This window comes from uncultured Parolsenella sp. (assembly GCF_958346945.1).
Classification (GTDB): Bacteria; Actinomycetota; Coriobacteriia; order Coriobacteriales; family Atopobiaceae; genus Parolsenella.
On record NZ_CATVTL010000002.1, the window covers coordinates 173015 to 230685 of the forward strand.

The following is a 57671-nucleotide window of genomic DNA, read 5'->3' on the forward strand; positions in this document are numbered from 1 at the left end:
ATGCCAAAGTTGAAGCCGCCCGCGCCGCCAAGGTTCTCGCCGGTGTTGTAGTAGGCGATGCTCCCCTGCTCGACGAGCGGCGCCAGGGCCTGCTCGGTACCGTCGGTGCTCGCGTTGTCGACCACGATGACCTGCAGCTCATAGCCCGCGGCGAGACCAGCAAGGTCCTGCCTGGAGAGGCAGTCGAGGCACTCGAGAAGCAGGTCCTTGCGGTTGTAGGTCACGACGACGGCGGCGACGCTCTTCTTTGCGACGCCCTGCTCGGCCACGCCCTGCTCGGCCTTGGGGCCAAGCATGGAGCCGGCGCCCGGGGTCACGGCGACCTGCTCGGCCGCCATTAGTTGAACTGCTTTCGATAGGCCTGGCAGACCTCGTCGGTGTCACCGATCATGCGCTGGTGGCCCTTCTCGATCCACACGCAGCGCGTGCACAGGCGCTCGACCTGCTCGAGCGAGTGGCTCACGAACAGGACGGTGACGTTGCCGCTCTCGATGAAGTCGCGGATGCGGCGCTCGCACTTCTCCTGGAAGAAGACGTCGCCCACCGACAACGTCTCGTCGACGATGAGGACGTCGGGCTCGACGACCGTGGCGATGGCGAAGGCGATGCGCGCCACCATACCGCTGGAGTAGTTCTTGAGCGGCATGTCCATGAAGTCTTTGAGCTCGGCGAACTCCACGATCTCGTCGATGTGGGTGTCGATGAACTCCTTGGTGTAGCCCAGCAGGGCGCCGTTGAGGTAGATGTTCTCGCGCGCCGTGAGCTCAATGTCGAAGCCGGCGCCCAGCTCGATGAGCGGCGCGATGTTGCCATGGACGTGGACCGAGCCCTCGCTCGGCTCGAGCACGCCGGCGATGATCTTAAGCATCGTGGACTTGCCCGATCCGTTGGTGCCCACCAGGCCCAGCACCTCGCCACGGCGCACCTTGAAGCTCACGTGGTCGAGCGCGCGGAACTCCTCGAAGAACAGCTCGCGCTTGGCCAGCTTGATGAAATACTCCTTGAGGTTGTCGAGGCGCTCGCTCGCCATGTTGAAGATCATCGACACGTCGTTGACCTCGATGGCGTAGTCCTCGCTGGAGTTGTTGATGGTCTTATCAGCCATGCTAAGAAACCAACCTTTCGGCGTGGACTAGATGTAGAGGATGAACTTGCGCTGAAGCTTGCGGAAGACGGCGTAGCCGATCGCGATCATGACGACGGCCCAGAACGCGCACATGGCAACCGTGATGAGCTCGGGCGGCTGGCCGTTCAGCAAGATCATGCGCATGAACGTCACGTAGTTGTACATGGGGTTAGCCAGCATGATGACGCGCATGAAGGCGTAGGGCACCTGGGCGATCATGCTGACGGGCCAGAAGATCGGCGTGACGTAGCTCCACGCGAGGATGACGACACCCCACAGGTGGATGACGTCGCGGAAGAAGACGGCGAGGGCCGAAAGCAGCAGGCTCATGCCGATGCAGAAGCCCATGAGCAGCACGAGCAGGACCGGCAGCAGGACGACGGTCCAGGTGGGCATGACACCTTCCCACAGCATGACGAGCACGACCGCGATGAGCGAGAAGGCGAAGTTTACGAGCGAGAAGAGCACGCGCTCGACGGGAAACACCGTCTTGTTGATGCGGACCTTCTTAAGCAGCGGCGCCGCGTCGAGGATCGAGGTGACGCCCTGGTTGGTGGAGTCGGCGAAGATCTGCCAGGTGACGTTGCCGAGGATGAGGTAGAGCGGGTAGTGCTCGATGGAGTCATAGCGCAGGAAGAACGAGAAGACGAGCGACATGACGATCATCATGAGCAGCGGGTTGAGCACGCTCCACACGACGCCGAGAACGCTGCGGCGGTACTTGCGCTTGAAGTCCTTGCCCACGAGCTGGCGAAGGATGAAGTTCTGCTTGGCGCGGTCGCTCTTGGCGAACGCCTGCGACGCGGGAACGGCGGCCGGGACGCTGGTCGCCTGCGAGATCTGGTCTTGGGACAATGGGGTCTCCTTGACGGGCGGTTAGTTCTGCGCCGCGCAGGCGCTGAGGTGCCGGCCTGCGAAGCTCGCCCACAAGACGGCACTGACTCTCGAATGATACCAGTGGCCCTCTACGAGAGCATCCCCGCGCGGGAAAGCTCACCAAATACCGACTGATACGGCACAACGCCATACTGACCGCCACGAACCACCTGAACGTAGGTGGCCGCCAGCCACGCGACGATGATCAGAGCGGTGAAGATGCGACGGAGGCGAACGTCATCGACGCGCGCAAGCACGCGGGGCATGAGCAGGATGAGCATGGGCGCAAAGTAGCGGGCCACGCGGTCGACGATCGCGGGCAGGGCCGCCTCGGAGAGGTCGATGGCAAGCGTCAGCGTGGCGCAGAGCACAAGCGTCGAGTAGAGGGCGGACTGCGGCGCAGCGGCGCACTCGCCCCTCTCGTCCTCACGGCAACCGAGCCGAGGTGCAACGAGCGCAAAGAGCCAGGTGAATCCGGCGGTCACAACAGCGTTCACGCGCAGGTTGGCGCCGGCATAGACCGGGCTCGAGGGGTCGAAGTAGAGGCCGAAGCGCGTCTGACCAAAAAAGGTCTGCACCACGAATACGCCCGCAAAGGCAAGGACGAGAAAGCCCGCGAGGCAGGCGCAGGCCCGTCTGGGCGTGAGACGCAGCCTCGTCAGGGGCCAGACGGCAAGCCACAACAGACAGCTCACGTGCATCGTGGCGCCCAGTACCACCCAGGCGGCATAGCGAACGAAGCTACGGCGGGAGCCGCTCTCCCCCGCCACGCCCCCTGAGCCCACGAGCCTCTCGTCCCCCACCCACTCGAGGGCGTTTATCACGCAGGCGATGGCAAACCACTGCCGGGCGATGTTATAGGACTCGAAGTAGAAGCCCGCCACGAGGAACAACGTCACCGAGAACACGGGGGATGGGGACAGGCGACGGCACGCCCTCAGCACGAGCGCATACGTGGCCGCGGACATGATCGCAAACATCCACTGCGGGTTGTCTGTGAAGAGGTTGAGCACGCGTATGAGCAGATAGAAGCCCGGATCCATGCCAGGCGCAGGCGGCTGGCCAGCATAGAGGTGGTAAAGCTGCCAGTAGCCGAGGTAGCCGGAGGTGAACATCGTGGCGCTGTAGTCGACGCCGATGTCGTAGCGCAGGGCCGCAGGTGCGAGAAGGACCGCGAACGCGGCGACCCACAGCAAGCGTGCCGCGCGGGGTCGCCCGTTGCAGGCATATTGGGCGGCGGCCACCAGCGCGATGGCGACGGCTCCCGTGGCGAGGTAGACGAGCATGGGACTCCCTGGACGCCATAATCAGGCGCATCGAAGGCGGTCGGTATTCCAAAACAGTCTGTCATGATAGCCCTGAGCTGCGGGGATAGGAAGTCAGACGCGTCCGGGCACAATAGATCCCGCCATCTTCGAAAAAATGTCCAAATTTTCGCTTGCACAGCCGCGAGCCTTAGGTATACTAGCTATCGCGCTTCGGGTGCACGGCACTTCAAGGCGTACCGATTCCTCGGTAGCTCAATGGTAGAGCCCTCGGCTGTTAACCGAGTTGTTATAGGTTCGAGTCCTATCCGAGGAGCCAGAATATGATGACCCCGTCGCTTGCGGCGGGGTTTTCTTTTACCTCTCGACCCACGCCCGCGCCATCGCGATTCTCGAGGGATAGGGCGGCGCCAAGAACGCCGTTGCCGGGCAAGCGCACGTTTTTGACAAGCGTGCGGCCGCCTACTTGAGCTTGATGCTGATGCCAAAGTAGCGCGAGAAGCCGCCCTTGCGACGGGGAGGCTCCGGGGGCCTGCGCTCCTCCTCCACCGCACGGCGCAGCTCCTCCTCGCCAAAGCGCTCGAGCAGGACGTTGGGAAACGTGCCGTCGGGGTTGACGAGCTCCATGCGGCCGTTGATGGTGCGCGGCTTGCTCTCGGACGGGGCCTGCAAGCCATGGGGCCGCTCGTCCTCGTAGCCAGCCTCCTTCTTGCGCACCCTAAGCTTGGCGTCGGCAAGGTCGCGGTCCATTCTTGTCTGCTCGTAGAGGCTCCTGGGGTGCGGCGGTTCGATGATCATGAGGTTCCAGTCGCCAGGCTTGGGGTCGCCCTCGGCCGAGACCTCGACCCAGGCGCTGTCTGAGCCTTCCATACGGCGCCAGCGGCGCGTGCCCGCAACGGCGTCCATCTCCGCCCCATAGGGACCCGCCTCGACGTGGTAGTTCTCGGTAGCCGACTCCTTGACCTCGATGAGGCGAGCGGGGCCGTGCTCATCCACATAGCTGTTGAGCGCACGTGTGAGCTCGAATTCATTCACGACGAGCTCGTTGATGCCCTGGTCAGCACGTAGGAACGAGAGCCTGAACCTGATCATGGTGTCCTCCCCAAAAGAAGTGGCCAAGCCTCGGAATGGGGCTTGGCCACAGTAGTACCACGTTGGCAGGACATTAAATCGATGAGCTGCTACATTCCCTCGAAGCCGGTCTGACGCAGGGCCTCGTAGAGAACGATCGCCGCCGCGTTCGAGAGGTTGAGGGCGCTGATGCGGTAGTCATCGGGGTCGACGAAGTTGCCGCAGACGTCCTGGGCGAGCGCCACGTGGTCGCGCGCCTTGCCGCTGCGGGCGGCCCACTCACCGGCATCCGTGATGGAGGCGGCGTCTGGCAGCATGGGAATGCGCTCGCAACGCTGGGGCATGCGGACGAGCAGCCCCTCGTCAATGCCCGTCGACTCCTTGCCAAAGACGAGGAAGTCACCGTCGCGATAGGTCGACTCGGCATAGGTACGCCGCGCCTTCTTGGTGAGCAGGTGCAGGCGGGCGTCGCCCTCGACAAGGCCGCAGCGCTCGAGGAAGTCGTCCCAGCTTGCGTAGGTGGCAACGTCGAGGCTGTGCCAGTAGCCAAGGCCGGCGCGCCTCAGGTGGTCGTCGTTGAGCGAGAAGCCAAGCGGCCCTACGAGGTGCAGGCGCGAGCCCGTGACCACGCAGGTGCGACCGATATTTCCCGTGTTGGCGGGAATCTCGGGCTCGAGCAGGACGATGTTGAACATGTGAACCCCTACACCTAGCGACGCTAGAAGCAGAGCTTCACGAGCGCCTGCTTGAGGCCTTCCAGGCACTCCCAGGAGCCATCCGAGCCCTTCTGACAGTAGGCATCGGCCTCCTGCTGGGTGGCGGGGGCATCCTTGACGCACTGGAGCAGCACGGCGCCGGCCTCGGTGGGGGTCATGCCCTTGGACTTGGCCTGGAAGTCCGCGATGATGCCCGTGACCGAGCGGCAGGTGAGCTTGATCTTGCAGGTGGCGCTGCCGCCCGAGCCGGAGATGTCAGATATCTCGTAGTCGAAGCTCTGCAGGTAGGCGTCGACGAGGTCATCGGCCGAGACGCCCATCTCCTCGAGCTGGCTGCCCACATAGGTGTTGACCGTGTCCTTCACGAGGTCGACCGAGTCGCCCGAGTCGGCCTTGAGCTCGTCGAGGCGGCTGGAGATGTCGCTACCGATGGCGTTTGAGTCGTCGTCGGAGAAGTCGGAGCCGCCGCAGGCCGTGAGGCCCAGGGCAAGCACGCAGCACAGCGCCACGACGAGTACGGAAACGAAACGGTTGTGCCTCATGGCAACCTCCAAAGCGGCTCCGCACGTCTTGGCGTGAGGGGCGGACAGCGTAGTGCACGGCTTGCGTGCGTCTGATACGAATCGAGTAGCTTCAACTATACCGTTCATACCCAAGATGGCGCGAGAGGGACGAGCGGCACGCCGGCTAAGACATGCGAAAGCCCCGCCCGATAGCAGCGGCTCGCTGGTATCGGGCGGGGCGTAAAGGTCAAGCACTGAGAGGACTATTCCTCCATGTAGTCCTTGAGCTTGCTCGAGCGGCTCGGGTGACGCAGCTTGATGAGCGTCTTGGACTCGATCTGGCGAATGCGCTCGCGCGTGACGCCAAACTCGCGACCAACCTCCTCGAGGGTGCGGGGGTGACCGTCCTCAAGGCCAAAGCGAAGCTTGATGACCTTGCGCTCACGGTCTGCCAGGCCATCGAGCACCTGGTCGAGCTGCTCGCGCAGCATCGAGTCGCTCGCGGCCTCGGGAGGCGCCACGGCCTGGGCGTCCTCGATGAAGTCGCCCAGCTGGGAGTCCTCCTCCTCGCCAATCGGCGTCTCGAGCGACACGGGCTCCTGGCTGATCTTCTGGATCTCGCGGACCTTCTCGGCGCTCATGCCCATCTCCTCGCCAATCTCCTCGGGAGTGGGGTCGCGACCAAGGTCCTGCAGCAGCTGGCGCTGCACACGCACGAGCTTGTTGATTGTCTCGACCATGTGGACCGGGATGCGAATCGTGCGGGCCTGGTCGGCGATGGCGCGCGTAATGGCCTGGCGGATCCACCAGGTGGCGTACGTCGAGAACTTGAAGCCCTTGGTGTAGTCGAACTTCTCGACCGCGCGGATGAGGCCGAGATTGCCCTCCTGGATGAGGTCGAGGAACAGCATGCCGCGGCCCACATAGCGCTTGGCGATGGAGACGACCAGGCGCAGGTTGGCCGAGATGAGGGCCTGCTTGGCCTCCATGCCCATCTGCTCGACGCGCGTGAGGCGGCGCAGCTCGACGCGGGAGAGCTCGAGCTCGCCACGCTCGTGGGCCTCGAGCTTCTCAGCGGCCTCGGTGCCCGCCTCGATCTTCATCGCAAGGTGGACCTCCTCGGAGGCGTTCAGAAGGTCGACCTTGCCAATCTCCTTGAGGTACATGCGAACCGGGTCGCCGGTGAGCATGACGGTGGCCGCGTCCTGGCGACGACGGCTCTTGAGGCTCGAGCCCTTCTTGCGCTTGGGCGCGCTGGGAATCGTGGGAATCTTCTCGACGGGGGTCGAGTCATCGTCGTTATCGTCGAACGAACCCATGCGGTCGTTGGAGTCTTCGTCGTCGGAGTCGTCCTCGACGGGCACATCGTCGCCGTCGCTTGTGATCTCGACGCCATGCGAGCGCAGGGCGCCATAGAGGTCCTCGAGCTCGTCGTCATCGACGTCGACCTCGCGCAGGGCAACCTGGATGTCGTCCTCGGAGACGCTGCCCGAGGCCTTGGCGGTCTCAACAAGCTGGCCGAGCGCCCCCTCAAGCTCGGAGGAAAGCTTCGGTTCGTTCTTGGTCTTATTAGTCGTTGCCACAGACTTCCTCTCGACGTCCATACGATGCACAGATGATTTCTAGTATCTCCTGAACAATGCAGCGTAAGCATGGAAAAGTCATTTAAACATAGAAAAATCCATGCGTCCACGCGACCGTTCGACCCCCTTTGGGCGAGATGGGCCCGCGCGGCCGCGCGTCTTCGCAAGCGAGCGTTCGCCCACCCGCGGCGCCTTGCCGCGCGCCCTACTCGAGCGGCTGTGCCGCGCGCACCTGGGCGCGCCGCTCCCTGAGCTGCCCCAGCTCGACCAGCGCCGCGCGCATAGCCTCGGGGTCGGCCGAGGAGAGGCCACTCGTGAGCTGGGCGATGCGCCTGTCAAGCGAGCGGATCTCGGCCTCCCCCACCACGAACTCGACGTTCTTGCTCTCGTCCCAGCCGCTCGTCGCGTCGAACTCGCTCGCGCTCAAGATCCTGGGCGCGTCAGGGCAGGCGCGGGTCGCGAGGTTCACGGCGTCTGCGGGCGTGGTGCCCTCGGGCGTGCCGAGGATGGCCCAGGCGATCGTCTCATGACGAGCGTCAGCCCAGCTAAACGTCGAGATGCGGTCGGCATAGGGCCGGAAGGCGTCGGGATTCTTGGCGAGCAGCGCGAGCAGGTTGCGCTCGGCGCGCAGCTGCGTGCGGTCCTCGGTCGAGAGGGCGTCGTCGCCAAAGGTCGAGGGCCCCGCCGGCGCAGCCTTCACGGGGGCGGCGCCAACCGCAGGGTCGACGTCCGAGCCGAAATCCTCCGACACGTAGTCGTAGGCGAACTCGTCGTAGTTGGGACCGTCCTCGACGGGCGACGCCGGGCGCGCCTGCCTGCCCTGGCCACGCCCGCCCTGGTAGCGCGCCTGCGCTCCATAGCGAGTCGAGGCGTCCTCGACCTCCTCGACGGGCGTCTCGCGAATCTTGCGCTTGGCGGCCTCGGCGTCGACGCCCAGGCGGGCTACGACCTGCTGGACGTAGGAGTCGAGCAGGTAGGAGTCCTTGAGCGGGGCCAAGATCTTGGCCACCTCGTCGAGCGCCCCAAGGCGCAGGCCCGGGCTCGACAGATCGCGCGTCTCGAGCGTCTTGTCGAGCACGAAGTCGATGAGGGGCCGCGCGCCGCGCAGCTGCTCGCTCATGGCCTCGGGGCCATGGGTCTTGAGGAACTCGTCGGGGTCTTGGTTGTCGGGCAGCACCACGCAGGTAAGCGCCGCCTTCGTGCTCTCGGTGAAGCGTACGGCGGCCTGCGCGGCATGCTGGCCGGCCGCATCGCCGTCGAACATGCAGACGATGGTCTTGGCGAAGCGCGACAGGGTGCGCACGTGCTCGAGCGACAGCGCGGTGCCAAGGGCGGCCACCGTGTTGGTGAAGCCCGCTTCGTGCATCGAGATGACGTCCATGTAGCCCTCGGTCACGATGGCGTAGCCCTTCGCGGCGATGCTCTCCTTGGCGTAGTCGAAGGCGAACATGTGCTTTGACTTGTGGAAGACGCTGGTCTCGCGCGTGTTGAGGTACTTGGGCTTGGCGTCACCCATGACGCGACCGCCAAAGCCGATACAGCGGCCCTGCTCGTCGTGGATGGGGAACATAACGCGGTTGTAGAACTGGTCGCGGGCGCGTCCCGAGCGCGACGACACGAGGTCTGCCGCCTCGAGCTCGGCACGCGAGAAGCCCTGGGCCGTGAGCTCACGCATGAGCGACACGCCGGGGTCGGCAAAGCCGAGGTGCCAGCGCGAGCAGATGTCGGAGTTGAAGCCGCGGCCCGCAAAGTAGCGACGGGCCTCGGCGGCCGCGTCGCTCCTGCCGCGCATGAGGCGCAGCGCGTAGGCCGACTGGGCGGCCTCGAGCGCGTCGATGACGCGCGTGCGCTTGGGGCCGCGGGGCGCGCCGCCGCGCGGGGCGTCGTCGATGTCGATGTGGGCGCGGTCGGCAAGGTAGCGCACCGCGTCGAGAAAGTCGAGGCCCTCGCGGCGCATCACGTAGTCGAAGACGTCCCCGCCCGAGTTGCAGCCAAAGCAATGCCACAGGCCCGTGGAGGGGGTCACGTGAAACGACGGGCTCTTCTCGTGATGGAAGGGGCAGCAGCCCCAGAAGTCGTTGCCGCGCGGGCGCAGCACGACCGTCTCGGAGACGAGCTGAACGAGGTCGGTCGCCTGGCGCACCCGCTCCTTGTCCTCGTCCGTGATCATAGGATCGCTCCCTCCCCCAGATAGCTCCTCACCCAGGCGACATTGCCCAGAACCGTGCGCTCAAGCTCGTCGAGCGACGCGAACGTGTGCGGCGCGCGCAGCCACGCCACAAACGACACCGACAGCTCGGCGCCGTAGAGGTTTCCCTGAAATCCCACGAGCGTGGCCTCGAGGAAGGGCTCGCCCTGCTCGCCCCCGAAGGAACGCGGCGCGCCCACGTTGACGGCCGCGGGCCAGGCCGAGGAGCCGTCGCAGACGAGCGCGGCGTAGACGCCCTCGGCAGGCAGGCAGGCGGAGACGTCAACGCGAACGTTGGCCGTGGGAAAGCCAAACGAGGTGCCCTCGCCCCGGCCGTGCTCGACATGACCGCGCACGAGGTGGTAGCGGCGCAGCAGGACGGCCGCCGCCTCGACCTTGCCCTCGTGGAGCAGGCCGCGGATGCGCGTGGCGCTCACCGCCCGCCCGTCCTCGCAGACGAGCTCGTGGCCATGAACGGCAACGCCAAGGGGCTTGCCCACGGCGGCCAGGGCACGAACGTCTCCGCGGCCGCCCGCGCCCATGCGGAAATTCGCGCCAACGTGAAGCGACACCGCGCAAAGCGGGCGCACGAGCCAGTCGACGAGGAAGCGGTCGTGGGGCGTTGCGGCCAGGCGCTCGTCGAACGGCACGACGAGCACGGCATCGACCCCCAGCGTGGCGAGCATGCGCACGCGGTCAGCCACGCTGAGCAGCGACTCGTTGACGATCGGGCCAGACAGAACCGCCGCGGGGTCGGGCGAGAAGGTCACGGCGACCGAGGCGCACCCGCGCCCGGCGGCCTCGTCCACCGCCGACGCCACGAGCGCACGGTGCCCCGCGTGCACGCCATCGAAGGCGCCCACGGAGCAGACGCAGGAGACGTCGGCCGAGCCGATGCGCTCGCCCAGCGGGGTCATGGCATAGAGGCGCTCGCCTGTGCCGATGATGCGGGCATGCGGGAGCGCCTGGTCGAGCGCGGGGCCCGCCACCAGACGCTTCGCGAGCTCGGGGGCGCTCAGGACATGGTCCCAGGCAGGGCCCAGCGGACTTGCCGCCTGTGGCTCGGCGCTCATGGGCGCACTCCCATGATGCCCGCGGGGAAGTTGGTCTGGCTCACGAGCTGACGGCCGGTGCGGCGCCAGACGCCATAGAGCTTGCCCTCGTTCACGAGCGAGACGAGTCCTCCCTCGGCCACCTGCGAGGACACGGCGCCAACGGGCAGGCGCTTTCCGCAGGCTGCATCAGCAAGCTCGGCGGCCGTGAGGATGCGGGCGGGAAGGCCCAGGCAGGCCGCGGGGTCGAGCGACGCGGAGTCAAGCAGGGCAGCCCCTTCGGCCTCGAGCCTCTCGAGGTTCACGCACGAGCCCAGCGAGATGGACCCCGAGCTCGTACGCGTGAGTCCGCCCAGGTGGGCGGCCGTGCCGCAGGCACGCCCCAGGTCGCGCGCGATGGCGCGGATGTAGCAGCCCTTGGAGACGTCGAACGAACAGAGCCAGGCGCAGGCGCCATCGACGTTCTGGATGGCAACGAGCTCGGCGGCGTGAATCGTCACGGGACGCGCCTCGAGCTCGACCTGCTCGCCGGCGCGGGCGCGCGCATAGGAGCGCACGCCGTTCACCGAGATGGCCGAGTAGGCGGGCGGAACCTGCATGAAGCTGCCCACGAGCGACGCCAGCCGCTCGCGCGCGGCGGCCTCGTCGAAGGCCCAGGCGGGAACGTCGGCCGTGCGGGTGACGGAGCCCTCGGCGTCGTCGGTGTCGGTCTCAGAGCCAAAGACCACGAGGCCCATGTAGCTCTTGCGCTCGGCCGTGAGCAGGCCCATGAGGCGCGTGCCCTGGCCCACGCCCACGACAAGCACGCCCGACGCATCGGGGTCGAGCGTGCCGGCGTGACCCACGCGGCGCTCGCCCAGCGCGCGGCGGACGTGCGCCACGACATCATGCGAGGTCATGCCAAGGGGCTTGTCGACACCTATGAGCGCGTTGATGCCACTCGTCCCACGACGCATATCAGACCCCTTTGCCAAGCTCGAGTTTCATTTGCGGGTTGGTGGGGACGACGTCTCGTCCCTCGTCGGCGGCATGGAGCACCGCCTGGAGCTGCGGCAGCACCGTCGCGAGCGTGGCGTCGATGCCATCCTCGGAGGTGAAGCCGGCCGCAGCCTTGTGGCCGCCGCCGCCCAGCAGGCGGGCGACGCCGGAGATGTCGTGCTTGCCCTTGGAGCGCAGGTTGCCGCGCACGCGGCCGTCGGGCAGCTCCTTGAGGAAGAGCGCCACCTCGGAGCCCTCGACGCTGCGCACGACGTCGATGAGGCCGTCGCACTCGTCGGGGCGCGCGCCCGTGCGCTCGAGGTCGTTGCGCGTGGCGTAGCTGTAGGCGATCCGACCGTGGTCGAACGTCACGATGCGGCCCATGACCACGCTCTCGAGGTGCAGGTACGCGAGCCTGAAGCTCTGGTACACGTTGAGCGAGATCATCGAGGGACTCGCGCCCGCGTCGACGAGCATGCTCGCGCACTCGAAGGCTTCGGAGTCGGCGTTCTGGTACTGGAAGCGGCCCGTGTCGGTGACGATGGCGCAGAACAGGCAGTTCGCGATCTCGGGCGTGATGTGCGCGCCAAGGAAGAGGCCGAACTCGGCGATGATCACGCCAGCCGCCGCGGCGTCGGGGCGGATGAGGGCCACGTCGCCAAACGGCGCGGTGCAGGGATGGTGGTCCATGATCGCCACGTGGGCGCTGCGCTCGAGCACGGCCTGCGCGCGGTTGAGGCGCGGAGCCACCGACAGGTCGACCACGATGAACAGGTCGGGCGTGCCGGCGTAGTCGCTCGCGCGCACGAAGCAGTCCGCCCCCGGGAGGAAGCGGTACAGGCGCGGCACGGGGGCGTCATCGGCCAAAAGGCTCGTGACGTGCTTGCCCTCCCAGTGCTGCGAGATGATCCGCTCGAGCGCAAGGCCGCTGCCGAGGGCGTCGCCGTCGGGGTCGGTGTGCGCACAGATGACGATCTCGGTCGCCTCGTCGATGAGGCGCGCTATGCGCCCGAACTTCTCGCGCTGCTCGGCAAATAGCTGCTCGTCTCCAGAGTCCATGCGCTCCCCTATGCCTCGCTCGACTCGTCCTCGGAAGGCTCGTCCCCGCTGGCCTCGCTGGCGATGGGGTAGCCAAACTCGTCCTTCTCCACGTCGATGGTGGGCGGACGCTGCTCGAGGGCGCGGGCGATGCGCTCGGCCTCGTCGGTCGAGGTGTCGATGGAGAACGCGAGCTCGGGCGTCACGCGCCATCCGAGGGCGCGGCCAAGCAGCGAGCGAATGCGGCCCTTGGCGCGCTCGAGGGCGGCCATGACCGACTCGTAGCGCTCGGGCTCGCACGTGACGTAGGCGCGCACGAACGAGCGGTCGACGGAGACCTCGCAGCCCGTGAGGGTCACGAGGTCGAGATCGGGGTCGGCGACCTCAAAGAGAAGGATGCTCGCAAGCTTCTCGCGGGCGATCTCGCCGGAGCGGCGCGAATTTGCGTTCTGCTTCATGTCTGCTCCTGCCTAGGTGGGGCGGGGCGACCCCAAGGGGCCGCCCCACGCGTAGTCGCTAGTCACAGGCCCCGCGAGCTGCGGGGGAGCCCAAACCTACTCGGTGCGGGCAACCTGGATGATCTTGTAGCCCTCGATGACGTCGCCAGGCTTGATGTCCTGGTAGTTCTCGAGGCTGATACCGCACTCGAAGCCGGCCTTGACGCTCTTGACGTCGTCCTTGTAGCGGCGCAGCGAGGCAATCTTGCCGTCGAAGACGACGATGCCGTCGCGAACGAGGCGGACGTTGTCGTCGCGGCTGATCTCGCCCTCGGAGACCATGCAGCCGGCGGCGATGCCGGCCTTGGGCACCTTGAAGGTGTCGCGGACCTCGGCCGATCCGGTCTGGTGCTCCTCCTCGGTGGGCTTGAGCATGCCGATGCGGGCGGCGTCGATCTCCTCGATGGCCTTGTAGATGACGCTGTAGGTGCGGATCTCGACGCCCTGGTGCTCGGCGGCAACGCGGGCCTTGGCGTCGGGGCGTACGCCAAAACCGATGATGATGGCGTTGGAGGCGTCGGCCAGGGTGACGTCGGTCTCGGTGATGGCGCCCACGGCGGAGTGGATCGTGTTGATGCGCACCTCGGACTGGTCCATCTTGTCGAGCGAGTCCTGAAGGGCCTCGATCGAGCCCTGGACGTCGGCCTTGATGACGAGGTTGAGCTCCTTGACCTCGGCATCCTCCATCGTGGAGAAGAGCGTCTCGAGCGTGACGTGCTTGACGCGGTTCTGCTCCTCGATGCGAGCCTTGAGCGCGCGCTGCTCGGCCAGGGCGCGGGCCTCGCGCTCCTCGGTGAACACGCGGAACTCATCGCCGGCGGCGGGGACGCTCTGCAGGCCGAGGATCTCGACCGGGTCGGAGGGCCTGGCCTCCTTGACGGTGTTGCCCTTGGGGTCAAGCATGGCGCGGATGCGCCCGTAGGACATACCGGCGACGATGGCGTCGCCGACGTGCAGGGTGCCGCGGGTCACGAGGACCGTGGCGACCGAGCCGCGGCCGCGGTCGAGCTTGGCCTCGAGGACGTTGCCGGAGGCGAACGTGTTGGGATTGGCCTTGAGCTCAAGGACGTCTGCCTGGAGCAGAACGGTCTCGAGAAGCTCGTCGATGCCGATCTTCTTCTTGGCGGAGATGTTGACGAACATGTTCTGTCCGCCCCACTCCTCCGGGATGATGCCGTACTCGGTGAGCTCCTGGCGCACCTTGTCGGGGTTGGCGCCGGGCTTGTCGATCTTGTTGACGGCCACGATGATGGGCACGCCGGCGGCCTTGGCGTGGTTGATCGACTCGACCGTCTGGGGCATGACGCCGTCGTCGGCGGCGACGATCAGGATGACGATGTCGGTGACCTTGGCGCCACGGGCACGCATGGCGGTGAACGTCTCGTGACCAGGGGTGTCGATGAAGGTGATGACGCGGTCGTTGATCTTGACCTGGGAGGCGCCGATGGCCTGGGTGATGCCGCCGGCCTCGCCCTCGGCGACGCCGGTGTGGCGGATGGCGTCGAGCAGCGACGTCTTGCCGTGGTCGACGTGGCCCATGACGGTGACGACCGGGGCGCGCGGCAGCAGGTCCTTGGGGTCATCGTAGAAGGTGAAGGAGTTCTCCTCCTCCTTGGTCATGACCTTGACCTCGCGGCCCAGGTCGTCGGCGACGAGCTCGATGAGGTCGTCGGACATCGACTGGGTCATCGTGAGCGGGCTGCCCAACAGGAACAGGCGCTTGACGATGTCGGAGGCGGGGACGTTGAGCAGCTCGGCGAGCTCGGCGACGGTGGAGCCCGTGGGGACCTTCACCATGCCAATCTCGGCGACGTTCTGGTCGTTGGCGATGGCCTCCTCGATCGCCTGCTCCTTGGCGGCCTGAGCGGCCTGCTTCTGGCGGCGCTCCTTGCGCTTCTTACGGCGGCCGGTGGACTCGCGCGAGGCCTCCTCGACGCTGGCGCGGGCCTCCTCGAGGACGCGCTCGCGGTTGTACTCCTCGGCGGCCTTGGCCATGCGGCTGTAACGGTCGCCCTCCTCCTCGCGGTGGCCCTTGTGCTTGCCGCGCGAGGCCTTGGCGGCCTTCTCGGGGCTCACGGGCGTGGAGTCGGCCACGTTGTTGTTGGAGCGGGTGGCGCCGGAGGCACCGCTGCGCTGCGGGCGGCCACCGCGGCGGCTACGGCCTCCGTTGTTGTTGGCCTCGGCCTTCTTGGCGGCCTGCTCTTCGCGCTGAGCCTTGAGAATCTTCTCCTGCTGGGCAATCTGGTCGAGCAGGCTCGTCATCGAGGGCACGGACTTGGGGGCGTTGTCGCGGACGCGGTTGCGCTCCTCCTCTTCCTTGCGCTTGCGCTCGGCCTCGGCACGCTCGGCCTCGGCCTTCTTGCGGGCCGCCTCGGCGCGGGCGCGCTCGGCCTCGGCCTTCTTGCGCTCGGCCTCGCGGCGCTTCTCGACCTCGATGCGCTCGGCCTCGGCGCGGGCGCGCTCCTCGGCCTCGGCCTTCTCCTTGGCCTCGGCCTCGGCCTTCTTGGCGGCCTCGATCTCTGCGGCGCGGGCCTCGAGGATCGGCGCCATCTTCTTGCGGACGACCATGACGTAGGCGTCCTCGAGGGCGCTCGATGCGGACTTTGCCGGAATCATCATGTCGGAGAGGTGCTGGAGCATCTCCTTGCTCGTCATGCCAAATTCCTTGGCAAGGTCATGTACGCGGGTCTTTGCCATGTGGCCTACCTTCCTTACGGGCATGTACCGGGCGGTTTATGCCCGAGGTGTCAGAAATGGACGTGTGAGGTTAGCCTGAACGCCCTAGATGAGCGAGTCGGGGTCGTCGGAGACCTCGGCGCCGTCGACGAGGTCGAGCTTCTCGTGGACGCCACAGAAGCGAGAGCCCGGACGGGCCATGTTGCGGCACTGGATGCCGGAGGGGCCCACGTACTCGCAGCGGTGGCCCTCCTCCTCGTCACCGAGAAGGTCCTCGGCTTCCTCGACGGGGGCGGGCATCTGGGACAGGACGCCGGCGGCAAGCGACTCGTTCTTGATGTCGATGTGCATGCCGGTGAGGCGGGCGGCGAGACGGGCGTTCTGGCCCTCCTTGCCAATGGCCAGGGAGAGCTGGTCGTCGGGCACGATGGCCGTGACGAAGCCCTCCTCGAGGGTGATGACGCGGTTGACGCGCGCCGGGGAGAGGGCGTTGGCGACGCACTTGCAGGGGTCGTCGTCCCACAGCACGACGTCGACGCGCTCGCCGCGCAGCTCGCTCACGACGGTGCGCACGCGGCTGCCCTTGGGGCCGACGCAGGCGCCCACCGGGTCGAGGCGGTCATCGAGCGAGGAGACGGCGACCTTGGAGCGCACGCCCGGCTCGCGGGCGATGGAGCGGATCTCGACGACGCCGTCGTAGATCTCGGGGACCTCGAGCTCGAAGAGGCGACGGATGAGCTCGGGGTGCGTGCGCGAGATGACGATCGAGGGGCGGGAGTGCTCGCCGCGGACCGGCTGGGCGATCTGGGCGTTAGGGTCGCGCACGTCGATGATGACGGCCTTGATGCGCTGGTTGTGCGAGTAGCGCTCGCCGGCGGGGCGCTCGTTGCGCTCCTCGGGGTGGCGCTTGCGGTCGAAGTGGGGCAGCTCGGCCTCGACGCCCTCGCGGATCTTGACGATCGTGAAGTCGGGGGTCGACTGCAGCACGGTGCCGGTGATGATGTCGCCGACGCGCTGCGAGAACTCCTCGTAGATCTGTTCGCGGGCGGCGTTGCGCACGATGGCGTTGATCTCGGCCTTGGCGTGCTGAGCGGCGATGCGGCTCGTGTCCTTGGGCGTCACGTCGATCTCGTCGAACTCCGTGTAGTTGCCCTCCTCGTCCATCGAGTCGTCCTTAGGGACGAGCTTGTAGACGTAAATCTTGCCGGTCATGCGGTCGATCGTGACCTTGGCGCCCCAATCGAGGTGCATGAGCGTCGCGTAGCTGGCCGCGAGCGACTGCTCGAGGCGGTCGAGCAGATAGAGCTCGTCGATGTGCTTCTCCTGGCAGAGCGCCATGAGCGCTTCCATCATCTGAGATGCCATGTGTGCTAATCCTTCCTGGCCGTGTCATCCAAAGGCGCCCGCGGCGCCCATCATGTCTTGCTACTTGCCCTGGGCCTTCTTGCCGCCCGACTTGTCGAACGTCTTCTTCTCGCCCTTGGCGAAGGTGGGCTTGATGGCGCAGCGGCGAATCTCGTCGAGCGCGAAGGTCTGCTCGCCGTCGTCGGTGTCGATCACGACGAGGTCGTCCCTCATGCCCACGAGCTTGCCCGAGAAGCGCTTGCGGCCCTCGACTGCCTTCGTGGTGAGGGCGACCTGCTCGCCGGCGAAGCGCTCGAAGTCGCGCTCGCGGCGCAGCGGGCGGTCGAGGCCAGGGGAACTCACCTCGAGGGTGAAGGAGCCGGGGAACGGGTCGACGACGTCGATGACCTCGGAGACCCACTCGGTCTGGACCGCAACGTCGTCGAGCGAGATCGTTCCCTTGGCCTCGTCCATCCAGTCGAGGCGGACGCGCACCGTGGGCGCCTTCGTGGCACCAACGAGCTCGACCTCGAGGACGTCGACGCCATGCGCGGCACCGGCCACCTCGAGGGCCTGGAGAATGGCGGCGGCCTTGTCTTCCTGTGCCATCGGGCCTCCCTTCAATCCGTGGCCGCGAGCGACACGGCCTACCTACAGACAAAGAGATGCGGGGCGAAAACTCCACCCCACATCCCTCAGTCAATCCTACTATCCAAGCCAGTGTAGTAAACATCCTGCTAGAGCGTCAAGATGCAAACTGTGTAGCATCCGTGATGATGCCCGGCGGCCCATCCTAGGCGCCCGCCTCGGCAACCACGACATCGATCGTGACGGTCGAGCCGGCGTCGACGCGCTGGCCAGCCGTGGGGCTCTCGCCCACCACGACGCCCGCCTGCCTCGAGGCGTCCGACACCTCGTTGGTGCCCACGGCAAAACCCTTCTCCTCGAGCTTGGCCGTGGCCGAGGCGCTGTTCCAGCCCGTCACGTCGGGGACAGTGCGCCCGCCAATGATCTCGCTGCGCCAGGCGACGAACACGACAGCCGCGGCGAAGGCGACGACGAGCACGAAGCCGAGCAGCACGCGACCGACGCGCTTGGCCGTGTGCGAGCGATCGCGACGGCCCGCTCCCCTGCCAGAGAGGCCCTCGACGCTCCTGCGCGAGGCGGCCGCGCGGTCCGCCGAGGCGCGCGAACCCGCCTCGGCGCCATGGGAGGCGCCGGCAGAGAGCCTGCTTCCGCAGGCGGGGCAACGCGCGGGCAGCAGGCCCTCGCCCAGCTCCTGGCCACAGTGGGGACACCTCATGCGCAAAACCTCCCATACGAGCGGGCGGCACCCCAAGCGAGGCGCCGCCCGGTGAGTCAGATGCTAGTTGGCGACGACGTTCACAAGCTTGCCGGGCACGACGATGACCTTGCGGACCGTCTTGCCCTCGAGCTGGGAGGCCACGGCGGCCAGCGCCGCCTTCTCGGTCTCCTCCTTGGAGGCGTCGGCGGCGACGGTGGCGTGGCCGCGGACCTTGCCCATGACCTGGACCGCGATCTCGACCGTGTCGGCCACGGCGAGCGCCGGGTCGAACGTGGGCCACGGCTCGTTGTAGACGGAGCCCTCGCGGTGCAGGGCCTCGTGGAAGAGCTCCTCGGCCCAGTGCGGGCAGATCGGAGCGAGAATCGCCACGATGTCGTGGGCGACGCGGTAGTCGAGCGCGTGGTCGCGCTGCTCGGCGGGGGTGTCGTTCACGTACTTGCTCGCGGCGTTCACAATCTCCATGATGGCCGAGATGGCGGTGTTGAACTGGCCGCGGTCATAGTCGGTCGTGCAGCGGTCGCCCAGGCCGTTGAGCTTGCGGAACAGCTCGGCGGCGGACTCGCTCAGCTTCGCGGGGTCGAACTCGCCCTCCTGGGCGCCCTCGACGAGCTTCCAGACGATGGACCAGGCGCGCTTTATGAAGCGGTTGGCGCCGGCGACGGCGTCCTCGTTCCAGTCGAAGTCCTTCTCGGGAGGGGCGATGAAGAGGATGACGAGGCGCATGGTGTCGGCACCGTAGGGCTCGATGACGCTCGAGGGCGGCACGACGTTGCCCTTGGACTTGGACATGGTGTCGCCGTGCTCGTCCTTGACCATGCCCTGGCACAGCAGGTTGGTGAAGGGCTCATCGGCGTCGATCATGCCCAGGTCGCGCAGGACCTTGGTCCAGAAGCGGCTGTAGAGCAGGTGCAGGATGGCGTGCTCGATGCCGCCGATGTAGTTATCGACGGGCATCCAGCGGTCGACCGACTCCTTGGAGAAGGGCAGCTGGTCGTTGTGCGGGTCGCAGTAGCGCAGGTAGTACCAGCTGGAGCACGTGAAGGTGTCCATCGTGTCGGTGATGCGTTTGGCGGGCTTGCCGCACTTGGGGCAGGTCGTCTCGTAGAACGGGGCGTACTCGGCGAGCGTCTCGCCCGCGCCGAGGTTGAGGTTCTCGGGCAGCGTCACGGGCAGCTGGTCATAAGGAACCGGCACGTCGCCGCAGCAGTCGCAGTGGATCATCGGGATGGGGTTGCCCCAGTAGCGCTGGCGCGAGATGAGCCAGTCGCGCAGGCGGAGCTGGACCTTTTTGCGACCGGCACCGCGCTCCTCGAGCCAGGAGATGATGGCGGCCTCGGCCTCGGAGTGCTTGCCGCCCTTGAGGCCGGTAAACTCACCGGACTGCACGAGGTAGCCCTCGGCGACCATGGCCTTGTCCCAGTCGACGCTCGTGACGCGCAGCTCGCGCTCGTCCTTGAGCTCCTCGTACAACGGGTCTTCCTTCTCGCAGATGATCGGGGCGATCTCGAGGCCGTACTTCTTGGCGAAGTCGAAGTCGCGCTGGTCGCCGCAGGGAACGCCCATGACGGCGCCGGTGCCGTAGTCGAGCAGCACATAGTCAGCAACCCAGATGGGGGCCGGGCGGCCGTTGATGGGGTTGATGACGTAGCGGCCCGTGAAGACGCCGTGCTTCTCGCGCGCGGACCCCTGGCGGTCGATGCTCGAGACCTGCTCGGCGGCCTCCTTGAGCTCCTTGAAGGCGGCCTCGTGCTCGGTGCCGGCCACGAGCTCGGCGGCAAGCGGGCTCTCGGGCGGCAGCAGGAAGAAGCTCACGCCAAACAGGGTGTCGGCGCGGGTGGTGAAGACGGTGATCTTACGGTCGGTGGGGGTCACGCCGTCGGTGTCGGCCAGAGTGAAGTCGATCTCGGCGCCCTCGGAGCGGCCGATCCAGTTGCGCTGCTGGGCCTTGACGTTCTCAGGCCAGCCCTCGAGCTTGTCGAGGTCGTCGAGCAGCTCCTGGGCGTAGTCGGTGATCTTGAGGTACCACTGCGACAGCTCGCGCTTCTCGGGAATCGAGTCGCAGCGCCAGCAGCGGCCCTCGACGACCTGCTCGTTGGCCAGGACGGTACGGCACTTGGGGCACCAGTTGACCGGCGAGGTGGCGCGATAGGCCAGGCCCTTCTCCCACATCTTGAGGAACATCCACTGTCCCCACTTGTAGTACTCGGGGTCGCAGGTGCGCACGAGGCGGTCGTAGTCGTACGAGAAGCCCATGCGCTTCATCGTGGACAGGGCGTTGTCCATGTTCTGGTACGTCCAGGCGGCAGCCTGCGTGTTGTGCTTGATGGCGGCGTTCTCGGCGGGCAGGCCGAAGGCGTCGAATCCGATGGGGTGCAGCACGTCGTAGCCGCGCATGCGGGCCTGGCGCGCCATGGCGTCGCCGATGGTGTAGTTGCGGGCATGGCCCATGTGCAGGTCGCCCGAGGGGTACGGGAACATCTCGAGGACGTACTTCTTGGGCTTGTTGGGGTCCTCGTCGGTCTTATAGGTGCCCTTCTCGGCCCAGACGCGCTGCCACTTGCTCTCGATGGCGGAGGCGTCGTAGGCGGGGAACCTGTCACCCATGGAGACGTTGGTATCGTTGACGTCGCTCATGCGCGACCTCTCTCTTCAAAAGTCGTACAGACATTCAAGTTATGCACTATAGCAGCAAAAGCGCCCGAGACCCTCACGGAGCCTCGGGCGCCTGCCAAGCGTGTACGCATACGCAGGCGCCCGCCGTCCGCGGGCGACCTGCTAGATGTGGCCTAGTGGTAGCTCACGGACTGGCTGTGGTCCTTTAGCACGACGTCGTGCGCGCCGCCCTCGACGATCGAGGTCGAGGAGACGAGCGTTAGTCGGGCCTTCTGCTGTAGCTCGCGGATCGTCTTGGCGCCGCAGTTGCACATCGTTGACTTGATCTTGTAGATGGTCATGCCAACGCCGTCCTTGAGCGAACCGGCGTAGGGCACGTAGGAGTCGACACCCTCCTCGAACGACAGCTTCGCGGCGCCGCCGAGGTCGTAGCGCTGCCAGTTGCGGGCGCGGGCAGAGCCCTCGCCCCAGTACTCCTTCATGTACTGGCCGTTGACGTTCACGCGGTTCGTGGGGCTCTCGTCGAAGCGGGCGAAGTAGCGGCCGAGCATCATGAAGTCGGCGCCCATGGCGAGGGCGAGGGTCATGTGGTAGTCGTAGACGATGCCGCCGTCGGAGCAGACCGGCACGTAGACGCCCGTCTCCTCGAAGTACTCGTCACGGGCGCGGCACACGTCGATGAGGGCCGTGGCCTGGCCGCGGCCGATGCCCTTGGTCTCGCGCGTGATGCAGATCGAGCCGCCGCCGATGCCCACCTTCACGAAGTCGGCGCCGCAATCGGCGAGGTAGCGGAAGCCGTCGGCGTCAACGACGTTGCCGGCGCCCACGATGACGTCGTTGCCGTAGTTCTCGCGGATCCAGTCGATCGTGAGCTTCTGCCACTCGGAGTAGCCCTCGGACGAGTCGATGCACAGGGCGTCGGCACCGGCCTCGAGCAGCAGTGGCACGCGCTTGGCGTAGTCGCGAGTGTTGATGCCCGCACCCACCATGTAGCGCTTGTTGGTGTCGAGCAGCTCATCGGGGTTGGACTTGTGGGAGTCGTAGTCCTTGCGAAAGACGATGCCCACGAGGTGGTCGGTGGCATCGACGATGGGCAGGGCGTTGAGCTTGTTATCCCAGATGATGTCGTTGGCGACCTTGAGGGTGGTCTCCTCGGTGCCCACGACGAGCTTCTCGCGCGGGGTCATGAACGTGGCGACCTTGGCCTGGTGGTCGTCGCGGGAGGGACGGTAGTCGCGGCTCGTGACGATACCCACGAGCTTGCCGTGCGGGGTGCCGTCGTCGGTGACGGGCATGGTGGAGTGGCCGGTGCGCTGCTTGAGGTCCATGACCTGCTCCATGGTCATGTCGGGGGTGAGGGTCGAGTCGCTCTCGACGACGCCGGCCTTGTAGTCCTTGACCCGCTTGACCATGGCCGCCTCGGACTCGGGGGTCTGGGAGCCGTAGATGAAGCTCATGCCGCCCTCGGTGGCAAGGGCGACGCCCATGCGCTGGCCGGAGACGGACTGCATGATCGAGGAGACCATGGGGATGTTGAGGGTGATGCGGGGCTCCTCGCCCTTCTTGTAGCGGCACAGGGGCGTCTTGAGCGACACGTTTGCCGGCACGTTCTCCGACGAGGAGTATCCGGGGACCAGCAGGTACTCAGAGAAGGTGTGCGACTCGCCCTCGAAGAACGTTGCCATGTAGGTGACTCCCTTTCTGCCCTTGCGGTCGCCCGTTTTGGCAAACCGCGCGCCGACTGATAGTTGACAATTGTAGCGTGTGCATTCGAACGCGCTACCTTGAACTTTGTTAGGCGACCAAACCGTCTTGCAGGTATGGCGAGGGGCGCCCGGCGGCACGCAGCCGCGAGGCGCCCCTCGCAAAGAGTTCTAACTACTCGCCGTCCTGCGCGGCGATGTCGCTCGCCGAGATCGAGACCGTGTGCTTGGTGGGCACCCACTCGACCTTCATGAACAGCGCCGCCACCGTGATGGGGATGTAGGTCATCATGAACAGTGGGAACGTGAACAGGTTGGTGAAGATGCGCCAGCGCCTGCCCTTGCGGCAGTGGATGTGCTTGCGCTCCGAGATGGTCGTGATGATCGCGAGCAGGAAGAACGTCACGTACATCGAGGCGAACGTCATGAACAGCGACCCCACCGCCATCGAGATCTCGTTCTGCGTGGCAAGAAAACCGTGCGAGAGCGAGCCGATGATGAGGTAGGCGGCGTTCACCAGGGCCGAGACGAGCGTGAGGATGTTGCCCGGCGCGATCGTCATGAGCATGTCGTAGGAGCCGAAGCGCTTGGACCTGATGCCGTGGAACAGGTCTCCCACGTAGGAGAAGAACACCTGGTAGAAGCCCTTGGTCCAGCGCATGCGCTGCGTCCAGGAGGCAGCTAGCGTGATGGGCTGCTCGTCATAGAACTCCGCGGGGGCGTAGGCGATCTGGATGCCGTTGGCCGCGCAGAAGGTCGAGAACTGGATGTCCTCGGTGAGAGTGTGGAAGTCCCAGCCGTGCATGCCCTGGATGATGCGCGAAGACACCATCCATCCCGAACCCGAGATGGCGCAGCCGGTGCCAAGTTGCATGCGCGAGTTGTTGAGGAACTTGGCCTCGCGCAAAAACCACAGGGCGTAGGCCGAGCTGATCCAGCTCGAGTCGAAGTTCTTGGAGTTGCGGTAGCTCGTGGCGACGAGATAGCCCTGGTCGAAGACCTTGTTCATCTCGCGCACGTAGGTGGGGCTCAGCAGGTTGTCGGCGTCGAAGACGAAGAAGGCCTCGTACTTGTCAGGGTACTCGTTGAGGATGCGGTCGAAGCCGTAGTCGAGCACCCAGCTCTTGCCCTTGCGCGCCAGGTCGTTGCGCTCGTAGACGATGGCGCCGGCGCGGCGGGCCTCCTTGGCCGTGCGGTCGGTGCAGGCGTCTGCCACCACGAACACGTCGATGAACTCGCTGGGGTAGTCCTGCTGCTTGATCGACTGCACGAGGTTGGCGATGACCGACTCCTCGTTGTGCGCCGCGATGAAGAAGGCGTAGCGGTGGTTCCTCTTGGCCTCGGGGAGCTTGACCTCGCCGCGCCTCAGCGTCACCAGGATGTAGACGAACTGGTAGAGGTAGGCGAAGGTGAAAAACACCCAGATGATGAGGTTGAAGATGACGATGGGCGTGAGACCCAGGCGATTGAATTCCACGAGTGACCTCTCGATGCTCTTGTTCGAAGCGTATCGATGCGCAGGCGGGCGCGGGCTCGGCTAGCGGCCGAGCAGCGCGGGGACGATGCGCTCCCCCGCGGGCGTGCGGCCCATGCTGCGGCTGTCGAGCGATTCTAGTACACCCTTCAGGTCTTGTGGAAGCGTGTCGCGAAGCTCTACGGTCTCTCCGGACGCGGGATGCGCGAACGAGACGCTCCAGGAGTGGAGGAACTGCCTGGTGAGGCCCAGGTTCTGGGCAAGGTCTCCCCTGCCGTAGAGCGGGTCGCCGATGACCTGATGGTTGATGTGGCGCATGTGCACGCGGATCTGGTGGGTGCGCCCCGTGTAGAGGTGGCACTCGAGCAGCGTGTAGCCCTCGTCGCGGCGGCCCGCCTCGAAGCGCTCGAGCACGCGGAAGGTCGTGATGGCCTCGCGGGCACCGGGGTCGTCGGAGACCGCCATGCGGATGCGGTCGCGCGTCGAGCGGGCGATGCCGGTGTCGATGGTGCCGGAGTCGGCCGCGACGTAGCCCCACACGAGCGTGACGTAGCGGCGGTCGAGCGTGCGCAGGCGAATGAGGTCCTGCAGGGCCTTCTGAGTCTCGTCGTCCTTGGCCGCGAGCATGAGGCCCGAGGTGTCCATGTCGAGGCGGTGCACGATGCCCGGGCGGTCGTCGCCCTGGAGCGTCCCCAGGTGCGCAAGTCCGCAGTGGGCGACGAGGGCGTTGGCGAGTGTGTCGTCGACGTGCCCGGGACTGGGGTGGCACACGAGGCCCGCCTGCTTGGAGAGCACGATGAGGTGCTCGTCCTCGTAGCGGATGTCGAGGTCGATGTAGGGGTTGGGGGCAAGCCCACCCTCGGGGACAAGCGGCTCGGCCTCCTCGACGGTGGCGCGCACGCGGTCTCCCAGCAGCACCTTCTCGCTCTTAGAGGTGGCGGGCGTCTCGTTGATGGTGACGAGCCCCGCCTCCACGAGCTTGGCGCAAGCCGAGCGCGACGGCATGCCCTCGCCTGCGGCGAGGAACGCGTCGAGGCGGGCGCCGTCGGCCTCGGGACCCACGAGCAGGTTGACGACCCTGGTGCGCGCCACTAGTTGTCCTCCCCCGTCTGGCCCCTGCCGTCGCGGGCGGCGTCGAAGCGCCACGCGAGGATGAGCGAGAGGATGACGCCACAGGTCACGAAGATGTCGGCGACGTTGAAGACCGGGAAGTCAATGAAGGCCGTGGCAAAGAAGTCGGTTACCTGGCCGGCGATGACGCGGTCGATGAGGTTGCCGGCGCCACCGCCCGCGACGGCGCCGAGCGCTGCGGCGAGCGGGGCGGGCATGGCCTTCTCGTGCACCACCCAGACGGCGCAGGCGGCGCATATCGCGGCGGCGAGGATCACGAAGACCCAGGTGGACCCCGAGCCGATGGAGAAGGCGGCGCCCGTGTTCATGACGAGCGCAAGGTCCATGACGCCGGGGACGAGCGGCGCGGGGCCGCCGGCCAGCGCCGTGCGCGCCCAGGCCTTGGAGACCTGGTCGAGCACGACGGCGGCGACGGCGACCCCGCCAAACACGGCTATGCGCTTGTTGCCGGCCACGGGCTACGCGTCCTTGCCGGTAAGGGCGACGGCGTGGCTGCAGCGGCAGCACAGGCCGTCGGTGCCGAGCGTGCGCCAGTTCCAGCAGCGCGGGCACTTCTCGCCATGGGCGGGAAGGACCTCGCAGGCGAGCTCGTCGCCCTCGGCGAGCTCGACCTCGGAGCAGACGAAGGCCTCGGCGAGCATGTCCTCGGCACCACGGACGAGCTCGAGCTGCTCGGCCGGCAGCGTGAGCACGCAGCGGGTGGCCTGGCTCGTCTTCTCGGAGACGGTGCCGGCGGCGAGGGCGGCCTCGTTGGCCTTGGTGAAGGCGCCGCGGGCCTCGAGCATCACGTTGTACTCGGGGAGTAGCTCCTCGACCTGCTCGTGGGTGAGCGGGGCCTGCCACCAGTCAAGCAGGGCGGCGAACTGCTGGCCGTCGCGGGCGCTCTCGGGCAGGTGCGCCATGACCTCGTCGGTCGTGAAGGCAAGGATCGGCTGGAGGTCGCGCAGCAGCATCTCGAGCAGGTAGTACCAGCAGGTCTGGGCACTGCGGCGGCTCCTGGCCTCGGGCTCGTCGCAGTACATGCGGTCCTTGGTGGCGTTGAGGTAGCCGTTGGACAGCTCGGTCACGACGAAGTCGTAGAGCGCGCGGTAGACCTGGTAGAAGCGGTAGCCGGCGTAGGCCTCGCTGACCTTCTCGTGCATCTCGCAGGCGCGAGCCAGCACGAGGCGATCGTAGCTCTCCATCTCGTCGACCGGCACGAGGTCGGTCGCGGGGTCGAACTGGCCCTCGAGCTCGCCCAGCAGGAAGCGGAACGTGTTGCGGAAGCGGCGGTAGGCGTCGGAGGTGCGGGCGAGGATCTCGTGGTCGACGGCCACGTCATAGCTCGTGTCGGTCGAGGCGACCCACAGGCGCAGGATGTCGGCGCCCATCTCGTCGCAGACCTTGTTGGGGTCGATGACGTTGCCAAGCGACTTGCTCATCTTGCGGCCCTGGCCGTCGAGCGTGAAGCCCTGGGAGACGACCGCCTTGTAGGGAGGCTCACCGTTGGCGCCCACCGAGGTGAGCAGCGAGCTGTGGAACCAGCCGCGGTGCTGGTCGGAGCCCTCGAGGTACATGTCAGCCGGGTAGCGCAGCTCGTCGCGGTACTCGCAGACGGCCTTCCAGGAGACGCCGGAGTCCCACCAGACGTCGAGGATGTCTTTGTTGGCCTTGAGGTTGTGGCCGCCGCACTTGGTGCAGGTGCAGGCCTCGCCCAGGTAGCTGGCCGGCTCGTCGGTGAACCAGGCGTCGGAGCCCTTCTCGTGGAAGAGCTTGATGACGGCGTCGAGCGTGGCGTCGTTCATGACGGTCTCGCCGCAGTCCTGGCACGTGAAGCTCGGGATGGGCACGCCCCAGTTGCGCTGGCGCGAGATGCACCAGTCGGGGCGACCCTCGACCATGGCGTGGATGCGGTTCTGGGCGCGGGCCGGGTACCAGTCGACCTTGTGCTCGATGGCATCGAGCGCCTGGCCGCGCAGGTCGGTCTTGTCCATGGAGACGAACCACTGGTCGGTGGCGCGGAACAGCACCGGCTGGTGGCAGCGCCAGCAGTGCGGGTAGCTGTGCGTGATCTTCTTCTCGGCCACGAGCGTGCCGCGCTCGCGCAGGAACTCGATGACGTGGGGGTTGGCCTCGTCGGTGTCCATGCCGGAGAACGGGCCGCCGGTGCCAAACTCGTCGCCCACGTAGAACTTGCCGTCATCGTCGACGGGCATGCAGATGTCCATGCCCTCCTTGACGCAGACGTAGTAGTCGTCGGCGCCATGGCCGGGCGAGTTGTGGACGATGCCGGTGCCGTCGTCGACACCAACGTAGTCGGCGAGCAGGGCGACGCCCTCGATGCCGTCAAAGACGGGCTGCTTGTAGTGGAGGTGGTAGAAGGTCTCGGCGGGGACCACGTAGGGCTCGCCGTTCACCTGGACGGGGGTGTAGTCCCAGCCAAACTCCTCGCAGCACTTGGGCGCGAGGGCCTCGAGCATGACCTCGGCGCGGCCGTCGTGCTCGACGGCGACGTAGGACTCGCCGGGCTTGAGGGAGACGGCCTGGTCGGACGGGATGGTCCAGGGGGTCGTCGTCCAGATGATGAAGTCGACGGGGCCGTCGAACGACTCGAGGCCGGCCGGCTTGCTCGTGAGCTCGAAGCGCACGAAGATCGAGGGGCTCGTCTCGTCACCATACTCGATCTCTGCCTCGGCAAGGGCCGTGTGGCAGTGCTTGCACCAGTGCACCGGCTTGCGGCCGCGGTAGATCATGCCCTTGTCGAACATGGCCTTGAAGACCTCGATGTCGGCGGCGTCGTGCTGGTGGTAGAGGGTGAGGTAGGGGTGGTCCCAGTCACCGAGGACGCCCAGACGACGGAAGCCCGACTTCTGCAGCTCGATGTTCTCGACGGCGAACTTGTTGCACATCTCGCGGATCTCGGCGGTGGGCATCTCGTTGAACTTGGCGGTGCCGACCTTCTCCTCGACCTTGTGCTCGATGGGCTGGCCGTGGCAATCCCAACCCGGGACGTAGGGGACGTCGCGGCCCTGCATCATCCAGTAGCGGTTGATGATGTCCTTGGAAACCTTGTTCATGGCGTGGCCGATGTGGATCGGGCCGTTGGCGTAGGGAGGGCCGTCGTGCAGCACGAACTTGTCGTGGCCGGCGTTCTTCTTGCGCGCCATCTCGTAGACGTTGTTCTCGCGCCACACCTTGAGGCGCTCGGGCTCGCGCGTCGCGAGGCTTGCCCTCATGGGGAAGCTCGTCGACGGGAGGTTCATCGACTTCTTGTACTCGTTTGCCATTGCCTAGCCTCTTGCTCCTTTCGCGGGGCCTCTTCCCGCATCCGCCGAGCGCCCGTGAGCCTTGGGGCCTGTGGCCCGTCCGCGCACGAAAAAAGCGCCCGCCCCGGCCGCCGGGACGAAGCGCTCTAGAACGGCTGAATGCCGCGTGCGTTTCGCTAACCACCCAGCGGGCGAGAAACTCGCCTTACTCGGCTGGCCTGTGACGACGGCCATGTCCGGTGACGCCTACTGGGACGCTCGCGCGCCCGTTGGGGCCACAGCTCCGGGGTGATATTCGAACGGACGCAGCCGCGGGCTCCCACCATCCCCGCTCGCTTTGGGCCTGCGCGGACCGCCTACTCGTCCCCATCACAGCTTTTCAAGTGCCCATAGTACCACGGACGCACCCGAATGCACTTTCAGCAACAACAAATGCGCGTTACGCACCGTGTCGAGACGAACCGGCCGGGAGGGGTTGGGAGCTTCTCTCGAACGTCTTCGACCGACTACGTCGCTCTGCGAAATGTTCTTCGCGAAGCCCCCAACCCCTCCCTACCCGCGTTTCACTTCCGACCAAAACTCCGCGTCCCGCGCCCTACCCGGCTTCGCGCCCCTCGAACGCACTGGAGTCGCTGCAAGAAGGAAGGTCCCAGGGCCTCACGCAGAGCATTCCGCAGCCCGGCTCTGCCGGGCGAGGACGCTCAAGTGAGGCCCTGGGGCCTTCCATGGCTCGCTAAAAGTGACGCTACTCAGTCTTCGGAAGGTTGGGCGCGAAGCCGTCGTCGCGGGTGAACATGTTCATGAACTCCTCGCCCGTGATCGTCTCCTTCTTCTGCAGGTAATGCGCGATCTCGTGCAACTTGAAGCGGTGCGCCTTGAGGGTGTTGAGGGCCTGCTGGTGCCCCTCCTCCACGAGGCGCTGCACCTCGGCGTCGATCTGCTGCGCGGTGCCCTCGGAGCAGGTGAGCTCGGCGCCGCCGCCCAGGTAGCGGTTGCGCTGCTGGCCCAGGGCAACCATGCCGAACTTGTCGGACATGCCGTACTGGGTCACCATGGCGCGGGCGATGCTCGTGGCCTTCTCGATGTCGTTGCTGGCACCCGTGGTCATCTCGCCAAAGATGAGCTCCTCGGCGGCGCGGCCGCCGCACAGGACGGCGATCTTGTTCTTGGCCTCCTGGCGGGTCGTGAGGAAGTGCTCGTCCTCCTCGACCTGCATGGTGAAGCCCAGGGCGCCCGAGGTGCGCGGCACGATCGTGATCTTGGAAACCGGCGCCGAGCCCTTCTGGGCAGCCGCCACGATGGCGTGGCCCGTCTCGTGGTAGGAGACGACGTCCTTCTCGTGCTCGGAGAGAACCGTGGACTTCTTCTTCTCGCCGGCGATGACGACGTCGACGCTCTCGACGAGGTCCTCCTGCGTCACGCGCTTGCGGCCAAAGCGCACCGCACGCAGGGCGCTCTCGTTGATGATGTTGGCGAGGTCGGCGCCCGAGGCACCGGGGGTCGAGCGGGCGATGACGCCCAGGTCGATGCCGCCCTCCATCTTGACGTCGTTGGCGTGGATCTTGAGGATGGCCTCGCGGCCCGCGAGGTCGGGCAGCTCGACGGGGATGCGGCGGTCGAAGCGCCCGGGGCGCAGCAGCGCCTGGTCGAGCGACTCGGGGCGGTTGGTCGCGGCGAGCACGACGATGCCCTTCTGGTTGTCGAAGCCGTCCATCTCGGAGAGGAGCTGGTTCAGGGTCTGCTCGCGCTCGTCGTTGGAGTTAAGCGAGCCGTCGCGCTTCTTGCCCACGGCGTCGATCTCGTCGATGAAGATGATGCAGGGGGCCTTCTCCTTGGCCTGCTTGAACAGGTCGCGCACCTTGGCGGCGCCGCGGCCGACGAACATCTCGACGAACTCGGAGCCCGCGATCTGGAAGAAGGGCACGCCGGCCTCACCGGCGACGGCCTTGGCAAGCAGCGTCTTGCCCGTGCCCGGAGGACCCACGAGTAGCGCGCCGCGCGGGCAGCGGGCGCCGATGGCGGTGTACTTGTCGGGGTTCTTGAGGAAGCTCACGATCTCCTCGAGCGACTCCTTGGCCTCGTCCTGGCCGGCGACGTCGGCGAACTTGACGCCCGTCTCCTCGCCCTTGACCTCCTTGGCGTGGCTCTTGCCCAGGCCTCCGCCCATGCCAAAGCCGCCGCCCCCGCCAAAGTTCATCGACGGGGAGTCTCCCATGGCCTTCTTCATGCGGCGGTTGAGCCAGATGCCGCCGACGATGGCGAGCAGTATGGGCAGGCCGTAGACCAGCAGCAGGTAGGTCCATATGCCGGAGCTCTGGTCGGCGATCTGGGCCGAGTAGGTCACACCGTGCTTGTTGAGGCGCTCGGCCAGCGAGTCGTCGCTCGGCCACTCGTTGGTGCGGTAGGTGGTGTTGGAGTCGCCCTTGGCGGTGAAGGTGATCTTGCCCGAGCTCGTGTCGAGCGAGACCTCGTCGACCTTGTCGGCGTCCACCATGTCGATGAACTCGCTGTAGCTCACGTCGCTGACCGTGGCGCGCTCGATGCTCGGGTACACGACCGAGTTGAGCGCGACGATGGCCGCGATCGCGATGATCACGTACAGAATCATCGACTGTCGTTTCTTCTTGTTATCCATCCCTCGTCCTTGCGTCGAGACGCGGGGGCAACGCCGCCAGCGGGCGCGCCCCCGAATCGTGTAGTTGCAAGGATACCCAAGTGCCCCCGGTTAATTCAAAGGCGAGACAAACCCCGCAGACCCTCCCCGTTCGGGCAGGTCGCCGCAGCGGTAGGCATCGAGCAGGGCCGTGAGGTCATCGATCTGGGCGCGGATGTGCGATCCGGTGTCGGTGTCGGCGACGATGAGGGGGCGGCCGTTGACCTCGAGCTGGTCGTCGTCGGAGTAGATGTCGCCCCCGTCGGCCACCACGTCGTCGATGTCCGCGTAGGGACGGTGCGCCTTGATGCGCATGCCCTGGGCGTCGACGATGAGCGTGTAGCCGGCGATGCCGGTCTTGGAGTGGTAGGCGCGGCAGAAGCCGCCGTCGATGACCAGGCGCCTGCCGCCGCCGCGCACCGGGCTCTCGCCACTCCTGCGCGAGACGGGCGTGTGCCCGTTCACGATGTGGCAGGCGGGGCCACAGAGGCCAAACTCCGCGAGTACGTGCTCGCAGGCGTCGGCGCGGCACGCAAGCTCGAAGTAGGGGTCGTCCTGCTCGGCCCAGGTGGAGCGGTCGCGCACGAAGGTGCGCTCGAAGGTCTTGATGGTACGGCCGCACAGGGGCGAGTCGAGCCCGCACCACAGGTACCACATCCAGTCGAGGGCCTCGGGTGTGCGCTCGTGCCAGGCGATGCGCGCCATGCGGTCGCAGGCGTCGAGGTAGGCGCGGCCAGCGAGGTGCCTGCCGGCGATGCGCACCGGACGGAAGCTCCCGTCGGCGCGCATGGGCACGCAGCCGTGGAACAGCAGGTTTCCGTTGTAGGTGAGGTAGACCGAGCCGTGCTCGTAGAGGAAGTCGACGTGGCGGCGCAGGCGGCGGCTCGAGGTGAAGCTTTCGACGAGGCCGTCGACGACGCGCCTCTCCCCTGCCGTGAGCTCGTAGGGTCGTGCGGGGTCGAGCGTGGGGAAGTCGCTGGTGGAGAGCTCGTACGTGGAGCCGTCGATGCGGACGGTGCCCGCCTGCGGGTCGACGCCTCCCAGAAGGCGGCGCGCTGCCATGTCGAACTCGGGGCGGCGCTCGATGAGCTGGCCCTCGAGCTTGAAGAGAATCACGCTGATGGCCTTCTCGGCCACGGAGAGCACGTCGCCATCGCGGTAGGTCTGGGCGGCGAAGAGCGCGAGCTCGCGCAGGGAGATGCCGTAGGAGCCCTCGAGGATGTCGAGCGTCTGGTAGTGGATGTTGTTGCGCACCACGGCCGCCACGCAGGCCTCGGAGCCAGCCGCGGCGCCCATCCAGCAGATGTCGTGGTTGCCCCACTGGATGTCGAGCGAGTGGTAGCCCATGAGGTGGTCGAGGATCGCGTCTCCGCGCGCGCCGCGGTCGAAGACGTCGCCCACCACGTGGACGTGGTCGACTGCCAGGCGCTTGATGAGGGCGGCGAGGCTCTTGATGAAGTCGCAGACGCTGCCCGTCTCGATGATCGAGTCGACGATGCGTTCGTGGTAGGCGACGCGGCTCGTGGGCTCGCCGGGACTCGCGTGCAGCAGCTCGTCGATGATGTAGGCGTAGGCGACGGGCATGGCCTTGCGTACTTTGGAGCGGGTGTAGGCGTCCGACAGATAGCGCGCGAGCTCGATGAGCTGCGACAGCGCGGTGCGGTACCACGTGGGCGTATCGAGGTGCGCGGCGGCGGCGCGCTTGAGGCGCTCGTCGGGATAGTAGATGAGGGTGCACAGGTCGGCCTGCTCTCCCGCGGTGAGGCGATGGCGGAAGACCGCGCGCACGCGCTCGCGGATGACGCCCGAGCAGTTGTTGATGATGTGGTCGAACTGCTCGTAGTCGCCGTGGACGTCTGATATGAAGTGCTCGGTGGCCTTGGGAAGGTTGAGGATGGCCTCGAGGTTGATGATCTCGGTGTAGACGGCCTGGCACGTGGGGAACTTCTCGGAGAGAAGCTCGAGGTACTTGGTGCGTTGCCCGTCCATAACGTTTGTGCGCATGCGTCTCCCTCGCCCGTGGTCGTGAGGCCATCCTAGCCCCGCGGGCCCGCGAGCGACGCAAGCCCATCAAATGTACACGTTTGCGTAGTCATTTGATTCACGGGCGGAGACGGGTGGGCGGACGCGTCGAGCGCCATGGGCGCGGCAGGCCACGCGGGCGACGGCCTCGAGCGCAAGCGGCCGTGCGTGGCGGATAATCAGGGCCAGTAAACACAAACCCGCCCGGACGGGCCACGGCGAAACGAGGACGGATGGCCGTAAGCAAGAGAATGGCAAACTGGGACCTGCTCAGGTCGCTCTCGATGCTGTTGGTCGTCGTGTGCCACAGCGCGCGCTACCTGCCGCTCGTCTGCGGCGTCGACGCGGCGCCCGCCCTCGAACGCCTGGCCCTCGTCTGCGACCCCGTCTTCTTTGCCCTATCGGGCTTCTTTGCCATCCGGCCCCTCAGGCAGGACTACGGCCGATACCTCTCGCACAAGGCCAAGACGATCGTGGTGCCGCTGCTGGTCTACGCCACGCTCGTCTACGCCGCCTTCTGCCTCACCGGAAGCGAGGTGCTGGGAGTCGACACCTACCTCACCTGGGTCTGGCAGACCATGGGGGCGCAGTACTGGTTCGTGCCCGCGCTCATCCCCTGCCTCATGGTGGCGCCGCTGCTCTACGCGCTCTTCTCGAATCTGGACAGGCGCCAGACGAGGCTCGCGCTGTCCATAACGGTCGCGCTGTCGCTATGGGGGCTCGCGGGCCAGCTCGTCGAGATGGCGTTCCCGTCTGCGACGACCGAGGGGCTGCTGGGTATCGCGAACCACCTCTTCCCGGCGTCAACGCTCCTCGGCAGCTACCTGCCCTACTTCTGCCTGGGATACCTTGCCGAAAGGGTTCCCGAGCTCTATGGCGAGCGAGGCGCCCGAGCCATCTGCGTTCTGGGGTGGGTCGCGTGGCCGTGCGTGGCCCTGCTCGCCCTACTTGGCTTCGAGCCGCACAACCCGGACTATTCGTGGGTCGTGACGACCATCGCGGTGTTTTGCCTCTTTGCCAAGATCTGCGTGCGTGGCCGGCGGACAAGCGCCGCCATCACCTGGGTGGCGCGCCACTCCTACGGTATCTACCTGCTGCAGGCGGGCGTCATCCACTTTGTCTTTGCCACGGCGACGGGCGCGGGCCTACTCGATACCAGCAGGGGCGGGCCCGCCTGCGTCATGGCGTGGGTCGCGTGCACGCTGGCCTGCTACCTCATCTCGCTTGCGGCGGCGGCGCTCCTCGACGCGACCGTGGTGAGGCTCGCGCAGGCGGGGTACGAGAGGATCGAGGGCGCGCTCGCCCACCACGAGTAGCGAAGGCGCTCCGGGCAGATGCACCCGCGAGCGCAGGCGGGCTCGCCTCATGACGCACGATGGCCCCGCCGCGCCCCGGCGTGTCAACAGCCCCGCCCCCTTGGCACGCAGGCCTGCCCCATGGCACGCGCAAAGAAAAGGGCGAGCCAAGCGGCCCGCCCCGATGGTGCTAGTTGTGGACGACCACCACGTCGCCGACCTTGCACAGGCCAAAGAGCTCTTTGGCCTTGTCGCCGGGCAGGTTCACGCAGCCGTGGCTACCGGCGTACTGGTAAATGTCTCCGCCAAAGCGGCTGCGCCAGCTGGCGTCATGCAGGGCCCACGAGTTGCCAATGAAGGGCATCCAATAGCTCACGTGGCTGATGTACTCGGGCTGGTTGGTGGCCGGGTCGATGGCACCGCGCAGCACGACGTCGCCCGAGGCGCGACAGCTGTTGAGGACGTAGACGCCGGTGGGCGTGTCGTGGCCCTTGGCGTGGTCGCCGGTGACGCAGTCGCTCTCCCAGACGAGGGCGCCCGAGTCGTCGTACATGCGCACGTGCTGCTCGGCCAGGTCGATGTCGATGTAGCGGTTGCCCCAGTCTCTGAGGCCCGCGTCGGGCACGTTCTGGGCCGTCTCCTTGGTGGGAATCTCGATGGCGTCGGTCGAGCCGGCCTCGACGGCCGCCTTGAGCGCGTCAGTGAGCGCGACCTCGTCGGTGACCCAGCCGTAGGCATCGTCCCAGTGGCTGGAGCCCGTGGCGGCGACCGTCACGACCTTGCCGTCGGGGCGGGTGTAGGTGCGCGCGGCGCCGCGGGTGTCGTACTTGGCGGCGACCTCGGTCTTGACCCAGTCCTTGAGCTTGTTCTCGTCGAGCGTGGCGTTGTGCTGGTCGTCGAGCGTGATCCAGGAAGAAATCTGCGTGCGCGTGACCTCGCCCGCCACGACGCCGCCCATCGTGAGCGGGATGTCGGCCGTCATAAAGCGGTTGGCGTTCTTGGCCGCCTCGGCGAGCTTCTCGTCATCGGACGTGACGCTCGGTCGGGCCAGGCAGTCCTTGCCAAGCCTGATGGTGTCGGTGAGGCTTGTGAGCTGCTCGCCCACGTACGCGATCGTGGCGTCCGCATCGAGGGCCGTGCCAAGCTGCTCGGGCACGACGGCGTAGGCCTGGCTCGCCTCGTCAAAGCCAATCGTGGCGTCGACGGGCTGCGTGGCGCCCTCGTTGAAGGTCGAGATGGCGCCGCCCAGCACGCTCTTGAGCTTGTCGGCGTCATAGGTGGCGCCGCCCGCGCTCTCGATCTGGTGCTCCCCCATGACGCACACGGGCCAGGCCCAGGCCGTCTGCTGGCCTAGAAGCGCGCGGGCATAGGCGGCCGTGTCAAACGCGAGGTCGACGTCGGTACCCTTGAGCGTGGTCGAGAACCCGTCGCCCTCGATCTCTGCGGTGAACGAGTCGAGCCCCGAGGCCGCGGCCTCGCTCACCTCGGAGGCAGGCCTGAGCGACACGTCGGCCCCGTTGAGCTGCGTGTTGGGATAGAAGATGAACGAGAAGACCGCAAATCCCACGAGATAGACGGCCGCGACGACACCCACGAGGACGCCCGCGACGATGAGCGCCACCTTGCGGCCACGGCCATCCTTGGGAGCGGGGTCTGAGGGCATGCCCGGCGCGGGAGACTGGGGCGCGGCCGGCTCGGCACCCAGGAGGGTGGCCGTGGGCACTGCCCCGCCCCTTGCCGCGTGCTTACCCCGAGCGGCCTTACCGCCGCCAAATACCTTGCCCATTGCGATTCCCCTAGCAGCCGCGACGGATGCGGCCAAGACGTTTCCTCGAATCTCTCGCATGCTGTATGGTAGCGCATGGCGGGGACGCTCACCCCCGCCGATAGGAGCCAATTAAAGGAACAGACGCGCCGCTCCAGCCATGGCGGCGCGCGGGGCCGGGAGCGCCCGGCCAAGGGGAGGAAACCTTGGGCATCGTACGAATTGACACGGCAGACGACCCCCGCCTCGACGTCTACGCGCGCCTCACCGAGCGCCAGCTGCGCAGCCGCCTCGAGCGCAACGCCTCGATTCTTGTGGCGGAATCCGAGAAGGTCGTGCGCGTGGCGCTGGCAAGTGGGCTTGCCCCCTTGTCGCTTCTGCTCGAGGAGCGCCAGCTCGAGACCGAGGCGAACCTCGTGGCAGACGTCCTTGCCCTCGCGAATGGCGGGGAGGTGCGCGAGAGCGCGGGGCACGTGAGCATCGTGCCCACGCCCGACGTGCCCGTCTATGTGCTCCCCCACGACCAGATCTGCCGCCTCGTGGGCTACAACGTGACCCGCGGCGTGCTGTGCGCCATGCGCCGCCCCGCCGAGAGGAGCGCCGCCACGCTGCTGGACGAGCTGCCTGACGCCCGCCGCCTCGCCGTCCTCGAGGGCGTCACCGACGCCACGAACGTGGGCGCCGCGATGAGGAGCGCCGCGGCCCTGGGGATAGACGCCGTCCTTCTCACCCCCACCTGCTGCGACCCGCTCGTGCGCCGCGCCGTTCGCGTGAGCATGGGCACGGTCTTCCAGGTGCCATGGGCGCGCTTTGGCAGCTGGCCTGCCGAGCAGGGCAGGACGGACGGCATTGGCCTGCTGCGCGCCCGTGGCTTCAAGACGGCGGCGCTCGCTCTGCGAGACGACTCCTACTCGCTTGGGGACGAGCGCCTGCGCGGCATCGACAGGCTCGCAATGCTCTTTGGCACCGAGGGTGACGGCCTCGCCAACTCCACGATCGAGGCCTGCGACGTGACCGTGCGCATCCCCATGCAGCACGGGGTCGACTCGCTCAACGTTGCGGCCGCCACGGCCGTGGCCTTCTGGGAGCTCTGTCACTAACTGGGACAGTTTCGCCCGTAGCCTATCTGTCCCACTTTTCCTGCAGTTTGGGACAGAAAAGCTACGGGCGGAAGTGTCCCAGAAATAGCAGGAGGGCCGCCCGAGTCGCCCGGACGGCCCTCCTGCTTTGTAAGAGCACGGTCTAGCCCGCGAGCTCGGCCTAGTTGAACTTCACGAGCTTCGAGGCGATGCGGTAGATGCCCAGCGTGAACTTCTCGCCCACCTTGGTGGGAAGGTTCGTGGCAAGGCCCACGATGCCCATGCGGGCGCGGCGGTACATGCGCTTGTCGTACTCCTTGAGGTGCTCCCAGAGCGCCTCGCAGTTCTCCATCGCGTCGGGCGCGTCGGACATGCGCGAGAAGATCGAGCATGCGGCCATCATAAGGGTGAAGTAGCCAATCATGTAGCTGCGCAGCTCAGGGATCTTGACGTCGTCGTAGAGGTGGTAGGCGTCCATCATGATGCGCGTAATGCGCAGCTGCTGGTCGATGCGGCTCACCATGACCTTCTCGTTGACCGACTGGTCCTCTCGGCCGATGAAGTAGCGGTAGAGGTCGACGTCGAGGTAGTAGAGGGTCTTGCAGCGCGGCAGCGGCACGTAGGCGTAGATGTTGTCCACGTAGAAGGTGTGGGCGGGCATGGGCACGCCGCCGTCGCGCAGAATGTCGGTACGGTAGCACAGCGAGTGCATCAGCAGGTTCTGGGCCATGTTGAAGTGGCCGATCTTGTCCCAGGTGATGACCTTGTTGCGCTTGAGCACGTACTTGTAGTCGATGACGTTCTGCGTGTTGTCCTCGACGTGCTCGTAGACGTAGTTGGTGATGACGAGGTCGACACGCATGTCGCGCCACTCGAAGTCGCGCAGGGTCGAGAGCAGCTTGGAGAGGGCGTCGTCGTCGAGCCAGTCGTCGGAGTCGACAACCTTGAAGTACAGGCCCTTGGCGTGCTCGAGCGCGGCGAGCACGGCCATGCCGTGGCCACCGTTCTCCTGGTGCACGGCCTCGACGATGTTCGGGTAGCGATTCTGCCACTCGAGCGCCTTCTCGTAGGTGTTGTCCTTCGTGGAGCCGTCGTCGACGACGACGATCTGCACGTCGTCGGCGTAGTCGCTGCCCTCGAGGATCGAGGTGATGCAATGGTCCATGTACTCCGCCGAGTTGTAGCACGGAATGCCGAAGGTGATGGTCTTGCCTGTAGTCACGGTTCACTCCCTGGGGTGCCCGAATGGGCCTCCTGGTGTCTCGTGCGCAGACGCGCCCGGGGCTTGCCGGGCGCGCGGCGCGGTCGTTTAGTTGTGGGCTGCGACGAGCTCGTCGGACAGGTCGAGGGCGCTCGCCACGACGCCGTCCATGTCGTAGTAGCGGTACTCGGCGAGGCGGCCCACCGGGTGGAAGTTGGTGAGGCGGCTCACGCGGGCGAGGTAGCGCTGGTAGAGTGCCTTGTTCTCGTCCTCGAGGATCGCGTAGTAGGGGGTCTCGCCGCTCTCAGGCGTGTAGGCCTTGGAGTACTCGCGCATGATCGTGGTCTTGCCGGGCACGACCTGGCCGGTCATGTTCTTGAACTCGGTGATGCGCGTGAAGTCCTCGCTCGTGGTGTAGTTCACGGTGCCCACGGGCTGGAACTGGTCCTGGTCGAGGGTCTCGAACTCCATGTCAAGCGTGCGGTACGGAAGCGCGCCCAGGTCGAGGCCAAAGAGCTCGTCAAGCGGGCCGGTGTAGACGATCTCGCCGCCGTAGGGCTTGCCGCAGACCTTGGCGTAGTCCTCGTCGACCGTGAGGATGTCGCGGACGTCGACGTCGAGGAAGACGTCGATGAGATCGTGGTCGAGCAGGCGCTCGAAGAGCTTGGTGTAGCCCTCGGCCGGCATGCCCTGGTGGGCGACGCGCGGGAAGTAGCGCTCGTCATCGCCCACGAAGACCGGCACGCGGCCGGTGACGGAGGGGTCGACCTGGTCGGGCGTGGTGCCCCACTGCTTCATCGTGTAGTGGAGGAACACGTTCTCGTAGACGTAGTCGGCGACCTCCTGCAGGTCGGGGTCGTTCTTCTCGCGCAGCTCGAGAATGGGGACCTTCTTGTTCTCGCCAAAGGTCTCGACGAGCTTGCGGTAGAGGGCCTCGCCGCGTTCCTCGCCAAAGGCGAGCTTGAGGCTCTTGTGGTTGAACGGGACCGGCATGAGAGTGCCGTGGATGTTGGCGAGCACCTTGTGCTGGTAGTTGGTCCACTCGGTGAAGCGGGAGAGGAACTGGTGGACGCGGTCGCTCTGGGTGTGGTAGATGTGAGGACCGTACTTGTGGACCAGGATGCCCGCGTCGTCGACGTAGTCATAGGCGTTGCCCGCGATGTGGTCGCGACGCTCGATGACGGCGACGCGGAAGCCGCAGGCCTCGGCAAGGCGGCGTGCGCAGACGGAGCCAGCGTAACCGGCACCGACGACGATCATGTCGTACGTGTCGGCGTTGAAGCCGGCGGGGAGCCCACTAGCGATACCCATTCGAATCCTCTCGACAAACTGTAGTCACGCGAGACGCACGCTCCCACAATCGGTTGCGTGCGCCCCAAAATCTTTAGTGATTCTATATCACGCGCTCCTATAATGGGCACGGTGTCACCTGATGCCAGCAAAACGCCAAAAAAGGAGCGAAATGAGCGATTTTCTGCAGCGTATGAAGTCCGCCGCCAAGGCTGACAAGAAGACCATCGTCCTTCCCGAGGGCGAGGACCCGCGCACCATCGAGGCCGCCAAGAAGATCGTCGAGGAGGATCTGGCCAACCTGATCATCCTGGGCGACCCCGAGCAGATCAGCGTCGAGGGCGTCACCGTCATCGACCCCAAGAACGCCGAGAAGCACGAGGCCTATGCCGAGAAGTTCGCCGAGCTGCGCGCCAAGAAGGGCGTCACCATCGAGCAGGCCCGCGAGCAGATGAACGACGCCACCTATTTCGGCACCATGATGGTCAAGATGGGCGACGCCGACGGCCTGGTCTCCGGCGCCTGCCACTCCACGGCCAACACCCTGCGCCCGGCCCTGCAGATCCTCAAGACCGCGCCGGGCACCAAGCTCGTCTCGGCCTTCTTCATCATGTGCACCAAGACCCCCGAGTACGGCGCCGAGGGCACGCTCATGTTCGCCGACTGCGGCCTGAACATCGACCCCAACGCCGACGAGCTCTCCGAGATCGCCATCGCCTCCGCCGAGAGCTGGAAGGCCTTCATGGGCGACGTCGACCCCAAGGTCGCCATGCTGTCGTTCTCCACGAAGGGCTCCGCCAAGGGTGAGGTCCCCGAGAAGGTCCAGGAGGCCACCAAGCTCGCCCACGAGAAGGCCCCCGAGCTCGCCCTCGACGGCGACCTGCAGCTCGATGCCGCTCTCGTCCAGTCCGTCGCCGACCTCAAGGCCCCGGGCTCCGAGGTCGCCGGCCACGCCAACATCCTGGTCTTCCCGGACCTCGAGGCGGGCAACATCGGCTACAAGCTCGTCCAGCGCTTCGGCGGTGCCGAGGCCTACGGCCCCGTGCTTCAGGGCATCGCCAAGCCGGTCAACGATCTGTCGCGCGGCTGCAGCGCCGACGACATCGTGGGCGTCGTCGCCATCACGGCCGTCCAGGCCCAGATGGCCGAGTAGCCCTTTCGGCACTCGCCCGTACGCGGCTTTCATAAGCCCGGCTCACAAGCAAGGCCCCCGAACCTCACGGCTCGGGGGCCTTTCTCGTTTTGGGCGGTTGGGCCAGGGAGGGTTGCTGCGCCACTCCTCTTGCGATTATGGGACGATAAAGCTCCGGGCTATTTTGTCCCAGCTTATGTCAGGGGGTGCGGACCCGCGGCAGCCACGGCCGCATCGAGGTCGGGGTAGCGGTCGTGAGCGTGACGCTCGAACATGGAGGCGAGACGGTCTGCGGCCTCGTCGTAGGCCTCGTGCGTCGTCCACATGTTGCGCGGGTTCAGCACGCGCGTGCTCACGCCCGGGCAGTCGCGCGGGATGTCGAGGTTCAGACGGCCGTCGTGGTCGTAGCCCGCGACGTCGATGTCGCCCGAGAGGGCGGCGGCCACCAGCGAGCGCGTCACGGCCAGGCTGATGCGGTAGCCCGAGCCGTAGGCGCCACCCTGCCAGCCGGTGTTCACGAGGTACACGCGGGCGCGGGTGCGGTCGATCCTCTCGCCCAGCATCTGCGCGTAGGTGCTGGGAGCAAGCGGCATGAATGGCTCGCCAAAGAGGGCCGAGAACGTGGGCTGGGGCTCGGCGATGCCCTCCTCGGTGCCCGCGACCTTCGAGGTGAACCCGCTGAGGAAGTGGTACATCGCGGCCTCGCGCGACAGGCGCGCGATGGGCGGCAGCACGCCAAAGGCGTCGCAGGTAAGGAAGAGCACCACGTTGGGCACCCCTCCCGTGCCGCCCAGGCGCACGGCCTTGATGTGCTCGATCGGGTAGGCCACGCGGGTGTTCTGCGTGCGCGAGGTGTCCGCGAAGTCGGGCTCGCGGGTGGCCTCGTCGAGGATGACGTTCTCGCACACGGCGCCAAAGCGGATGGCCTCGTAAATGTCGGGCTCGGCGATGGGGCTCAGGTCGATGGCCTTGGCGTAGCAGCCGCCCTCGATGTTGAAGACGCCCTCGGGCGCCCAGCCGTGCTCGTCGTCGCCGATGAGCAGACGGCTGGGGTCTGCCGACAGCGTGGTCTTGCCCGTACCCGACAGGCCAAACAGCACCGCGGTGTCGCCGGTGTGCGGGTCGATGTTGGCCGAGCAGTGCATGGGCAGCACGCCGTTCTCGACCGGCAGCAGGTAGTTCATGAACGAGAAAATGGCCTTCTTGATCTCGCCGGAGTAGCCCGTGCCCGCGACAACCACCCCGCCGCCCGCAAGGTCGAGCACGACGGCCGCCTCGGAGTTGGTGCCGTCGGTGGCCGGGTCGCAGCGGTACCCTGGCGCGGCGAGCACCGTGATGTCGGGGTCGCCAAAGTTGGCGAGCTCCTCGGGCGTGGGGCGCACGAGCATCTGGTGGACGAACAGCGCCTGGCTCGCACGCTCGCAGATGACGCAGACCTTGCGCGAGTAGGCGCGGTTGGCGCCGGCCAGGCCGTGCACCACATAGAGGCGGCGTCCGTAGAGGTAGCCCGCCACGCCCGAGCAGATGCGCTCGTAGGCGTCGCGGCTCATGGGAACGTTGACCTTGCCCCAGCAGATCATGTCATGCACGCGATCGTCGTCGACGACGTAACGGTCGTGCGGCGAACGGCCCGTGCGCGCGCCCGTGTCGACTACGAGCGAGCCGTTGGCCGCGAGGCGCCCCTCGCCCGCCGCGAGCGCCGCCTCGACAAGGCGGGCGGGCGACAGGTCTGCGAGCACCTCCTCGGCCGACGGGTCGGAACTGTCGCGGCTGATGAGCCTGTCCACCTGAGTTGGCTTCATGTCTCCCCCTTTGCTCGGCGCGACTGCGCTGAAAACAATTAAGGGTTGCTTTACCCAAGTGGAGTGATGCGTTATGTCAGCTGGCGGCGAACGGCGTTCTTGCAGCCGCAAACGGCCATGGGCGCTAGTCGTCGATGGTGACGGAGGTCATCCGGGGCTGGTCGGCCGCGGCGATGGTGCCGTTGTTGTCGGTGGGCCTGGCGACCTCGCACATGGCGTCGACGACCTCGATGCCCTCGGTCACGTGGCCAAACGCGGCGTACTGACCGTCGAGGCTGGGCGAGTCGGTCTGCATGATAAAGAACTGCGAGCTCGCGGAATTGTTGGCCTGGGCGCGCGCCATCGAGATGGTGCCGCGCACGTGCGAGATAGAGTTGGGGTGGCCGTTGGCGTCGAACTCGCCCACGATGTTCTCGTCCGACCCTCCCGTGCCGTTGCCGTTGGGGTCGCCGCCCTGGACCATGAAGCCCGCGATGATGCGGTGGAAGGTGAGGCCGTTGTAGAAGCCCTCGCCCGCGAGCTTGGCGAAGTTAGCCACCGTGACGGGGGCCACGTCGGCATCGAGCTCGAGCCTAATCGTGCCAAAGCCCTCGACCTCGATCGTGGCGTGGTGGGTGCCGCTCGAGTAGGGTCCGCTCGCCGTGGTGACGACACCCGTGCCCGCGCTCGAGGCCGTCGAGGTGCCGGACGCGCCCGAAGAGCCAGACGAGCCTGCGGAGGACGCGGGGTCACCACAGCCCGCAAGGCCCGAAAGGCTCGCAAGCGCGGCTCCCAGGGTGGTGGTGACGAACGTGCGGCGGGTAATGGGACGCATGGGACCTCCAAGGCTAGCGCTGATTGACGAGCTCCAGTGTAGCGGCATCGAGGAGGGCCGCGTCGCGGGCATCGTGGGTCGCCACGACGAGGCCACGACCGCGCAGCTCGCGGACTACGATTGCGGCGGCGCGGCGCCGGGTTGCCTCGTCGAGTCCCGAGAAGGGCTCGTCGAGCAGCACGAGGTCGCCGGGGGCGGCGAGCGCGCGGGCGAGCTCGACGCGGCGGCGCTGGCCTCCCGAGAGCTCCGAGACGGCACCGGCAGTAGGGACATCTGGCAGGAGATCGGCGAGAAGGGCTCTGACATGCTGCTTGTTGACATCGCTTGCCGCCGTGAGCAACACGTTCTGCTCGACCGTGGCGCAGGGCACGAGCGAGGGTCCCTGGAGACAGATCGAGGACGGGAAGGCAACGCACTCCCCCGCCGCGGCCGTCTCGAGGCCCGCGAGGGTACGAAGCAGCGTCGTCTTGCCCGTGCCGCTGGGAGCCATGACGCACACGCGCGCGCCCGCCGGCGCCTCGTAGGTGAGCGGTACCACGCTGCCATGGGCTAGCACGAGCCCACGGGCCTTCCAACCCCCTCGGGGACAAGGGGACGGGTCTTTTGTCCCCATTTGACGGGGACAAAAGACCCGTCCCCTTGTCCCCGCGGCGAGGGTCACACAGACGGGACCGCTCGCGCGCAGCAGGGCCACGACGAGGCGCTCGCAGAGGGTGGCGATGGCCACCACGGCTATGGTCCAGGCAAACAGGTCGCCCGTCTCGAGCAGAAGCTTTGCCTGGTAGATGCGCTCGCCCACCGACCCCGACGGCACGCCGATGAGCTCGGCGGCAACGCCCGCCTTCCAGCTCATGCCCACCACCGTCTCGCTCGCGGCCACCACGAAGGGAAGCACGCGCGGCCAGGCGCAGCCTAGAGCGCGCACGATGCCGCAGGCCCCGTGGACCTCGAAGACCTCGGCCGCGGCGGCCGCCTCGCCGCCGGCGGCGGAGGCGTCGAGCCCCTCGAGCACCGGGAAGTAGAGGCCAGGCAGCGCCATGAGGAAGACCGCAGCCACGCTCACGTTGGCGCTGCCCAGCCAGATGAGCAGCAGCACCACGACGCACACGACCGGCGTGGCCTTGATGGCCGAGAGGGGCACGCTCGCGAGCTCGCGCACCGCGCGGCTTGCCCGCGACGCGGTGGCGAGCGCCAGCGCGCAGGCGTAGGCGGCCGCGAGCGCGCCCAGGATGCGCGCGGCCGAGAAGCCCACCTGGCCCCAGAACGCGGGCGTGACCACGAGCGCCACGAGCGAGCCCGCGACCTCGACGGGGCCAGGCAGGATGAGCGGCTGGCCCACGGCCACGCTCGCGAGGCGCCACGCGACGAGCCAGGCGCAGATGGCCGCCGCGCGAGCGACGACCATGCGAGCGCCGTAGCAGTCGTTCTTCTTATCCTTAAAAGACGGTGCAGCCACGAATGAGCCCGAGCTAGAGCTTGTCGTAGTAGAAGTCGTCGCCCGGGAGCTTGCCGCCAATCGAGGAGGCGTCAAACTGGCTCAGCACGTCGAGGTAGCCCGAGAGGGCGCTTGCGAGCTCTGCGCCCGTGAGGCAGGCGAGGTTGCAGCCGGGGATGGCCTTGGCGGCGATGGGAGCGGCGTCGACGATGCCGTGGTCGACCACGGACTGTGCCCAGTCGTCGGGGGCGGCCTTGACGGCCTCGACGCTCGCGTTCTGCTGCTCCACGAACTCGCTCACGGCCTGCGGGTGCTGCTCGGCGAACTCAGCGCGCACCACCGTGACGCCCGTGAGCAGGCGTGACCCGTCCTTGGCGTGGGCGTCCCAGACGTCGGTGAGGTCGATGGGGCTCGCGAGCTGGCTGTTCTTGGCAAGCGCGGCCGTCTTGAAGGGCTCGGGCAGGATGCCCGCGGCACTGGGGTCTGCGACGAGTGCGCTCACGACCTCGGTGGCCTCGCTCTTGAACTCGAGCGTGACCTGGTCGGCGATGCCCGCGGCGTCGAGCAGATATCCCATGACGTACTCGGGCGAGGCGCCCTTGCCCGTGAGGTAGACGGTGCGGCCCGCGAGGTCCTCGAAGGCCTGAATGGAGGCGTCGCCCGTGACGACGTTGAGGACGCCCAGTGTGTTGACGTCGAGGGCGAGCACGCCGCCCTCGGTCTTGTTGTAGAGCACGCTCGCGACGTTGGCGGGCACGAGCGCGACGTCGACGTCGCCCGAGATGACCTTGGGGACGATCTCGTCGGCGGCGGCGCTGATGGTGAAGTCATAGGTGTTGGCAAGACCCGAGTCCTCGGACGCGGCCTTGTCCATGAACGAGACGAGCCCGATGGACGTGGGGCCCTTGAGCGAGGCGACGCGCACCTCGACGGGGTCTGCGGCCTGGGTCGTCGCCGCTTGCGAGCCGGCGGACTGCGCCTGGCCGCAGCCGGCAAGAGCGAGCAGCTCGCCTGCGGCGAGGGCGACGAATCCCCTCCTCGTGAGCTTTGTGGTCATGGTGTTCCTTTCCCTGTGGCCCTTGAGGTCACGCCGACGCTGCGACGTTGCTCTCGGGCCCTTGTACGGACCTGGTAATGGTAGCACCCACGTTGGCGCCACGGGCGAGGCACATGCCCCACGTTCACCATCGCGAACGCGGGCCCCGCGTCGTCGCGTCCCACGCGCTAGAATTAGGGTCGAGAAGCACGAAGAGCCGCACGAGAACAACCCGTCCAAGGAGAAGCCATGGCCAACATCGCAACCATCTCGAAGGGACGCCTCGAGGCGTCGGTCGACGCGCACGGCGCCCAGCTGAGGAGCCTCAGGCTCGACGGCGTCGAGTACCTCTGGCAGGCAGACGAGCGCTGGTGGCCAAGGAGCGCCCCGGTGCTCTTCCCCATCGTGGGCTGTCTCAGGGATGGCTTTGCCACGTGCGCCCAGGGCGAGTGCCACATGGGCCGCCACGGCGTGGCGCGCAACTACGACCACGAGCTGCTCGAGAACGGCGGCGACGTCCTGCGTTGGCGCCTCGACAGCACGCCCGAGACGCGCGAGAACTATCCCTACGACTGGCGCTTCGAGATGACCTACGCCCTCGAGGGCGATGCGACGCTCGCCCAGACCTACGCCGTCACTAACACCGGCGGCGTCGACCTGCCGTTCTTCCTGGGCGGGCACCCCGCCTTCAACGTGCCGGTGGTAGCCGGCGAGCGCTTCGAGGACTACAGCCTGTGGTTCAGCCGTCCCTGGACGGCCACGACGGCGGCCCTCACCGCCGACGGCCTGCAGGACTACGCCAGCATGCGGACGCTCCTCGAGGATGGCCAGCGCTTGCCGCTCACTCACGAGCTGTTCGCGCCGGGCTCCTTCGTGCTCGAGGGCGTGCCCGACAGCACCGTCTCGATGGTGGGGCCCACCGGCCACGGCGTGCGCGTCGACTTCGAGGGCTTCGACCACATCGGCGTGTGGAGCGCCCCCGCGGCGGCCGACGGCACACCCACGCCGTTCGTTGCCCTCGAGCCGTGGTGCGGCACCGCGACGCGCACCGACGAGGACGACGTGCTCGAGCACAAGCAGAACCTCATCGTGGCCGCGCCCGGCCAGACCGTGACCCGCACGTTCAAGATCACGCTGCTGTAGCTGCGCGGTAAGACAACGGAGACGTGCCTTCTGCCATATGACAAGGGGCACGTCCCTCCGTCATATGCGCCAACAGACCCGACCCCTTGGCACGCACGCACTGCCATGCCGGCTCAAGACAAAGGGGCCGCCCACATCACGCCAGATGCGGGCAGCCCCTCGTTTACCTGCGTTTTATTGCTCGAGCAGAGCGGTGCTGCCCCTAGACCCAGGAGCAGATGAGCACCATGTCGCCCTCGAAGGCGAGGTCGCCGCTGCCGGCGGGCGCCACGAAGTGGGAGCCGCACCTGAGCGCCTGGCCGTTCACGGAGCCCGCACCCTCGATGACGCTCACGCACATGAAGTCGTGGGGCTGGGGCAGCGTGCGGCCGCCCTCGACGCGCACGCGCTCGACGGTGTAGCGCTCGTTGCTCTCGAGCCTCGTAATGCCATCGACCTCGGGAGCCGTGATGGCGCCCGAGGTGGGCGCTTGGGCGGCATAGTCGACGACGTCCATGCTCTGCTCGAGGTGCAGCTCGCGCTTGGTGCCGTCGGCCTGAACGCGGTCATAGTCGTAGACGCGGTAGGTCACGTCGCTCGACTGCTGGGTCTCGAGGATGAGGGTGCCGGCCTTGATGGCGTGCAGGGTCCCCGCATCGATCTGGAAGAAGTCGCCCTTGTGGATGGGCACCTCGTTCACGAGGTCGCCCCAGCGGCCCTCCTCGACGAGCTGGGCAAACTCGGCTCGGTCCTCGGCCTTCTGGCCCACGATGATCGTGGCACCCGGCTCGCAGTCGAGCACGTACCAGCACTCGCACTTGCCCAGGCTGCCGTTCTCATGGACGCGCGCGTACTCGTCGCCGGGGTGCACCTGGATCGAGAGGTCGCCGTCGGCGTCGAGGATCTTGATGAGCAGTGGGAAGCGGTCGCCCCGGGCGTTGCCAAACAGCTCGTGGTGCTCGTCCCACAGCTGAGAGAGCGTGGAGCCGGCGTACGGGTCGCCCTCGACCACGCAGTCGCCGGCGGGGTGCGCGCTGATGGCCCAGCACTCGCCAATGGCACCGTCGGGTATGTCGTAGCCAAACACCGTGTCGAGACGCCTGCCGCCCCAGATCTTCTCGTGGAAGATGGGCTTGGTGAAGATGAGCTCCTGAGCCATGGGTCCTCCCGGACAATCGTTTGCGCGGGCGCGCGCCCGCATGCCTGACGGGCAAATTCTAGCGCGGCCAATCAGGCTTAAAGCCGTAACCCTTCGCACGAATGACTCGGGAGGCCCGATGGCCGCCGCGCGGCAACACTCAGCCAAAAGAAATTCAATCAATTAGGTAACCTCCTAGCTGACATACGAAGCAGCCGCTTATCCGAGGTCATAAACCCCAGATAAGCGGCCGTCAGAAAAGCTAGAAAAGCCTAGGATTCAAAGCAGGTTACCTAATTGGCGTAGTTTTCGCGACAGGCAGGCTCCCCCTACTCGGCGCAGGCGTCCACGAAGGCCTTCCAAAGGCGGAAGTCCTCCCCGCCCTCCTGCCAGGTGTACTCGGGGTGCCACTGCACGCCCAGCACGAAGCGCTTGCCCGGCATCTCGATGCACTCGGGGATACCGTCGTCGGACTGCGCGGAGAGCACGAGGCCCTCGCCCAGGTCCTTCACGCAGCAGTGGTGCGCCGAGTTCACGGCATAGCCGACCGATCCGCTCGCGCGCGCGAGGAGGCTTCCCGGCTCGATCTTGACCGTGTGGATCTTGCGGGTGAGCAGGTCGGCGTGGTCGTGGTGGGTCGAGCCCTCGCGACGCGGAATCGAGGGGACGTCCATGTCGAGGCTGCCGCCAAGCGCCACGTTGAGCATCTGGGTGCCGCGGCAGGTCGTGAACAGCGGCTTGTCGGCCGCGACGGTCTTCTGGACGAGCGGCAGCTCGCAGGCGTCGCGCACGTGGCACAGGAGCGACTCGTCGTAGCTGCTCGCGTCACCCCACAGCTTCGGATCGACGTCGGGGCCGCCCGGGATGGCCACACCGTCTGCCAGCTCGACGTAACTGTCGATGACATCCTCGTCATCGGTGAGCGCCATCTGTACGGGCAGACCGCCCGCGGAAAGGATCGCGTCGATGAAGACGCGCGCGCCGCACTCGTTGGGTGCCAGCTGCTCCTCGCGGTGCATGCGGCCCTCCTCGATGCGCGTCGCGACGACGATAACGGGCCTGCGCTTATGCTCCGTCTCGGAATCTGCCATGCTCTAGTGCTCCTTAATCGAGTTGAGGAAGTCGCGGGCGCGCTGCGACTGCGGGTGGTCGAAGAAGTCGTCGGGGGCACCCTGCTCGATGATGGCGCCGTCGGCCATGAAGACCACGCGGTCGGCCACGCGGCGGGCGAAGTTCATCTCGTGCGTGACGACGACCATCGTCATGCCGCCGCGCGCGAGCTCGGTCATGACGTCGAGGACCTCGTTAATCATCTCGGGGTCGAGGGCGCTCGTGGGCTCGTCGAACAGCATCGCCTTGGGGTTCATCGCCAGCGAGCGGGCAATGGCGACGCGCTGCTGCTGGCCACCCGAGAGCTGCGCGGGCACCTTGGTGGCCTGCTCGGCCACGCCCACGCGGGCGAGCAACTCCATGGCGCGGTCCTTGGCCTCGTCCTTGGACATGCCCAGGACCTCGACGGGCCCCAGCGTCACGTTGTTGAGGACGGTCTTGTGGGCAAACAGGTTGAACTGCTGGAACACCATGCCCAGCTCGGCGCGCGTGCGCGTGAGCTCCTTGCCCTCCTGCGGCAGCGGCTTACCCTCGATGAGAATCTCGCCGGAGTCGATGGTCTCGAGGCGGTTGATGGTGCGGCACAGCGTCGACTTGCCCGAGCCCGACGGGCCGATGATGACGAGGACCTCGCCCTTGGTCACGCTCAGGTTGATGCCCTTGAGGACGTGCAGGTCGCCAAAGTTCTTCTCGACGTGGCGAAGCTCGATGACGGGCCGGGCGTCCGTGGTTGTCTGGTTCATGGCTCTCTCCCTTGGCTGCGCCGCTAACGGATGATCTTGACGCCCGTACGGCGCGAGACGGCGACGGCCGCCTTGTTGATGAGACTGTTGATGAGGATGTAGATAACCGCGACCACGAGGAACGTCGAGACGAGCGCGTCGTAGTTGGTGCGCAGCACCTGGGCGTTCTGCATGAGGTCGGGGTAGCTCACGACGTAGGCAAGCGCCGTGTCCTTGACCACGACGACCAGCTGGCTGATGAGCGACGGAATGACGTAGCGGATGGCCTGCGGCAGCACAATCTTGGTCTTGACCTTCCAGCGCGACAGGCCAATCGACAGGCCCGCCTCGGTCTGGCCGCGCGGCACGGCGTTGACGCCCGCGCGGAACACCTCGGCGAGCACGCCCGAGGCGGCGAGCGTCACCGGCAGGCACAGCATCCAGAACGCCGACATCTTGATGCCGAGGTTGGGCATCGCAAAGAAGAAGAAGTAGATGAACAGCAGGCTCGGCACGCCACGCAGGACGTTGGTGAGCACCGCGCACAGGGCGCTCAGGGGGCGGATGTGGCTCGTGCGACCCAGCATGAGCACGAGGCCCAGGACAAGCGACAGCACCGCCGCGGTGAGGGCCACGGCAAAGGTGCCCTCGAGGCCGGCGAGCAGGTAGCGCCACGTGGTGCGCCACGTGAACAGCTCCCAGTAGCGGGCGGAGAGCTGGCCGGTGACCCAAAAGCGCCAGACCACCCAGGCGAGCAGGACGACCAGGGCCACGAGCGACAGGGCCGAGCCCAGGATCATCTTCCTGCGCGTCTTGGGACCCGGCTCCTCGTAGAGGGCGTCCCTCATAGTCTTGGCGCTCATCGAATCACCCTGACCCTCTTGTCGATGGCGTTACCCACGAAGCCCACAACGAGCGCGGTGGTGATATAGCCGGCGGCGCTGACGAAGAATGTGACGATGCCCGCCGACTCGCGCGTGTTGATGTAGGTAACCACGCCCGTGAGCTCCTGCGGGGTCATGGGGACCTGCGAGCCCAGGGCCGTGGTGAGCATAACGGCGATGAAGAGGTTGGTCATGGGCAGCACCGTGGAGCGCAGCGCCTGCGGGATAACGATGGTGCGCAGGATCTTGCCAAACGAAAGGCCCAGGGCGCGGGCCGCCTCGATCTGGCCCGGGCCGATGGTGTTGATGCCGCTCATGAAGTTCTCGGAGCCAAACGCGGCGCCGAGCAGCACGGTGGCAAGCACCACGGAGGGCTCGTAGTCGAGCAGCAGCTTGAGGTGCGGCAGCGCGTACACGATGATGAGCAGCAGCACCGCTCCGGGAATGTTGCGGAAGATCTGCACGTAGACGTCGCCCGCGACGCGCAGCGGCTTGAACGGCGAGACGCGCATGACGGTCAAAAGGACCGAGAACACCATGACGAGCGCAAACGAGACGATCGTAAGTCGCCACGTGGTGAGAAGCGCCGTCAGGTACATCGGGCCGTAGCCGGCGATGAGCTCTGGCAGCCCCATGGTACCTCCTTACAGGGAAGGGCCCACCGCCCGATGGACGGAGGGCCCCAGCTATTAGAAACCCATGTCAAGCAGCGGGATTATACCCATGCTCGAGCAGGCCCAAGCGAAGGCCTTAGGCGCCGATAGCGGGTGGCTCGGGGATCGTGTCGATGCCGCAGCGCTCGACGATCGAGATCTTGTAGAGCTCGTCCCACTTGCCGTCGTCCTCGAACTTCTTGAGGAAGTCGTTGATGAAGTCGATGGCGTCGGCGTTGTCGAGCTGGACGCCGATGCCGAGGTACTCCTCGGGGCCGAACGGCTCGCCGGCGATGCGATACTTGCCCGGGTTCTTGACGATGCTGCCCATCTGGAGGGTGTTGTCGACGACGTAGGCGTCAACGCGACCCTGCTCGAGGGCGGCGCGGCACTCGTCGTCCTTCGAGAACTCCTGAATCTCGGCCTTGGGAGCGAACTCGCCCACGACCTCGGGGCCGGTGGAGCCGGACTGGACGGCGACCTTCTTGCCGGCGAGGTCATTGACGGAGTTGATGTCGGTGTTGCCATCGAGGACGAGGATGGCGTACTGGGTCGACAGGTAGGGTCCGGCGAAGGAGATGACCTCCTTGCGCTTGTCCGTGATGGTGTAGCTGGCGAAGACGGCGTCGACCGTGTCGTTCTGGAGAACCGACTCACGCGTGTCAGAGGTGACCTGCGTGTACTCGTAGGCGTTCTCGTCGCCGAGGATGTAGCGGACGAGGCCGAGGTAGATACCGGCGTCGAAGCCGTAGACCTTGCCGTCCTGCTCGTCGAGCTGGGAGAAGATCGTCGAGGTGCGGGTGGCGCCCAGGCGGAACTTGCCGGCAGACTTGATCGCGGAGGCCCAGGGGTTGGCGGCGATGACGTCATCAGCCGCGGGCTCGACGGAGGCGACGAGCGCGTTGAAGGCATCCTTGTCCACACCGGTGGCGGAGTCGGCGGCGCCGGTGGCGGCAGTGGTGGTCGCTGCGGCGTCGGTCGAGGGTCCCTCGGAGCAGCCGGCAAGGCCAACGAGGGCGGTGCTGCTCATAAGGCCAAGGCCCAGCGAGAGGAACTGTCGGCGGCTGAAGTTCTTGTTGCTCATGATGCTTCCTTCCCTTTTACGTAAAACCAAGCATGGTAGAAAGTGCCAATAAGTTAGTTTTGATACCTTACCCAAAAGGAGTGGGAATAAATCCTACAAACCTGCTAGGGAAATAGGACTGTAACAAAACGACCAGGCAGCCAAACGGGCGCGGCCGGCTCCATGTAGCGCGCGGCCAAACGGGCACGAGCGGCTCATCTCCCACGCGGCCAAACGGCGCGTGCTCCACGTCACACAGCCAAACGGTGAGCGTCTCACACGCCACAGAGCCACGAAAAAGGGGTGGGAGCGGCCTTTCGGCTCGTCTCCCACCCCTATATGTTCTCTCATTTACCCGCCACACGCGAGCCTTGCCGCAAAGCTGATTCGAAGCCGAACTCTTAGCCGAGCAGCTCCTTGACGTCGAGGGCAATCATGAGCTCCTCGTTGGTCGGGATGACCCAGACGTGAATCTTGGAGTCGGGCGTGGAGATCTCGCGCGGGTCGTCGGAGCGGATGGCGTTCTTGTCGTCGTCGATCTCGACGCCCATCCAGGCGAGGCGCTTCACGACCTCCTTGCGCATGTGGGCGGAGTTCTCGCCCACGCCGGCGGTGAAGACCATGGTGTCGACGCCGTTCATGGCCTGGACCATCGTGGCGAACTGAGAGGCCACGCGGTAGCTCCACATGTCGATGGCCATCTGGCAGCGCTCGTTGCCCTCGGCGGCGCCGGCCTCGATGTCACGGCAGTCGCTGGAGACGCCGGAGATGGCGGCGAGGCCAGACTGCTTGTTCATCATGGTGTCGATCTCGTCGATGGAGTAGTGGCCCTCACGGGAGAGGTAGAAGACCGTGGCCGGGTCGACGGTGCCGCAGCGGGTGCCCATGATCAGACCGTCGAGCGGGGTGAGGCCCATCGTAGTGTCCATGCACTTGCCGTCCTGGATGGCGCACAGGGAGGCGCCGGAGCCGAGGTGGCAGCTCACGACCTTGTGGGCGGTGTGGTTCGAGGCCTCGTCAACCGAGCGCCAGATGAAGCGATGGCTCGTGCCGTGGGCGCCGTACTTGCGGATGTGCAGGCTGTCGACGACCTCCTTGGGCAGGGCGTAGTTGTGGGCCTCGGCCGGCATGTTGTAGTGGAACGAGGTGTCGGCGACGATGACGTTGCCGATCTCGGGGAACATCTCGCGGCAGATCTCGATGACGTCGGCCTCGGCGTAGTTGTGCAGCGGGGCGAGCGGGGCGACCTCGCGGACCCAGGCCAGGGTCTCGTCGGTGACGACCTTGGACTCGGGGAAGTACCAACCGCCCTGGACGACGCGGTGGCCGATGCCGTCGATGGGCTTGTCGACGGCCTTGAGGATCTCGAAGACGTGCTTGATGGCCGTCTTGTGGTCCGGCAGGGCAACGTCGAGCTGCTGCTTGTCGCCGCCCATCTCAGAGTGGCCGATGAAGGAGCCGTCAATGCCGATGCGCTCGCAGTTGCCCTTGGCGTAGACCTCGCGGGTGTCGACGTCGAGCAGCTGGTACTTGAGCGAAGAGCTGCCTGCGTTGATGACGAGAACGTTCATGTGGTTATCCTCTCCGATGAAGACGCTACGCAGGCCCGCCAGGCCCGCGAATTTCCAGTTGACCATGATAGCGCGTCAAGCTGAGGCGAGCAGGCAGAACGCAAAGTTGACAAAGGGAGCGTCCCCGTCACCCAAGCTCTTGGCTCCAACGCCCTATGAGGCGGTCAAGCGACCACGCGGCGTTGGCCGGGCTCGTGCTGGGAAGCACCGTCGCGGGAAGGCCCGTGACGGGCTCGAGATGGCGACGGTAGAGACGCCCGGCCGCGGCACCGTTGCAGACGACGCGCTCGATGGGGGCCACACCGGTGACGCGACCGATGTCCGCGGGACGCACGTTCTTGATGCTCGCGTCGCTCGAGCCCACGATGTCGCAGCTTGCGATGACGTCCCACAGCGCGATGCCGTGCGCGAGCAGTATCCGCCGCTTCTCTGCGATCGTAGCGGGCACAGGCTTGCCGAGACATGCGGCGGCAACCCGCCAGAAGCGGTTCTGGGGGTTGCCGTAGTAGAAGTCGTTCGCCCGAGACAGCACGCTCGGGAAACTCCCGAGCACGAGCACGCGCGAGCGCTCGTCGAACACGGGCTCGAAGCCGTGGTCTATGTGCTGGTAGGCGCCACGTGGCGCGGGCATGCGCAGGCGGCCCTACTCGCCGGTGGGATACGTGAGGTGGCTCTCGTCGATGTTGGCGAGGTCGCGCTCAAGGTAGCGGGCCGCGAGCCACTTGGCCATGGGAAGGTTCTGGTCGAGGTAGTTGCCGCACTCCTCGGGGGCGGCGCCGGGGATGTCACCCTCGAAGTCGCGGACGAACTCGAACATCTCGCGCACGAGCGGCAGGATCTGCTCGGAGCTCACCTCGCCAAAGACAACGAGGTAGAAGCCCGTGCGGCAGCCCATGGGGCCAAAGTAGACCACGCGGCTCGCCCACGTGGGGTGGTTGCGCAGAAACGTTGCGCCCAGGTGCTCGATGGTGTGGCACTCGGCCGTGTTCATGACCGGTTCGTCGTTGGGCGCGGTGAGGCGCAGGTCGAACGTGGTGACGGCCGCGCCCGTGGCCGGGTCGCGGTCGATGCGCGAGACGTAGACGCCCGGCTCGAGCAGCAGGTGGTTGACGGAGAAGCTCGCGATGCGCTCCATGGTTGCTCCTTGCGCGAACGGCGTCCCAAAGGTCCCCGTCCCCTTTGGGACGGCCCCTTGGGACGCCTGGTGTATACCGAGTAAATCCTAGCGCGCCGCGGCGCCGGTGGCCACGCGGACGGCCTCCTCCACGTCGTCGGTGATCGTGACGAGCGTGCGGTCCGGCGCAGAGATCATGCCGCGGCTCGTGACGGGACCGGAAATCCAGTCGAACAGCCCGCCCCAGTACTCGCTGCCAAAGAACACGACCGGCATGGACTTGGCCTTGTGCGTCTGGATGAGCGTGAGCATCTCGAACGCCTCGTCAAGCGTCCCGAAGCCTCCGGGGAACACGATGCCGCCGCTCGAGTACTTCATGAACATGACCTTGCGCACGAAGAAGTAGCGGAAGGTGATGCCCATGTTGACCCAGCGGTTGATGCCCTCCTCGTGCGGAAGCTCGATGCCCAGGCCCACGGACTTGCCGCCCGCCTCGGCGCATCCCCGGTTCGCGGCCTCCATGATGCCGGGGCCGCCTCCGGTGATGACGGCATAGCCCGCCTTCGCGAGAAGCCCGCCGGCCGTGCGGGCGGCTGCGTAGGCAGCGTCCTCGCGCCCGGTGCGGGCAGACCCAAAGCAGGCCACGGCCGGCCCCAGGCCCGCGAGCGCGCTGAAGCCGTCCACGAACTCGGCCTGGATGCGCAGCACGCGCCAGGGGTCCGTGTGCAGCCAGTCCGGGGAGTCGTCAGGGCGCAGCAGGTGCTCCGAGGTGCTCTCATCGGGGATCATGTCTCCGCGCAGGATGACGGGACCCTTGTGGTAGGTCGTCTCGTAGGGCGCAGCGCCCGAGGGGTCAAGGCCAGACGAGACCTTCCTCTGGTTGTCCACGTCTCCCCTTTCCTCGCTCACGAGCCTGCCCGCAGCCTAGTGCTGCCAGTCCACGAGGCAGGCATCGAGCCCGGCCACGAGGGCCTGCTTGTCCATGTGCTGGCCGATGAAGCAGATCTTGGTCTCGCGGTCGCCGCAGGTCTCGTCCCAGTCGTCGAGCACCTCGGGGTTCTCGGCGATGAGGCGCTTGCGGATGTCATCGGGGGCACTCGCGATGAACTTGCCCTGCTCGGAGAGCATGCTCTGCTGGCCGGCCTGCTCGAACATGTAGCACATGTCGGGGTCCTGGGCGCTCCACAGCTGGCCCTTGGCGCGGATGATCTCCTTGGGCCAGGTGCGCACGTAGTCGGCGAACCTGTCGATGTCGAACGGGCGGCGGCGGTCATAGACGAACGTCTCGATGCCATACTCGAGAACCTCGGGGTCATCGTGCTCCTCGGGGTGCTCCATGGCGTCGAGCCAGGCGGCAGAGCCGTAGGCCTGGTTGAAGTCGAAGCGGTTGGTGTCCAGGATCTGGTCGAGGTCGACGTTGCCCTGCTCGGCCTCCACGATCACGGCCTCCTTCTGCAGGCTGCGGACGATGCCCTTGAGCTCGTCGATCTGCTCGCGCGTGACCGTATCGCACTTGTTGAGCACGACGGTGGTGCAGAACTCGAGCTGCTGGATGAGCAGCGCCTCGATGTCGTCCTCGTCGATGTTATCGGCAAGCAGGTCGCGGCCGCCGTGGAACTCGTCCCACATGCGCGCGCAGTCCACCACGGCCACGATGTTGTCGAGGTCGAGCGGGGCGGCGCTTCCGTACTTGGACTCGTCGCAGAACTGCGAGATCGTGTAGGCGATGGGGATGGGCTCGCAGATGCCGGAGGCCTCGATGATGATGTAGTCGAAGTCACCGGAGTCGGCGATCTGGGCGAGCTGGCGGGCGAGGTCGTCGGACAGCGTGCAGCACAGGCAACCGTTCGTCATGGGGATGAGCTCGCCGTCGACCTGCGACAGGCCGTCCTTGGCGATGAGGCTCGCGTCGACGTTGATCTCGCCGATGTCGTTGACGAGCACGGCCGCGCGCACGCCGCGGTCGTTGGACAGGATGTGGTTGAGCAGCGTGGTCTTGCCCGCGCCGAGGTAGCCGGTGAGCAGGACGATCTTTGTCTGCTTGGGCTTGTCTGCCATGTGGAGCTCCTTCTCGATTCGTGAAAGTTAGCCACGGGCAAGTGTACCCCGCACGGCGGGAGTTAACGCGGCATCACGCAAGGACGCCACACGGCGCGCGCCTTAGCGAGCGGAGGCACCGGCAACGAGCGCCTGGGCGGCAAGGCATGCGGCGACGCCGAGCGAGAAGCTCAACAGCAGGTAGGCCGCAGCGGCGCCGATGGCGCCACGCTCGAGAAGGTCGCCCGTCTCGAGCGCGAACGTCGAGAACGTCGTGAAGCCTCCGCAGACGCCGGTCTTGAGCAGCAGCGTGGTACGCGGCGAGAGCCCGGCGGCAGGCGCGGCCGC

48 protein-coding genes and 1 tRNA gene (2 of these 49 running past the window's edge) are annotated in these 57671 nt (G+C 66.6%); 5 read left to right on the forward strand and 44 right to left on the reverse strand.

Features of this window, described 5'->3' with window-relative positions:
• The 4 genes from Q3866_RS02500 to Q3866_RS02515 all read right to left on the reverse strand — a co-directional run.
• On the reverse strand, positions 1–338 hold the 5' end (the start) of the coding sequence (locus tag Q3866_RS02500) for a glycosyltransferase (protein WP_301829328.1). 670 nt of this gene lie to the left of the window's left edge; only the first 338 of its 1008 coding nucleotides appear in the window; the start codon lies at positions 336–338; its stop codon lies off the left edge, out of view.
• On the reverse strand, positions 338–1105 hold the full coding sequence (locus tag Q3866_RS02505) for an ABC transporter ATP-binding protein (protein ID WP_293672865.1): 768 nt from the start codon (positions 1103–1105) through the stop codon (positions 338–340). Before Q3866_RS02505 ends, Q3866_RS02500 begins: the two co-directional genes overlap by 1 nt.
• A 27-nt stretch (positions 1106–1132) precedes the next feature.
• Complete coding sequence (locus tag Q3866_RS02510; protein WP_301829329.1) at positions 1133–1981, reverse strand: ABC transporter permease; 849 nt, start codon at positions 1979–1981, stop codon at positions 1133–1135.
• Positions 1982–2091: 110 nt separating this feature from the next.
• Positions 2092–3288: an EpsG family protein gene (locus tag Q3866_RS02515; RefSeq protein ID WP_301829330.1), complete on the reverse strand. Its 1197-nt coding sequence runs from the start codon at positions 3286–3288 to the stop codon at positions 2092–2094.
• A gap of 223 nt (positions 3289–3511) precedes the next feature.
• On the opposite strand from Q3866_RS02515, the gene Q3866_RS02520 reads away from it, so the two are divergent.
• A tRNA-Asn gene (locus Q3866_RS02520) sits at positions 3512–3586 on the forward strand.
• A 143-nt stretch (positions 3587–3729) separates the two neighbouring features.
• On the opposite strand, the gene Q3866_RS02525 is transcribed toward Q3866_RS02520, so the two are convergent.
• The 21 genes from Q3866_RS02525 to Q3866_RS02625 form a co-directional block, all read right to left on the reverse strand.
• The gene (locus Q3866_RS02525; RefSeq protein ID WP_301829331.1) at positions 3730–4359 is read right to left on the reverse strand and encodes a hypothetical protein; all 630 of its coding nucleotides are present in this window, start codon (positions 4357–4359) and stop codon (positions 3730–3732) included.
• Between the two features lie 89 nt (positions 4360–4448).
• A complete protein-coding gene (locus tag Q3866_RS02530) occupies positions 4449–5033 on the reverse strand; it encodes a tRNA (cytidine(34)-2'-O)-methyltransferase (protein ID WP_301829333.1) in 585 nt (194 codons plus the stop codon).
• A 23-nt stretch (positions 5034–5056) separates the two neighbouring features.
• On the reverse strand, positions 5057–5596 hold the full coding sequence (locus Q3866_RS02535) for a hypothetical protein (RefSeq protein ID WP_293672860.1): 540 nt from the start codon (positions 5594–5596) through the stop codon (positions 5057–5059).
• 224 nt (positions 5597–5820) lie between these two features.
• Entirely contained in the window at positions 5821–7140 is a 1320-nt protein-coding gene (rpoD, locus tag Q3866_RS02540) for an RNA polymerase sigma factor RpoD (protein ID WP_301829335.1), read from the reverse strand.
• A gap of 205 nt (positions 7141–7345) precedes the next feature.
• Positions 7346–9310, reverse strand: coding sequence for a DNA primase (gene dnaG / locus Q3866_RS02545; RefSeq protein WP_301829336.1), 1965 nt, complete (start codon positions 9308–9310; stop codon positions 7346–7348).
• Complete coding sequence (locus Q3866_RS02550) at positions 9307–10401, reverse strand: riboflavin kinase (protein WP_301829338.1); 1095 nt, start codon at positions 10399–10401, stop codon at positions 9307–9309. The genes dnaG and Q3866_RS02550 overlap by 4 nt, the downstream gene beginning before the upstream one ends.
• Positions 10398–11336 (reverse strand): tRNA pseudouridine(55) synthase TruB, encoded by a 939-nt coding sequence (truB, locus tag Q3866_RS02555; RefSeq protein WP_301829340.1) that lies wholly within the window; start codon positions 11334–11336, stop codon positions 10398–10400. The genes Q3866_RS02550 and truB overlap by 4 nt, the downstream gene beginning before the upstream one ends.
• A 1-nt stretch (position 11337) precedes the next feature.
• Positions 11338–12417 (reverse strand): bifunctional oligoribonuclease/PAP phosphatase NrnA, encoded by a 1080-nt coding sequence (locus Q3866_RS02560; RefSeq protein ID WP_301829341.1) that lies wholly within the window; start codon positions 12415–12417, stop codon positions 11338–11340.
• Between the two features lie 8 nt (positions 12418–12425).
• A complete protein-coding gene (gene rbfA, locus Q3866_RS02565) occupies positions 12426–12854 on the reverse strand; it encodes a 30S ribosome-binding factor RbfA (protein ID WP_293825406.1) in 429 nt (142 codons plus the stop codon).
• Positions 12855–12950: 96 nt separating this feature from the next.
• Positions 12951–15590: a translation initiation factor IF-2 gene (infB, locus tag Q3866_RS02570; RefSeq protein WP_301829344.1), complete on the reverse strand. Its 2640-nt coding sequence runs from the start codon at positions 15588–15590 to the stop codon at positions 12951–12953.
• An 84-nt stretch (positions 15591–15674) separates the two neighbouring features.
• Positions 15675–16934 carry a transcription termination factor NusA gene (gene nusA, locus Q3866_RS02575; protein WP_301829346.1) on the reverse strand — a complete coding sequence of 420 codons (1260 nt, stop codon included), beginning with the start codon at positions 16932–16934 and terminating at the stop codon, positions 15675–15677.
• Between the two features lie 60 nt (positions 16935–16994).
• On the reverse strand, positions 16995–17522 hold the full coding sequence (gene rimP / locus Q3866_RS02580) for a ribosome maturation factor RimP (RefSeq protein ID WP_301829349.1): 528 nt from the start codon (positions 17520–17522) through the stop codon (positions 16995–16997).
• Positions 17523–17706: 184 nt separating this feature from the next.
• Complete coding sequence (locus Q3866_RS02585; protein WP_293825396.1) at positions 17707–18216, reverse strand: PASTA domain-containing protein; 510 nt, start codon at positions 18214–18216, stop codon at positions 17707–17709.
• 63 nt (positions 18217–18279) lie between these two features.
• Positions 18280–20853: a leucine--tRNA ligase gene (gene leuS, locus Q3866_RS02590; RefSeq protein WP_301829352.1), complete on the reverse strand. Its 2574-nt coding sequence runs from the start codon at positions 20851–20853 to the stop codon at positions 18280–18282.
• 152 nt (positions 20854–21005) lie between these two features.
• Positions 21006–22517 (reverse strand): IMP dehydrogenase, encoded by a 1512-nt coding sequence (locus Q3866_RS02595; protein ID WP_301829354.1) that lies wholly within the window; start codon positions 22515–22517, stop codon positions 21006–21008.
• 193 nt (positions 22518–22710) lie between these two features.
• Positions 22711–24012, reverse strand: coding sequence for a glycosyltransferase family 2 protein (locus Q3866_RS02600; protein WP_301829356.1), 1302 nt, complete (start codon positions 24010–24012; stop codon positions 22711–22713).
• Positions 24013–24072: 60 nt separating this feature from the next.
• Complete coding sequence (locus Q3866_RS02605) at positions 24073–25101, reverse strand: RluA family pseudouridine synthase (RefSeq protein WP_293825391.1); 1029 nt, start codon at positions 25099–25101, stop codon at positions 24073–24075.
• Positions 25101–25595, reverse strand: coding sequence for a signal peptidase II (lspA, locus tag Q3866_RS02610; RefSeq protein ID WP_301829359.1), 495 nt, complete (start codon positions 25593–25595; stop codon positions 25101–25103). The genes Q3866_RS02605 and lspA overlap by 1 nt, the downstream gene beginning before the upstream one ends.
• A gap of 3 nt (positions 25596–25598) precedes the next feature.
• The gene (gene ileS / locus Q3866_RS02615) at positions 25599–28406 is read right to left on the reverse strand and encodes an isoleucine--tRNA ligase (RefSeq protein WP_301829361.1); all 2808 of its coding nucleotides are present in this window, start codon (positions 28404–28406) and stop codon (positions 25599–25601) included.
• Between the two features lie 724 nt (positions 28407–29130).
• On the reverse strand, positions 29131–31020 hold the full coding sequence (gene ftsH, locus Q3866_RS02620; protein WP_293672843.1) for an ATP-dependent zinc metalloprotease FtsH: 1890 nt from the start codon (positions 31018–31020) through the stop codon (positions 29131–29133).
• Between the two features lie 90 nt (positions 31021–31110).
• Positions 31111–33042 carry a fructose-1,6-bisphosphatase gene (locus tag Q3866_RS02625; protein ID WP_301829363.1) on the reverse strand — a complete coding sequence of 644 codons (1932 nt, stop codon included), beginning with the start codon at positions 33040–33042 and terminating at the stop codon, positions 31111–31113.
• A 269-nt stretch (positions 33043–33311) separates the two neighbouring features.
• Between Q3866_RS02625 and Q3866_RS02630 the strand changes: the two genes are divergently transcribed.
• Positions 33312–34376 carry an acyltransferase gene (locus Q3866_RS02630; protein ID WP_301829365.1) on the forward strand — a complete coding sequence of 355 codons (1065 nt, stop codon included), beginning with the start codon at positions 33312–33314 and terminating at the stop codon, positions 34374–34376.
• A gap of 169 nt (positions 34377–34545) precedes the next feature.
• Here Q3866_RS02630 and Q3866_RS02635 read toward each other — a convergent pair whose 3' ends face one another.
• The gene (locus tag Q3866_RS02635; protein WP_301829367.1) at positions 34546–36078 is read right to left on the reverse strand and encodes a L,D-transpeptidase family protein; all 1533 of its coding nucleotides are present in this window, start codon (positions 36076–36078) and stop codon (positions 34546–34548) included.
• Between the two features lie 248 nt (positions 36079–36326).
• Between Q3866_RS02635 and Q3866_RS02640 the strand changes: the two genes are divergently transcribed.
• Positions 36327–37220, forward strand: a complete 894-nt coding sequence (locus Q3866_RS02640; RefSeq protein ID WP_301829369.1) for an RNA methyltransferase — start codon at positions 36327–36329, stop codon at positions 37218–37220.
• A gap of 160 nt (positions 37221–37380) precedes the next feature.
• On the opposite strand, the gene Q3866_RS02645 is transcribed toward Q3866_RS02640, so the two are convergent.
• Both Q3866_RS02645 and glf read right to left on the reverse strand, forming a co-directional pair.
• Positions 37381–38421, reverse strand: coding sequence for a glycosyltransferase family 2 protein (locus tag Q3866_RS02645; RefSeq protein WP_293672838.1), 1041 nt, complete (start codon positions 38419–38421; stop codon positions 37381–37383).
• Between the two features lie 87 nt (positions 38422–38508).
• Positions 38509–39711 carry a UDP-galactopyranose mutase gene (gene glf, locus Q3866_RS02650; RefSeq protein WP_293672837.1) on the reverse strand — a complete coding sequence of 401 codons (1203 nt, stop codon included), beginning with the start codon at positions 39709–39711 and terminating at the stop codon, positions 38509–38511.
• A gap of 121 nt (positions 39712–39832) precedes the next feature.
• Between glf and pta the strand changes: the two genes are divergently transcribed.
• Entirely contained in the window at positions 39833–40843 is a 1011-nt protein-coding gene (pta, locus tag Q3866_RS02655; RefSeq protein ID WP_293825371.1) for a phosphate acetyltransferase, read from the forward strand.
• A 173-nt stretch (positions 40844–41016) separates the two neighbouring features.
• On the opposite strand, the gene pckA is transcribed toward pta, so the two are convergent.
• The 4 genes from pckA to Q3866_RS02675 all read right to left on the reverse strand — a co-directional run bounded on the left by pckA (position 41017) and on the right by Q3866_RS02675 (position 45930).
• Entirely contained in the window at positions 41017–42624 is a 1608-nt protein-coding gene (pckA, locus tag Q3866_RS02660; RefSeq protein WP_301829372.1) for a phosphoenolpyruvate carboxykinase (ATP), read from the reverse strand.
• Positions 42625–42748: 124 nt separating this feature from the next.
• Entirely contained in the window at positions 42749–43438 is a 690-nt protein-coding gene (locus Q3866_RS02665; protein ID WP_301829374.1) for a peptidylprolyl isomerase, read from the reverse strand.
• Positions 43439–43451: 13 nt separating this feature from the next.
• The gene (locus Q3866_RS02670; protein WP_301829376.1) at positions 43452–44894 is read right to left on the reverse strand and encodes an ATP-binding cassette domain-containing protein; all 1443 of its coding nucleotides are present in this window, start codon (positions 44892–44894) and stop codon (positions 43452–43454) included.
• A 13-nt stretch (positions 44895–44907) separates the two neighbouring features.
• Complete coding sequence (locus Q3866_RS02675; RefSeq protein WP_301829378.1) at positions 44908–45930, reverse strand: ABC transporter substrate-binding protein; 1023 nt, start codon at positions 45928–45930, stop codon at positions 44908–44910.
• Between the two features lie 228 nt (positions 45931–46158).
• Between Q3866_RS02675 and Q3866_RS02680 the strand changes: the two genes are divergently transcribed.
• Positions 46159–47052 carry an aldose 1-epimerase family protein gene (locus Q3866_RS02680; protein ID WP_301829379.1) on the forward strand — a complete coding sequence of 298 codons (894 nt, stop codon included), beginning with the start codon at positions 46159–46161 and terminating at the stop codon, positions 47050–47052.
• A 202-nt stretch (positions 47053–47254) separates the two neighbouring features.
• Here the strand turns inward: Q3866_RS02680 and Q3866_RS02685 are convergent, their stop codons facing one another.
• From Q3866_RS02685 to crcB, 12 genes are all read right to left on the reverse strand, one after another.
• The gene (locus tag Q3866_RS02685) at positions 47255–48190 is read right to left on the reverse strand and encodes a type I phosphomannose isomerase catalytic subunit (RefSeq protein WP_301829381.1); all 936 of its coding nucleotides are present in this window, start codon (positions 48188–48190) and stop codon (positions 47255–47257) included.
• Positions 48191–48498: 308 nt separating this feature from the next.
• Entirely contained in the window at positions 48499–49260 is a 762-nt protein-coding gene (locus Q3866_RS02690; protein WP_301829382.1) for a gamma-glutamyl-gamma-aminobutyrate hydrolase family protein, read from the reverse strand.
• 3 nt (positions 49261–49263) lie between these two features.
• On the reverse strand, positions 49264–50022 hold the full coding sequence (locus Q3866_RS02695) for an amino acid ABC transporter ATP-binding protein (protein ID WP_301829383.1): 759 nt from the start codon (positions 50020–50022) through the stop codon (positions 49264–49266).
• Between the two features lie 23 nt (positions 50023–50045).
• Positions 50046–50864 carry an amino acid ABC transporter permease gene (locus Q3866_RS02700; RefSeq protein ID WP_301829385.1) on the reverse strand — a complete coding sequence of 273 codons (819 nt, stop codon included), beginning with the start codon at positions 50862–50864 and terminating at the stop codon, positions 50046–50048.
• Positions 50861–51520, reverse strand: coding sequence for an amino acid ABC transporter permease (locus Q3866_RS02705; protein ID WP_301829387.1), 660 nt, complete (start codon positions 51518–51520; stop codon positions 50861–50863). Before Q3866_RS02705 ends, Q3866_RS02700 begins: the two co-directional genes overlap by 4 nt.
• A 115-nt stretch (positions 51521–51635) precedes the next feature.
• Complete coding sequence (locus Q3866_RS02710; RefSeq protein WP_301829390.1) at positions 51636–52622, reverse strand: transporter substrate-binding domain-containing protein; 987 nt, start codon at positions 52620–52622, stop codon at positions 51636–51638.
• A gap of 380 nt (positions 52623–53002) precedes the next feature.
• Positions 53003–54172, reverse strand: coding sequence for an acetate/propionate family kinase (locus Q3866_RS02715; RefSeq protein ID WP_301829391.1), 1170 nt, complete (start codon positions 54170–54172; stop codon positions 53003–53005).
• A 127-nt stretch (positions 54173–54299) separates the two neighbouring features.
• Positions 54300–54803 (reverse strand): DNA-deoxyinosine glycosylase, encoded by a 504-nt coding sequence (locus Q3866_RS02720; RefSeq protein WP_301829393.1) that lies wholly within the window; start codon positions 54801–54803, stop codon positions 54300–54302.
• 12 nt (positions 54804–54815) lie between these two features.
• Complete coding sequence (locus Q3866_RS02725) at positions 54816–55307, reverse strand: S-ribosylhomocysteine lyase (protein WP_126421655.1); 492 nt, start codon at positions 55305–55307, stop codon at positions 54816–54818.
• An 87-nt stretch (positions 55308–55394) separates the two neighbouring features.
• Positions 55395–56090, reverse strand: a complete 696-nt coding sequence (locus Q3866_RS02730; RefSeq protein WP_367881364.1) for a TIGR00730 family Rossman fold protein — start codon at positions 56088–56090, stop codon at positions 55395–55397.
• Positions 56091–56210: 120 nt separating this feature from the next.
• Positions 56211–57344: a GTP-binding protein gene (locus tag Q3866_RS02735; RefSeq protein ID WP_301829399.1), complete on the reverse strand. Its 1134-nt coding sequence runs from the start codon at positions 57342–57344 to the stop codon at positions 56211–56213.
• 102 nt (positions 57345–57446) lie between these two features.
• Positions 57447–57671, reverse strand: partial view of a fluoride efflux transporter CrcB gene (gene crcB / locus Q3866_RS02740; RefSeq protein ID WP_172596365.1) — the 3' portion only. It continues 159 nt past the right edge of the window; the window shows 225 of its 384 coding nt (coding positions 160–384); its start codon lies beyond the right edge, outside the window — the gene reads right to left on this strand; the stop codon is at positions 57447–57449.

Bases quoted from the DNA above. Each gene is read 5' to 3' on its own strand.
- Q3866_RS02505 (WP_293672865.1), bottom strand. From the start codon at position 1,105: ATGGCTGATAAGACCATCAACAACTCCAGCGAGGACTACGCCATCGAG.
- Q3866_RS02515 (WP_301829330.1), bottom strand. From the start codon at position 3,288: ATGCTCGTCTACCTCGCCACGGGAGCCGTCGCCATCGCGCTGGTGGCC.
- Q3866_RS02525 (WP_301829331.1), bottom strand. From the start codon at position 4,359: ATGATCAGGTTCAGGCTCTCGTTCCTACGTGCTGACCAGGGCATCAAC.
- Q3866_RS02530 (WP_301829333.1), bottom strand. From the start codon at position 5,033: ATGTTCAACATCGTCCTGCTCGAGCCCGAGATTCCCGCCAACACGGGA.
- Q3866_RS02535 (WP_293672860.1), bottom strand. From the start codon at position 5,596: ATGAGGCACAACCGTTTCGTTTCCGTACTCGTCGTGGCGCTGTGCTGC.
- dnaG (WP_301829336.1), bottom strand. From the start codon at position 9,310: ATGATCACGGACGAGGACAAGGAGCGGGTGCGCCAGGCGACCGACCTC.
- Q3866_RS02550 (WP_301829338.1), bottom strand. From the start codon at position 10,401: ATGAGCGCCGAGCCACAGGCGGCAAGTCCGCTGGGCCCTGCCTGGGAC.
- truB (WP_301829340.1), bottom strand. From the start codon at position 11,336: ATGCGTCGTGGGACGAGTGGCATCAACGCGCTCATAGGTGTCGACAAG.
- Q3866_RS02560 (WP_301829341.1), bottom strand. From the start codon at position 12,417: ATGGACTCTGGAGACGAGCAGCTATTTGCCGAGCAGCGCGAGAAGTTC.
- rbfA (WP_293825406.1), bottom strand. From the start codon at position 12,854: ATGAAGCAGAACGCAAATTCGCGCCGCTCCGGCGAGATCGCCCGCGAG.
- infB (WP_301829344.1), bottom strand. From the start codon at position 15,590: ATGGCAAAGACCCGCGTACATGACCTTGCCAAGGAATTTGGCATGACG.
- nusA (WP_301829346.1), bottom strand. From the start codon at position 16,934: ATGGCATCTCAGATGATGGAAGCGCTCATGGCGCTCTGCCAGGAGAAG.
- rimP (WP_301829349.1), bottom strand. From the start codon at position 17,522: ATGGCACAGGAAGACAAGGCCGCCGCCATTCTCCAGGCCCTCGAGGTG.
- Q3866_RS02585 (WP_293825396.1), bottom strand. From the start codon at position 18,216: ATGAGGTGTCCCCACTGTGGCCAGGAGCTGGGCGAGGGCCTGCTGCCC.
- leuS (WP_301829352.1), bottom strand. From the start codon at position 20,853: ATGAGCGACGTCAACGATACCAACGTCTCCATGGGTGACAGGTTCCCC.
- Q3866_RS02595 (WP_301829354.1), bottom strand. From the start codon at position 22,517: ATGGCAACGTTCTTCGAGGGCGAGTCGCACACCTTCTCTGAGTACCTG.
- ileS (WP_301829361.1), bottom strand. From the start codon at position 28,406: ATGGCAAACGAGTACAAGAAGTCGATGAACCTCCCGTCGACGAGCTTC.
- ftsH (WP_293672843.1), bottom strand. From the start codon at position 31,020: ATGGATAACAAGAAGAAACGACAGTCGATGATTCTGTACGTGATCATC.
- Q3866_RS02625 (WP_301829363.1), bottom strand. From the start codon at position 33,042: ATGCGCACAAACGTTATGGACGGGCAACGCACCAAGTACCTCGAGCTT.
- Q3866_RS02630 (WP_301829365.1), top strand. From the start codon at position 33,312: ATGGCAAACTGGGACCTGCTCAGGTCGCTCTCGATGCTGTTGGTCGTC.
- glf (WP_293672837.1), bottom strand. From the start codon at position 39,711: ATGGGTATCGCTAGTGGGCTCCCCGCCGGCTTCAACGCCGACACGTAC.
- pta (WP_293825371.1), top strand. From the start codon at position 39,833: ATGCCAGCAAAACGCCAAAAAAGGAGCGAAATGAGCGATTTTCTGCAG.
- pckA (WP_301829372.1), bottom strand. From the start codon at position 42,624: ATGAAGCCAACTCAGGTGGACAGGCTCATCAGCCGCGACAGTTCCGAC.
- Q3866_RS02665 (WP_301829374.1), bottom strand. From the start codon at position 43,438: ATGCGTCCCATTACCCGCCGCACGTTCGTCACCACCACCCTGGGAGCC.
- Q3866_RS02675 (WP_301829378.1), bottom strand. From the start codon at position 45,930: ATGACCACAAAGCTCACGAGGAGGGGATTCGTCGCCCTCGCCGCAGGC.
- Q3866_RS02680 (WP_301829379.1), top strand. From the start codon at position 46,159: ATGGCCAACATCGCAACCATCTCGAAGGGACGCCTCGAGGCGTCGGTC.
- Q3866_RS02685 (WP_301829381.1), bottom strand. From the start codon at position 48,190: ATGGCTCAGGAGCTCATCTTCACCAAGCCCATCTTCCACGAGAAGATC.
- Q3866_RS02690 (WP_301829382.1), bottom strand. From the start codon at position 49,260: ATGGCAGATTCCGAGACGGAGCATAAGCGCAGGCCCGTTATCGTCGTC.
- Q3866_RS02695 (WP_301829383.1), bottom strand. From the start codon at position 50,022: ATGAACCAGACAACCACGGACGCCCGGCCCGTCATCGAGCTTCGCCAC.
- Q3866_RS02700 (WP_301829385.1), bottom strand. From the start codon at position 50,864: ATGAGCGCCAAGACTATGAGGGACGCCCTCTACGAGGAGCCGGGTCCC.
- Q3866_RS02705 (WP_301829387.1), bottom strand. From the start codon at position 51,520: ATGGGGCTGCCAGAGCTCATCGCCGGCTACGGCCCGATGTACCTGACG.
- Q3866_RS02710 (WP_301829390.1), bottom strand. From the start codon at position 52,622: ATGAGCAACAAGAACTTCAGCCGCCGACAGTTCCTCTCGCTGGGCCTT.
- Q3866_RS02715 (WP_301829391.1), bottom strand. From the start codon at position 54,172: ATGAACGTTCTCGTCATCAACGCAGGCAGCTCTTCGCTCAAGTACCAG.
- Q3866_RS02720 (WP_301829393.1), bottom strand. From the start codon at position 54,803: ATGCCCGCGCCACGTGGCGCCTACCAGCACATAGACCACGGCTTCGAG.
- Q3866_RS02725 (WP_126421655.1), bottom strand. From the start codon at position 55,307: ATGGAGCGCATCGCGAGCTTCTCCGTCAACCACCTGCTGCTCGAGCCG.
- Q3866_RS02735 (WP_301829399.1), bottom strand. From the start codon at position 57,344: ATGGCAGACAAGCCCAAGCAGACAAAGATCGTCCTGCTCACCGGCTAC.